40 protein-coding genes and 4 tRNA genes (1 of these 44 cut by a window edge) are annotated in these 47903 nt (G+C 34.3%); 36 read left to right on the top strand and 8 right to left on the bottom strand.

The annotated features are described in order from the left end of the window. Positions 1-328: 328 nt before the first annotated feature. The 6 genes from gyrA to dnaA form a co-directional block, all read right to left on the bottom strand. On the bottom strand, positions 329-2833 hold the full coding sequence (gene gyrA, locus CN692_RS10535) for a DNA gyrase subunit A (RefSeq protein ID WP_098119095.1): 2505 nt from the start codon (positions 2831-2833) through the stop codon (positions 329-331). Positions 2834-3073: 240 nt separating this feature from the next. Then, positions 3074-4993 carry a DNA topoisomerase (ATP-hydrolyzing) subunit B gene (gene gyrB, locus CN692_RS10530; protein WP_098119125.1) on the bottom strand — a complete coding sequence of 640 codons (1920 nt, stop codon included), beginning with the start codon at positions 4991-4993 and terminating at the stop codon, positions 3074-3076. A gap of 98 nt (positions 4994-5091) precedes the next feature. Further along, complete coding sequence (recF, locus tag CN692_RS10525) at positions 5092-6213, bottom strand: DNA replication/repair protein RecF (RefSeq protein WP_098119094.1); 1122 nt, start codon at positions 6211-6213, stop codon at positions 5092-5094. Between the two features lie 17 nt (positions 6214-6230). Next, a complete protein-coding gene (yaaA, locus tag CN692_RS10520; protein WP_098119093.1) occupies positions 6231-6449 on the bottom strand; it encodes a S4 domain-containing protein YaaA in 219 nt (72 codons plus the stop codon). Between the two features lie 226 nt (positions 6450-6675). Further along, positions 6676-7821 (bottom strand): DNA polymerase III subunit beta, encoded by a 1146-nt coding sequence (dnaN, locus tag CN692_RS10515; protein ID WP_098119092.1) that lies wholly within the window; start codon positions 7819-7821, stop codon positions 6676-6678. A gap of 156 nt (positions 7822-7977) precedes the next feature. Continuing rightward, a complete protein-coding gene (gene dnaA / locus CN692_RS10510; RefSeq protein WP_098119091.1) occupies positions 7978-9324 on the bottom strand; it encodes a chromosomal replication initiator protein DnaA in 1347 nt (448 codons plus the stop codon). 739 nt (positions 9325-10063) lie between these two features. Here dnaA and rpmH point away from each other — a divergent pair. The 10 genes from rpmH to CN692_RS10460 all read left to right on the top strand — a co-directional run bounded on the left by rpmH (position 10064) and on the right by CN692_RS10460 (position 19029). Beyond that, the gene (gene rpmH / locus CN692_RS10505) at positions 10064-10198 is read left to right on the top strand and encodes a 50S ribosomal protein L34 (protein ID WP_098119090.1); all 135 of its coding nucleotides are present in this window, start codon (positions 10064-10066) and stop codon (positions 10196-10198) included. Positions 10199-10339: 141 nt separating this feature from the next. Continuing rightward, a complete protein-coding gene (rnpA, locus tag CN692_RS10500; protein ID WP_098119089.1) occupies positions 10340-10720 on the top strand; it encodes a ribonuclease P protein component in 381 nt (126 codons plus the stop codon). Positions 10721-10780: 60 nt separating this feature from the next. Continuing rightward, entirely contained in the window at positions 10781-11545 is a 765-nt protein-coding gene (gene spoIIIJ / locus CN692_RS10495; RefSeq protein ID WP_098119124.1) for a YidC family membrane integrase SpoIIIJ, read from the top strand. Next, on the top strand, positions 11542-12177 hold the full coding sequence (gene jag / locus CN692_RS10490; protein WP_098119088.1) for an RNA-binding cell elongation regulator Jag/EloR: 636 nt from the start codon (positions 11542-11544) through the stop codon (positions 12175-12177). Before spoIIIJ ends, jag begins: the two co-directional genes overlap by 4 nt. 165 nt (positions 12178-12342) lie before the next feature. Next, positions 12343-13719 (top strand): tRNA uridine-5-carboxymethylaminomethyl(34) synthesis GTPase MnmE, encoded by a 1377-nt coding sequence (gene mnmE / locus CN692_RS10485; protein ID WP_098119087.1) that lies wholly within the window; start codon positions 12343-12345, stop codon positions 13717-13719. Between the two features lie 21 nt (positions 13720-13740). After that, entirely contained in the window at positions 13741-15627 is a 1887-nt protein-coding gene (gene mnmG / locus CN692_RS10480; RefSeq protein ID WP_098119086.1) for a tRNA uridine-5-carboxymethylaminomethyl(34) synthesis enzyme MnmG, read from the top strand. 21 nt (positions 15628-15648) lie between these two features. Next, a complete protein-coding gene (gene rsmG, locus CN692_RS10475; RefSeq protein WP_098119085.1) occupies positions 15649-16368 on the top strand; it encodes a 16S rRNA (guanine(527)-N(7))-methyltransferase RsmG in 720 nt (239 codons plus the stop codon). An 85-nt stretch (positions 16369-16453) separates the two neighbouring features. Further along, on the top strand, positions 16454-17311 hold the full coding sequence (noc, locus tag CN692_RS10470) for a nucleoid occlusion protein (protein WP_098119084.1): 858 nt from the start codon (positions 16454-16456) through the stop codon (positions 17309-17311). Positions 17312-17438: 127 nt separating this feature from the next. Beyond that, positions 17439-18200 (top strand): ParA family protein, encoded by a 762-nt coding sequence (locus CN692_RS10465; protein ID WP_025568951.1) that lies wholly within the window; start codon positions 17439-17441, stop codon positions 18198-18200. Continuing rightward, positions 18193-19029: a ParB/RepB/Spo0J family partition protein gene (locus CN692_RS10460; protein ID WP_098119083.1), complete on the top strand. Its 837-nt coding sequence runs from the start codon at positions 18193-18195 to the stop codon at positions 19027-19029. Before CN692_RS10465 ends, CN692_RS10460 begins: the two co-directional genes overlap by 8 nt. A gap of 99 nt (positions 19030-19128) precedes the next feature. Here CN692_RS10460 and yyaC read toward each other — a convergent pair whose 3' ends face one another. After that, entirely contained in the window at positions 19129-19716 is a 588-nt protein-coding gene (gene yyaC / locus CN692_RS10455; RefSeq protein WP_098119082.1) for a spore protease YyaC, read from the bottom strand. A 193-nt stretch (positions 19717-19909) separates the two neighbouring features. Between yyaC and CN692_RS10450 the strand changes: the two genes are divergently transcribed. From CN692_RS10450 to rlmH, 22 genes are all read left to right on the top strand, one after another. Then, the gene (locus CN692_RS10450) at positions 19910-20806 is read left to right on the top strand and encodes a mechanosensitive ion channel family protein (protein ID WP_098119081.1); all 897 of its coding nucleotides are present in this window, start codon (positions 19910-19912) and stop codon (positions 20804-20806) included. 37 nt (positions 20807-20843) lie between these two features. Continuing rightward, the gene (locus CN692_RS10445) at positions 20844-21041 is read left to right on the top strand and encodes a DUF951 domain-containing protein (RefSeq protein WP_098119080.1); all 198 of its coding nucleotides are present in this window, start codon (positions 20844-20846) and stop codon (positions 21039-21041) included. 159 nt (positions 21042-21200) lie between these two features. Beyond that, positions 21201-22301: a redox-regulated ATPase YchF gene (gene ychF / locus CN692_RS10440; protein WP_098119079.1), complete on the top strand. Its 1101-nt coding sequence runs from the start codon at positions 21201-21203 to the stop codon at positions 22299-22301. Positions 22302-22430: 129 nt separating this feature from the next. Next, positions 22431-22721, top strand: coding sequence for a 30S ribosomal protein S6 (rpsF, locus tag CN692_RS10435; protein ID WP_088012667.1), 291 nt, complete (start codon positions 22431-22433; stop codon positions 22719-22721). Positions 22722-22756: 35 nt separating this feature from the next. Beyond that, the gene (gene ssb / locus CN692_RS10430) at positions 22757-23242 is read left to right on the top strand and encodes a single-stranded DNA-binding protein (RefSeq protein ID WP_098119078.1); all 486 of its coding nucleotides are present in this window, start codon (positions 22757-22759) and stop codon (positions 23240-23242) included. 81 nt (positions 23243-23323) lie between these two features. After that, complete coding sequence (gene rpsR / locus CN692_RS10425) at positions 23324-23557, top strand: 30S ribosomal protein S18 (protein WP_056467298.1); 234 nt, start codon at positions 23324-23326, stop codon at positions 23555-23557. A 131-nt stretch (positions 23558-23688) separates the two neighbouring features. Continuing rightward, positions 23689-24618, top strand: a complete 930-nt coding sequence (locus CN692_RS10420; RefSeq protein ID WP_179874407.1) for a YybS family protein — start codon at positions 23689-23691, stop codon at positions 24616-24618. A gap of 85 nt (positions 24619-24703) precedes the next feature. Then, positions 24704-26680 (top strand): DHH family phosphoesterase, encoded by a 1977-nt coding sequence (locus CN692_RS10415; RefSeq protein WP_098119076.1) that lies wholly within the window; start codon positions 24704-24706, stop codon positions 26678-26680. Then, on the top strand, positions 26677-27120 hold the full coding sequence (gene rplI / locus CN692_RS10410) for a 50S ribosomal protein L9 (RefSeq protein WP_098119075.1): 444 nt from the start codon (positions 26677-26679) through the stop codon (positions 27118-27120). The genes CN692_RS10415 and rplI overlap by 4 nt, the downstream gene beginning before the upstream one ends. A gap of 27 nt (positions 27121-27147) precedes the next feature. Then, a complete protein-coding gene (gene dnaB, locus CN692_RS10405; protein WP_098119074.1) occupies positions 27148-28509 on the top strand; it encodes a replicative DNA helicase in 1362 nt (453 codons plus the stop codon). Between the two features lie 220 nt (positions 28510-28729). Further along, positions 28730-30019, top strand: coding sequence for an adenylosuccinate synthase (locus tag CN692_RS10400; RefSeq protein ID WP_098119073.1), 1290 nt, complete (start codon positions 28730-28732; stop codon positions 30017-30019). 146 nt (positions 30020-30165) lie between these two features. Continuing rightward, a tRNA-Lys gene (locus CN692_RS10395) sits at positions 30166-30238 on the top strand. 17 nt (positions 30239-30255) lie between these two features. Next, a tRNA-Glu gene (locus tag CN692_RS10390) sits at positions 30256-30327 on the top strand. 21 nt (positions 30328-30348) lie between these two features. Then, positions 30349-30424: transfer RNA gene (locus CN692_RS10385), tRNA-Asp, on the top strand. Positions 30425-30430: 6 nt separating this feature from the next. Continuing rightward, positions 30431-30503, top strand: a tRNA-Phe gene (locus CN692_RS10380). 355 nt (positions 30504-30858) lie between these two features. Next, positions 30859-31563, top strand: coding sequence for a response regulator YycF (gene yycF, locus CN692_RS10375; protein ID WP_098119072.1), 705 nt, complete (start codon positions 30859-30861; stop codon positions 31561-31563). After that, positions 31563-33398 carry a cell wall metabolism sensor histidine kinase WalK gene (gene walK / locus CN692_RS10370; RefSeq protein ID WP_098119071.1) on the top strand — a complete coding sequence of 612 codons (1836 nt, stop codon included), beginning with the start codon at positions 31563-31565 and terminating at the stop codon, positions 33396-33398. Before yycF ends, walK begins: the two co-directional genes overlap by 1 nt. After that, complete coding sequence (locus tag CN692_RS10365; protein ID WP_098119070.1) at positions 33395-34747, top strand: YycH family regulatory protein; 1353 nt, start codon at positions 33395-33397, stop codon at positions 34745-34747. The genes walK and CN692_RS10365 overlap by 4 nt, the downstream gene beginning before the upstream one ends. Beyond that, complete coding sequence (locus CN692_RS10360; RefSeq protein ID WP_098119069.1) at positions 34734-35534, top strand: two-component system regulatory protein YycI; 801 nt, start codon at positions 34734-34736, stop codon at positions 35532-35534. Before CN692_RS10365 ends, CN692_RS10360 begins: the two co-directional genes overlap by 14 nt. Continuing rightward, positions 35534-36328, top strand: coding sequence for an MBL fold metallo-hydrolase (locus CN692_RS10355; RefSeq protein WP_098119068.1), 795 nt, complete (start codon positions 35534-35536; stop codon positions 36326-36328). Before CN692_RS10360 ends, CN692_RS10355 begins: the two co-directional genes overlap by 1 nt. Positions 36329-36397: 69 nt before the next feature. Further along, entirely contained in the window at positions 36398-36589 is a 192-nt protein-coding gene (locus CN692_RS10350; RefSeq protein ID WP_373604984.1) for a CxxH/CxxC protein, read from the top strand. A 59-nt stretch (positions 36590-36648) separates the two neighbouring features. Next, a complete protein-coding gene (gene rlmH, locus CN692_RS10345; protein ID WP_098119067.1) occupies positions 36649-37128 on the top strand; it encodes a 23S rRNA (pseudouridine(1915)-N(3))-methyltransferase RlmH in 480 nt (159 codons plus the stop codon). A 214-nt stretch (positions 37129-37342) separates the two neighbouring features. Here rlmH and CN692_RS10340 read toward each other — a convergent pair whose 3' ends face one another. Further along, a complete protein-coding gene (locus CN692_RS10340) occupies positions 37343-38830 on the bottom strand; it encodes a DNA/RNA non-specific endonuclease (protein WP_098119066.1) in 1488 nt (495 codons plus the stop codon). Between the two features lie 850 nt (positions 38831-39680). Between CN692_RS10340 and CN692_RS10335 the strand changes: the two genes are divergently transcribed. The 4 genes from CN692_RS10335 to CN692_RS10320 form a co-directional block, all read left to right on the top strand. Beyond that, positions 39681-40367, top strand: coding sequence for a response regulator transcription factor (locus CN692_RS10335; RefSeq protein ID WP_098119065.1), 687 nt, complete (start codon positions 39681-39683; stop codon positions 40365-40367). After that, positions 40342-42420: a HAMP domain-containing sensor histidine kinase gene (locus CN692_RS10330; RefSeq protein WP_098119064.1), complete on the top strand. Its 2079-nt coding sequence runs from the start codon at positions 40342-40344 to the stop codon at positions 42418-42420. The genes CN692_RS10335 and CN692_RS10330 overlap by 26 nt, the downstream gene beginning before the upstream one ends. A 119-nt stretch (positions 42421-42539) precedes the next feature. Beyond that, positions 42540-44036, top strand: a complete 1497-nt coding sequence (locus CN692_RS10325; RefSeq protein ID WP_098119063.1) for a WD40/YVTN/BNR-like repeat-containing protein — start codon at positions 42540-42542, stop codon at positions 44034-44036. Between the two features lie 459 nt (positions 44037-44495). After that, positions 44496-47903: the 5' portion of a S8 family serine peptidase gene (locus CN692_RS10320; protein WP_098119062.1), read on the top strand. 4842 nt of this gene lie beyond the right edge of the window; only the first 3408 of its 8250 coding nucleotides appear in the window; the start codon lies at positions 44496-44498; the stop codon falls past the right edge of the window.

The raw sequence follows: 47903 nt of genomic DNA, 5'->3' as shown, positions 1-47903 counted from the left end.
TAGTTTTCAAAGTTCATTTTGTCGCGATGTCTCTTGGCGACTTCTATATAATAACAAATCCACTAGCCTCGGTCAATAGTTTTTATAATATATTTTAAAAAAAAATTAAACTAATTTCATTTAAGCAAAAACCTTACTTAATATTCTTATTTTCCTAGCTTTAGATTTAATAGAACTAAGGAGTTAATACTCCCCATAAAGATTAAATGAACAAAACTGACAAACCTAAAATAAAACCCTACTATCTTCAATTCAAAGAAACATTAGTATCCTCACATAGAAAAAAAAGAGAGAACAAATATGTTCTCTCCTTAGCATTATTTAAAAACTACTCTTCAGTTGTTTCAGTAATATCTTCATCTTCCAGAATCGGCATTTCATCATCGTTTTCATCTTCTGACTCAATTTCCTCTTCTTTTGCTGCAATTGCTACTGTAGCAACATGACCTTCTTCGTCTAGTCTTATTAATTTAACACCTTGAGTAACTCGTCCTAGACGCGAGATTTGTTCAATTGGCATACGAATAATAACACCTGATTCAGTAATTAACATTAAATCCTCTTCGTCACTTACACATTTTAATGAAATCATTTTACCGTTTTTCTCTGTAACATTCAGTGTTTTTAATCCTTTACCACCACGACTTTGAATACGGTATTCTTCCTGTGCAGTTCGCTTACCATAACCAAGTTCCGTAACAACAAGAATATCTAAGTGCTCCTCCACAACTTCCATTCCTACAACATAGTCATCTTCAGAAAGTGTAATAGCTTTAACACCTGTTGCTGTTCTTCCCATTGATCTAACATCATCTTCATTAAAACGGATCATCATACCTTTTGAGGTACCGACAACAATATCTTTCGTTCCGTCTGTTAAACGTACTGAAATTACGTCATCATCCTCTTTTAAATTAATTGCAATTAATCCATTCGTTCGGATATTTGCAAATGCAGATAAAGGTACACGTTTCGCTATTCCTTGTTTCGTCGTAAAGAATAGGTACCAATTCTCTAAAAATTCACTTACTGGAATAATAGCGTTAATACTTTCACCTCTATCAATTTCAAGTAAGTTTACGATAGGTAGTCCTTTAGCTGTACGGCTAAACTCCGGAATCTCATAACCTTTTGATCGGTATACTTTCCCCTTATTCGTAAAGAATAAAATTGTATCATGAGTTGAAGGTGTCAATAAGTGTTCTAAGAAGTCATCATTATTAGTACCCATTCCCTGAATACCACGTCCACCTCTTCTTTGAGATCGATAAGTAGAGACCGGAAGACGTTTAATATATCCATTATGAGTTAAACTTACAATGATATTCTCAACTGGTATTAAATCTTCATCTTCAATGATTTCAACACCACCAGGAACAATCGCTGTTCTTCGTTTATCATTATATTGCTCTTTTAACGCAGTTAACTCTTCACGAATAATTTCAAGTACTCGTTCCTCGTCTGCAAGAATTGCTCTTAGTTCTGCGATTAACTTGATTAGCTCTTGGTATTCTTCTTCAATTTTTTCACGCTCTAACCCAGTTAGCCGTTGTAATCTCATATCTAAAATTGCTTGAGCTTGCTTTTCAGATAAATTAAATGTTTCCATTAAGCCATTTTTAGCGACTTCTGCTGTTTGAGAAGCTCTAATTAAGCTAATAACCGCATCTAAATGATCAAGGGCAACTTTTAAGCCTTCTAATATATGTGCACGTGCTTCCGCTTTTTCCAATTCAAACTTTGTTCTACGTTTAATAACAACAATTTGGTGGTCTAAATAGTGTTTCAAGCAACTCTTTAGAGATAGCACTTTTGGTTCACCATTTACAAGTGCTAATAAATTGATACCAAAGCTCGTTTGAAGCGCGGTTTGTTTATAAAGATTATTTAAAAGTACATTTGCGTTTGCATCTCTTCTTACTTCAATAACAACACGCATACCGGTTCTGTCAGACTCATCACGCAAATCAGTTATGCCTTCAATCTTTTTATCTCGGACTAGTTCAGCAATTCGTTCAACAAGCTTAGCTTTGTTTACTTGATATGGTAATTCAGTAACTATAATCGTTTGTCTTCCATTTGCTTTTTCTTCAATTTCGACTTTAGCTCTAATAATGATAGACCCTTTACCAGTTTCATAAGCTTTACGAATACCACTTTTCCCTAGAATCATACCCGAAGTAGGGAAATCAGGTCCTTGAACATACTCCATTAACTCTTGGGTAGTAATCTCAGGATCTTTACTTAGTGCAAGTACACCATCAATTACCTCGCCTAATTGATGTGGAGGAATATTTGTAGCCATCCCTACCGCAATACCTGTTGCCCCATTTATTAACAAGTTAGGAAATCTTGCAGGAAGAACGATCGGCTCTCTTTCAGAACCGTCATAGTTATCTTGAAAATCAATCGTATTTTTATTAATATCGCGAATTAATTCCATCGATATTTTGGACATCCTAGCCTCTGTATAACGCATTGCCGCTGCAGCGTCTCCATCGACAGATCCAAAATTCCCATGGCCATCTACTAACATATATCTAAAGTTAAAGTCTTGAGCCATACGCACCATTGTTTCATATACAGCAGAGTCACCATGCGGATGGTACTTACCAATTACTTCACCAACGATACGCGCTGACTTCTTATAAGCTTTATCAGCTGTCATACCTAAATCATTCATTGCATATAAAATTCTTCTATGTACAGGCTTTAAGCCGTCTCGTACATCTGGTAACGCTCGAGAAACAATTACACTCATTGCATAATCTAGGAAGGAATTACGCATTTCATGACTAATATTAATTTCTTTGATTTGTTGATTTTCGCTCAACATCGGCACCTCCCTTTAGTTTTCGTATCATGTAAGAAAGGGAGCTAAAAAGCTCCTATCAGACTTTGACAAACGCTCAACTTCTCCGGTGTTTTACTTGACCAAGATTCAATAATAAATCCAATATCTCGACAAATTTCACACAAAAAAGAACAAACATTTTCTATTAGTCTAAATTTGTATCCGTTCAGACTACATCTATACACTGAAAGGAGCATAAAAGCTCCTTAATCTTAACTATTAAATATCTAAATTCTTTACGTACTTAGCATTATCTTGGATAAAGTTACGTCTTGGTTCTACCTTTTCGCCCATTAACGTTTCAAACGTTTCATCCGCTTCAATAGCATCTTGAAGGTTAACTTGCAATAATGTTCTAGTTTCAGGATTCATTGTTGTTTCCCATAACTGTTCAGGATTCATTTCACCTAGACCTTTATATCGTTGAATAACTGGTTTTGGTACAGCATTAATGGTCGACATAATTTCTTCCATTTGTCGATCATTGTAAGCATACTGTATTTTTTTACCTTGTTGAATCTTATATAAAGGTGGTTGAGCAATATAAATATAACCACTTTCTATGATTTGACGCATATAACGATATAGGAACGTCAACAATAACGTACGAATGTGAGCACCATCTACATCGGCATCTGTCATTAATATAATTTTATGATATCGGGCTTTCTCAATATCAAAGTCATCACCAATTCCAGTACCAAAGGCAGTAATCATCGAACGAACCTCATTGTTTGATAAAATCTTATCAAGTCGAGCTTTTTCTACGTTAATGATTTTTCCACGTAAAGGAAGGATTGCTTGGAAGTGACGATCACGACCTTGTTTAGCACTTCCACCCGCTGAGTCACCCTCAACGATGTAAATTTCACTAATTGAAGAATCTTTTGAAGAACAATCTGCTAATTTCCCAGGCAAACTTGATACTTCTAAAGCACTTTTTCTTCTTGTTAATTCACGAGCCTTTTTAGCAGCAACACGCGCTCTAGCTGCCATTAAACCTTTTTCAACGATTTTTTTAGCTTCAGTTGGATTTTCTAATAAAAACTTTTCAAGTTTCTCTCCAAAAACTTGCTCTGTAATCGTACGAACTTCACTATTACCTAGTTTAGTTTTTGTTTGTCCTTCAAACTGAGGATCTGGATGTTTAATAGAAACGATAGCTGTTAATCCTTCACGTACATCCTCACCAGATAAGTTACTATCTTGATCCTTAATTAACCCATTCTTACGACCATAATCATTAATAACACGAGTCAATGCTGTTTTGAACCCAACTTCATGAGTTCCACCTTCATGTGTATTAATATTATTTGTGAATGAGTATATATTACTTGTATAGCTCTCGTTATATTGAAGTGCAATTTCTACACTAATTCCATCTTTTTCACCAATCACAAATATTGGCTCGTCATGAATTACTTCTTTTGAACGATTTAAGTGTTCAACATAAGATTTAATTCCACCTTCATAGTGGAACTCTTTCTTTTGCTTATTTTCTCTACGATCTTCTATCGTTAGGCGAATACCCCTGTTAAGGAATGCTAATTCTCTTAAACGATTTGCTAATGTATCAAAGTCATAGACTATTGTTTCAGTAAAAATCTCTCGATCAGGTTTAAAATGAGTAATTGTACCTGTAGTATCCGTTTCACCTTCGATACTCATATCTGCAACTGGTATACCTTTAGCAAATTGTTGGTAATAAATATTTCCATCACGATGAACATGAACTTCAAGTAAAGTAGATAATGCATTTACTACTGAAGCCCCTACACCATGTAGTCCACCAGATACTTTGTATCCGCCACCGCCAAATTTACCACCAGCATGGAGTACTGTCATAATTACTTCTAATGCCGGTCTACCCATTTTTTCATGAATACCTACCGGGATACCACGACCATTATCTTTAACTGTAATGCTATTATCTTCTTCAATAATTACATTAATCTCATCACAGTATCCAGCCAATGCCTCATCTATACTATTATCAACGATTTCCCATACTAAGTGATGTAATCCTTTTCCGCTTGTAGAACCGATATACATACCTGGTCTTTTACGTACAGCTTCTAAACCTTCAAGAACCTGTATCTGATTTTCATCATAATTATGTTCTTGCATCTTTTGATCCATTGTCATGAACACTCACCTACTTTTTTTATTTTACATAAAAGAATTAGTAAATTTCAGCTTTGCTTATTAGGCGGCGTAGTAGAAATTTCATAAATTATTTATTGAGAAGTGCTTATAATTGTTCCATGTGAAACATTTATAATATTAGCTTGCTTTATCGTTTCGTGCTGAATTCCGTCAACACTAGTCGTTGTAACAAACGTCTGTACTTTATTTTGAATTGCATTTAATAAATGTGTTTGACGATAGTCATCTAGTTCTGAAAGAACATCATCTAATAAAAGTATAGGATATTCTCCAACTTCCTCTTTAATCAGTTCGATTTCTGCTAGTTTCAATGAAAGAGCTGTTGTCCGCTGCTGTCCTTGCGATCCAAATGTCTGAACGTTTTTATCATTGACCATAAAAACTAAGTCATCTCTATGCGGACCAAGCAATGTAGTACCTCTGGATACTTCACGCTCTTTTTCAGCTTCGAATTGTTTTATGTACTCATCTTCCATTTTCGTCAAATCTGTTAAATCTGATACATTAATGCTTGGTTTATATATAATTTCTAGTTTTTCGGTCTCTCTAGAAATTTGACTATGAATAGGCGAAGCCCAACTTTGTAATAATTTAATGAACGAAATTCGCTTTTCGATTATTTTTATTGCATGTTTCACTAGTTGAGATGTAAGGACTTCAAGCATTAAATAATTCCGATCACGACTAGTTTGTAATGTTCGTAGTAGTGAATTTCGCTGTTGGAGGATTCGTTGATACTGACTTAGCTCATGTAGGTAAACAGGCGAAACTTGTCCTAGTTCCATATCTAGAAATTTACGACGCACTTGTGGACTACCTTTTACTAAATGTAAGTCTTCTGGTGCGAACATAACGACATTCATCACGCCTATATATTGACTTAACTTCATCTGTTCTAGATGGTTCAGCTTTGCTTTTTTACCTTTCTTTGAGAGGATTAGTTGTAGTGTTACTTGCTGGTTTTTCTTTTGTAACGTACCTTTTATTGTACCATATTCTTCATCCCAACGTATCATTTCTTTGTCATTGCTTGTACGATGAGACTTTGTTAAAGCTAGCACATAAATGGATTCCATTAAATTTGTTTTACCTTGAGCATTTTCACCAATAATGACATTAACATTATTTTGAAAATTCAACTCAAGGTTTTCATAATTACGGTATTGTTTTAGTTGTAAATCTTTAATATACAATGGGATTCCCCCAAAACTTATGAAGTTATAATATACGAACCTATTCCAGTGATTGAAACTGTATCATTTAGAACTAATTTTTTTCCTCTTCTATTTTCAGGTTCATTGTTTACAAAGATTTCATGCTCCGCTAAAAACCATTTAGCCATTCCACCTGTATCAATCACTCCTGCAAGCTTTAAAAATTGACCTAGTGTAATATATTCTGTTTTTATTTTAACTTTTTCGTTTTTCATTTTTTTACCACCCTCAAATATCCATTCCTTAATTGTACTAAACTTCTGTAAGAAAAAAAACAGTTAACCCTTATTTTGTCTATTAAGTAAAAAAAAGACTGACCTAAATGTACTATGCACTCCCCAAACAAAATTTGTAGAATAAATTTTTTATTTATTCTCTAGATCCATTGGAGATTGCTAGTACATTCTATTTAGGACAGCCCCTTTCTTTAGAATTTACTAATTAGTATGTGCGAACTGGTAAAATTAATTGCAATGTTCTTGAGTCATTTACCGTACGAATTAAAAACGGTCTCATTGCTCCAGTAAATTGAATATAAATTTCTGGACTCTCTATTGCTTTTAATGCATCCATTACATATTTAGCACTAAAAGATATCTTTAGCTCTTCACCTTTAATATCCTCACAAACAATTTCATCTACTACTTTACCGATTTCTGGAGAATAAGAAGACACATTAACTGTTGAGCCGCCAACTGTTTCCAAGTGAACAACATTATTTCTTCCTTCTCTAGCTAATAATGAAGCACGATCAATTGCTTGTAAAAATTCTTTTGTCATTACAGTAAGCTCAGTTTTGCTCTCACTTGGAATTAATTTTGATGTATCTGGATAATTCCCTTCAAGTAAGCGTGTAAAGAATAGTATATGTTTTGTTTTAAATAAAGCTTGGTGTTCAGTTAAAACAATTTCTACTTTTTCACTATTATCATCAAGTATTTTGCTAAACTCGTTTAGGCTTTTACCAGGAATTACGACGCTAGCTTTAAAATCACTTGAAATTAAACCACCATCAATTTTAGCTTGTCTTAAAGCTAGTCGGTGGCTATCTGTTGCAATACATGTTAACTCGTCATTCTCGATCTTCCAGTTAACACCCGTTAATATTGGTCTAGTTTCTGAAGTTGATACTGCAAATACTGTTTGGCGAATCATAAACTTTAATAAATCTGCAGAAATAGAAATCGTTTCATGTTCTTCAATTTGCGGAAGTAATGGATACTCTTCTGAATCAAAACCATTTAGACTAAACTCAGTTTTTCCAGCTCTAATAGTCGTAACATAATTACTGTCGGATTCTAATTCGACAAAATCAGCAGGTAATTTTTTTACAATATCACTAAAATATCGAGCGTTTAATACAATACTTCCAGGTCTTTTTACATCAACTAATTGTTGATCATCTAATACAGTTGGTAAATACGATTCTATTGAAATATCTGAATCACTACCTGTGAAAGTTAGTCCTTCGTTTGTAACTACTAATTTAATACCAGTTAAGATTGGAATTGTTGTTCTAGATGAAACAGCTCTCATAACATCTTGTACAGCTTTAACAAGATGATCTTTTTGTACAGTAAATTTCATAATTTGTACTCCTTATATAATTTATAAAATAATATAGTAATAGTAGTAGGGCCTGTGAATTTGTGGATAACTGTATTTTAGTAAAGAAAAATAAGTCTATCAACATGTGGATAGACTGTGTAAAAGGTTTGGTGAGTTATACACAAGTTAACGACTCTACTGATTTAATTTTTCATTAATCTCTTTAATTTGAGATTGCAGTTGTGAGTCAGTATCAACTAATTTTGAAATTTTTTCGTGTGCATGAATAACAGTTGTATGATCTCGTCCTCCAAACTCTTCTCCTATTTTAGGTAAAGAATGGTCTGTAAGCTCTCTTGATAGATACATTGCAACTTGTCTTGGGAATGCTACGGATTTCGTACGTTTTTTTGCTTTAAAATCCTCTAATTTAATATTATAAAATTCTCCAACCGTTCGTTGAATATCGTGTATTGATAATGTTTTAGGCTTCGTCGCTGTAATTAAGTTCTTAAGAGCTTCAGCGGCTACACTAGCATTAATATCTTTATTAATTAACGATGAATAAGCGACTACACGAATAAGTGCTCCTTCTAACTCACGAATATTCGTATCAATTTGATTTGCTATATATAACATAACCTCATTTGGAATATCTAACCCTTCAGCCTTAGCCTTTTTGCGTAAAATCGCAATCCTAGTTTCCAAATCTGGAGGTGTAATATCCGTAATAAGGCCCCATTCAAATCGCGAACGAAGTCGATCTTCTAATGTAGGAATTTCTTTAGGCGGTCGGTCACTTGAGATAATGATTTGTTTACTTTCTTCATGAAGAGTATTAAAAGTATGGAAAAATTCTTCTTGTGTTTGTTCTTTTCCAGCTAAGAACTGAATATCATCTATAAGTAGAACGTCTACATTTCGGTACTTATTTCTGAACTCTATCGCTTTATTGTCACGAATTGAGTTAATAAACTCATTTGTAAATTTTTCTGATGATAAATAAACTACCTTGGCATTCGGATTATGCTCTAGCACATAATGTCCGATTGCATGCATTAAGTGGGTCTTTCCTAATCCTACGCCCCCATATATAAACAATGGATTATAGGCCTTAGCAGGTGCCTCTGCAACAGCAAGTGAAGCTGCATGAGCAAAACGGTTACCTGAACCAATTACGAAAGTATCAAAAGTATATTTAGGGTTTAACATACTTTGGTTGAACTCTACTGGCTCCTCAAATTTAACTTTAGCTTTAACTGCTGGGATATTCATCTCTATTTCTTCTACGTGATTTTGAGGAAGGATAAATTTGATTTCTAGTTCCGCTCCAGTTATTTCTAAAACAGTATCCATTATTAATGATGAATACTTTGACTCAAGCCAATCACGGGCGAATTCATTTGGGGCAATAATTGTTAGCGTATCATTTTTTAACGAAAATGCCTTTGTTGATTTTAACCACGTTTCAAAGCTAGGTTTACTTATCTTTTTTTCTATTTCAGTCAGAACCCTAGACCACAGATCCCCTATATTCTCCAAACAAAAATCCCTCCTTACAAAGCTTGTTCAACTTTTGTACAAGCGTCTTTCTCGACTATTTATTTTTATTCATCTCATTGAATATGCTTATTTTTAAAAAGCTGCAAAAATCCACTTTATTTGACAGTATTCACCTATGTGGATAACTTTAAAATGGTACAAGTGTAAAACCTGTCCACAAGTTATTAACATCTGTGGACAATTAATAATAAAAAACAACTTGTCCAAAGTGGAAAACAAATTAATAATATCAAAAATCGTTAGCTATTTCAATGAGTAGTTAATGTTATCCACATGCTAATCCACTTGTTTAAAAAAATTGTCCACAGAAAAATAACTTGTGTAAAAATTGTCGATAACTGTTGTGGGTAAAAAAAGTACAGAAAAATCTTATCCACAGAGCCTTTAACAATTTCTTAAAAAAAGGGAGCAGCGGTTTTTAAACAATTTTCTTATTCATTTAAAAGTCGATAAAAAAAATCTTTCGACACCATCATTTTTAGTATGTGCTTAGCTGTTTATAAATTCGTTGGAAGGAAAAGATAGGAGTAAAATGATTACTATATTTAAATGAGTAACTCCATTTTTTATTTAAAAATCTTAATGGATCAGCTATTCTTCATAAAATGGAAATATTTAATGATTATGTTTTAACATCTTACATTGACATTCTTAGTAGTTATTCTTTATAATTTATAGGACTGTCTATTACAGTAATTCCTCAGGGAGGTGTCATATAATGAAAAGAACATTTCAACCAAACAAACGTAAGCGTAGCAAAGTACATGGTTTCCGTAGCCGTATGAGCACTGCAAATGGACGTAAAGTTCTAGCTGCTCGTCGTCAAAAAGGAAGAAAAGTATTATCTGCGTAGGCCACTGTCAACAGTGGTCTTTTTCACTAATAAGAAGGCCTTTTTTGCTTTTATGTCACAATTTGTAAGTAAAAAAGGCCTCATTTTTTATAAAAAAATTGTTATGATAATTGAAGGAATCATTTGAGGTGTCGGTGGAACATGAACAAGAAAAACAGAATAAAAAAGAATGCAGATTTTAGTCGCGTTTTTCGAGGGGGATCATCAACTGCAAACCGACAATTTGTAATCTATACTGTAAAAAAAGAAGACCAAACTTCCTTTCGTATAGGATTATCTGTCAGTAAGAAACTCGGTAATGCTGTTGTGAGAAATCATATAAAGCGATATATAAGACAAGCTCTTACTGAATTGAGTAATGATCTTCATTTAAATATGGATTATGTTGTTATTGCAAGAAAGCCCTGTACTGAGCTACCTTTTAATGAGTTTAAAAAGAGTTTAATTCACGTGTTGAAAAGGGCGGAAGCGCTTAAAATACGTGATTCAAAAAATAAATTAGATAAAAAACAAATTAAGTAATTACATATTTAAATGTAACATCTTAAAGGAGGAACTAGTTTGAAGACTAAGAAGTACCAAATGCTAGTTACAGTTCTTTTCTTAGTAGTCGTGTTAGCGGGATGTTCACAAACAAACCAACCGATTACTTCTGAAAGTACGGGGATTTGGAATGAGTATTTAGTTTATCCACTATCATGGTTAATCACAGCTGTGTCTAAAATTTTTGGTGGAAGCTATGGAATGGCGATTATCGTTGTAACACTTTTAATCCGTTTAGCTTTATTACCATTAATGATCAAACAAATTAGAAGCACTAAAGCAATGCAGTCAATTCAGCCTGAAATGAAGAAACTTAAAGAAAAGTATTCTTCTAAGGATCAAAAAACTGTTCAAAAATTAAATGAAGAAACAATGAAGTTGTATCAACAACATGGTGTGAATCCATTATCAGGTTGTTTACCAATTTTCATTCAAATGCCAATCTTAATTGCTTTCTACCATGCAATTATGAGAACAATGGCAATTAAAGCACATGATTTCCTATGGTTCCAATTAGGTCATCCGGATCCGATTTATCTTTTACCGATTATTGCTGGTATCACAACTTTCATTCAACAAAAAGTTTCAATGAGTACTGGTTCTATGGAAGGACCTGCAGCTCAACAAATGAAAATTATGCTTTATGTAATGCCAGTCATGATTTTAGTATTTGCTGTTAGATTACCATCTGCATTAGCTTTATATTGGGTAGTTGGTAATACATTTATGATTCTTCAAACATTATTTGTTAATAAAGGTAGCAATACCGTAAAAAATAAAAATGTAGGAGGGGCTAGTAAGTGAGAGAAGTAACTGCTACTGGTCAAACAATCGAACAAGCAGTTCAAATAGCACTTCAGCAACTTAGTTCAACAGAAGAAGAAGTAGAAATTAAAGTGATCGAAGACGGCAAAAAAGGTTTTTTAGGATTTGGCGCTAAACCTGCAAAAGTATTAGTTGTAAAAAAGCAAACTTTAGTTGAAAAAGCTTTTGACTACCTTTCGAATATTGTTAAAAGTCTTGATGAGACTGCAGATGTTCTATATGAATCACAAGAAAAAGAACAAACCTTCTTATTTACAATAAAAGGTGAAAAGGTTGCTCTTATTATCGGAAAAAGGGGTAATACTTTAAATGCTCTTCAATTCTTAGTTCAAACATTTGTAAATCGTCATTCAAAACAGTTAATTCATGTTGTAGTTGACGCAGAGAACTATCGATTAAAGCGCAAGGAATCGCTTGAAATTCTTGCAAGGAAAACTGCTCAAACAGTTTTAAAAACAAGAAAAGCTGTTTCTTTAGAGCCAATGCCTTCATTTGAAAGAAAAATAATACATCACATACTGACAGATATGCCAAATATCTCTACAAAATCTGTAGGCCAAGATCCACATCGTAAATTAGTTATAGATATTAAGAAACCAATTAGGGGTTAATCCTTAATTGGTTTTTTTATGTCCTACATTCAAGTCATATGAGTTTACTTGTACTTTCGTACGGTTATAATATAAAAACATTCATTTATAAAATTCTTTATGCTATGCTATAGATTTAGAAGTAACATGTTGACTTTCGTTTAACATGCTCCGAGGTGATTTTTTATGGAATTCGATACAATTACAGCAATATCGACGCCAAAAGGCGAAGGTGCTATTGCCATCGTTCGTCTAAGTGGTGACGAAGCTGTTCAAATAGCAAATAAGTTATTCAAAGAAAAAGATTTAAATATAGTTGACTCACATACAATTCATTACGGCCATCTAGTTGATCCTACTTCTGGTAATACTGTTGAGGAAGTTATGGTCTCGGTTTTAAGAGCGCCAAAGACGTTCACACGTGAGGATGTTGTCGAAATAAATTGTCATGGTGGAATTTTTTCGGTTAATAAGGTACTTGAGTTAGTACTTTCGCAAGGGGCTAGATTAGCTGAGCCCGGTGAATTTACAAAACGAGCATTTCTAAATGGCCGAATCGACTTATCTCAGGCTGAAGCGGTAATGGACTTAATTCGTTCTAAAACTGATCGAGCAATGGCCATTGCAATGAACCAAGTCGAAGGTCGTTTATCAAAGCTAGTGAATAGCTTAAGACAAACATTGCTAGAGATTCTTGCTCATATTGAAGTGAATATAGATTATCCTGAATATGATGATGTTGAAGAAATGACAAATACTGTTTTAATTGAAAAAGCTAAAACAGTTCGAATTGAGATACAGAAACTTTTAGAAACATCGAGACAAGGTAAAATTTTACGTGAAGGACTTTCTACTGTCATTATAGGAAGACCAAATGTCGGAAAGTCTTCTCTTTTAAATACGCTTGTGCAAGAAAGTAAGGCAATTGTAACTGATATCCCTGGTACAACACGCGATGTAATTGAAGAATATGTAAATGTAAAAGGTGTACCACTACGACTAATTGATACAGCGGGTATTCGTGAAACGAAAGATGTTGTAGAGGCGATTGGTGTCGAAAGGTCGAAAAAGGTACTAAATCTGGCTGATCTTGTTTTATTTGTATTAAATAATAACGAACATTTAGGTGAAGAGGACCGTAATTTATTTGCTGAAATGAGCAATAAAGATGTAATCATTATTATTAATAAAACGGATTTGTCACAAAAGCTTGATATGAATGAAGTAAAAGAATTAGTTGGCAATGCTACAATTGTAACAACTTCTTTAAAAGAGGAAAAAGGAATTGATGATTTAGAAAAGGCGATTGCAGACTTATATTTTGAAGGCCAAATTGAAGCGCAAGATTTAACTTATTTATCAAACGCTAGACATATTGCACTACTAAAACAATCAGAACAGACGATTAATGATGCGATTGAGGCAATGAATAGTGGTATGCCAATTGATTTAGTACAAATTGACTTAACAAGAGCTTGGGAGTTGTTAGGTGAAATTGTCGGAGATACAGTTCAGGAAAGTTTAATCAACCAGCTATTTTCTCAGTTCTGTTTAGGAAAATAAAATGGTTAGGAGGAGAAAAAAATGAGTTTTGAAGCAGGCAATTATGATGTAATCGTTATTGGCGCTGGTCATGCTGGATGTGAAGCTGGATTAGCGTCTGCTCGTATGGGTGCAAAAACATTAATGCTAACAATAAATCTTGATATGGTAGCATTTATGCCATGTAATCCATCGGTAGGTGGACCTGCCAAGGGGATCGTTGTACGTGAAATTGATGCGCTCGGTGGCGAAATGGGTCGAAATATAGATAAAACGCATATTCAAATGAGAATGTTAAATACAGGAAAAGGCCCTGCTGTACGTGCTTTACGTGCACAAGCAGATAAATTTGCCTATCAACATGAATTAAAGAAAACGATTGAAGATACGGAAAACCTAACACTAAAACAAGGACTAGTTGAACGACTAATTGTGGAAGATGGACAATGCACTGGAGTAATTACACAAACTGGGGCTATCTATCGTTCGAAGACAGTTGTTATTACAACTGGTACATTCTTACGCGGAGAAATTATTGTAGGAGAATTAAAATACTCAAGCGGACCTAATAATCAACAACCGGCGATTAAGCTTTCTGAGCATTTAGAGGAATTAGGAATTGAACTTGTTCGTTTTAAAACAGGTACGCCTCCACGTGTAAATAGTCATAGTATTGATTACTCAAAAACAGAGATACAACCAGGAGATGAAGTGCCTCGCGCGTTTTCGTTCGAAACAGAACCAGTTGAAACTGAGCAAATTCCTTGTTGGTTAACATATACGAGTGAAAATACACATCAGATCATCGACGATAACTTACACCGTTCGCCGATGTATTCTGGTATGATTAAAGGAACAGGACCTCGTTATTGTCCTTCAATTGAAGATAAAGTTGTCCGATTTAATGATAAACCGAGACATCAAATTTTCTTAGAGCCAGAAGGTAGAAATACTCAAGAAGTGTATGTTCAAGGTTTATCGACTAGTTTACCTGAAGACGTACAAGAAAAAATGCTGCGTTCGATTGCAGGTCTAGAAAATGTTCAAATGATGAGAACTGGATACGCAATTGAATATGATGCAATTGTTCCTACACAATTATGGCCGACATTAGAACTTAAACCAATTAAGAACTTATATACTGCAGGTCAAATTAACGGTACATCAGGTTATGAAGAGGCAGCTGGCCAAGGTTTAATGGCAGGTATTAACGCTGCATGTCGTTCTTTAGATAAAGAAGAGTTAATTTTAGATCGCTCTGAAGCATACATTGGCGTTTTAATAGATGACCTAGTAACGAAAGGGACAAATGAACCATACCGTCTTCTTACTTCTAGAGCGGAATATCGCTTATTACTACGTCATGATAATGCAGATTTACGTTTAACGAAAATAGGTAAAAAACTTGGCCTAATATCTGATGAAAGATATGCTGAATTTGAACAAAAGAAAATGTTAATTGAGGAAGAAATAGAACGTTTAAAAACTACTCAATTAAGACCAACCAAAGAAGTACAGGAATTAATTGCTCAAAATGGTGGTAGTGAACTAAAAGATGGAATTAAAGCGGCTGATCTTCTACGTCGACCTGAAATGCTTTATGGACATATAGAAACTGTTTCTCCATCTGAAAAAGAGTTACATTCAGATGTAAAAGAGCAAGTTGAAATACAGATTAAATATGAAGGCTATATTGAAAAGTCACTTAATCAAGTAGAACGTATGAAGAAAATGGATTTAAAGAAAGTCCCTGAAAATATCGATTATCAAGCTATTCATGGCCTTGCTACTGAGGCAAGACAAAAGCTTGAGCAAGTGCGTCCATTATCAGTTGGTCAGGCTTCTCGTATATCTGGTGTTAATCCTGCAGATATTTCAATCCTACTTGTTTATTTAGAACAAGGAAAAATTGCAAGAATATCGAACTAATAATAGATAGGGGAATTACTAGTGAATAAAGAACAATTTATCGCTGCACTTAAAGATAAAGGGATTCAATTATCAGATTTTCAATTAAAACAATTTGATATATATTTCCACACATTAGTTGAGTGGAACAATAAAATGAACTTAACTGCTATTACGGAAGAAGAAGAAGTGTATTTAAAGCATTTTTATGATTCGATTAGCGCTTCCTTCTATTTCAATTTTGATGATGAGATGACTATATGTGATATTGGTGCAGGAGCGGGCTTCCCTTCTATTCCAATTAAAATATGTTTCCCATCTATCCGTCTAACAATCGTTGACTCCCTTCAAAAAAGGATTACATTTTTAAATCATTTAGCGAAGGAATTACAATTAGAAAATGTAACATTTATTCATGATCGAGCTGAAACTTTTGCTAAAAGACCTGGTATGAGAGAATCTTTTGATGTTGTAACAGCCAGAGCTGTTGCTAGAATGTCAGTTTTAACTGAACTATGCTTACCACTTGTTAAACAAGATGGCTACTTTGTTGCACTAAAAGGTGCTGCGGGCCATGAAGAGTTAGATAAAGCGGAGTATGCAATTAAAACTCTTGGCGGAAAAGTTAAATCTATTAATCATTTTACTCTTCCAGGCGAAGATAGTGATCGAAATATTGTTATAGTAGAAAAGAAACGTAAAACACCAACTAAGTACCCTCGCAAACCGGGTACTCCAGGTAAAGAACCGTTAGAAATTTAATATGATAAACTAACAAATGTTTCACGTGAAACATTTGTTATGTTTATTCTATTGTGAACGAAATTCTAAAAGGGTGGGAATCACATTGAAAAGCACATTATCTAGGTTATTTGGCTTATCAGAAAAGGAAAATGATGATATTCAGGATTCTGCTTCAAGTAATGAAGTTATACGCCAAATTCCAGTATCAGAAATTGTACCGAATCAGTATCAGCCTAGAACATTCTTTGATGATGAAAAAATTAAAGAATTAGCGCTAACGATTCGAACTCATGGCATTATTCAACCAATTGTCGTTAGGGAAATTAGACCAAAATTTTATGAAATAATTGCCGGGGAAAGAAGATTCAGGGCAGTTTCATCTTTGGGTTGGGACACAATTCCTGCAATTGTAAAGGCGTTTAATGACACAGAGACCGCTTCTGTTGCTCTGATCGAAAATTTACAACGTGAAGAATTATCTCCTTTCGAAGAAGCTGTCGCTTACCAAAAATTAATTGATTTACATAACTTAACCCAAGAAGCATTAGCTCAACGATTAGGCAAAGGTCAATCGACTGTTGCAAATAAATTAAGATTATTGAAACTTCCCGGGGAAATACAACAGGCCTTATTGGACAAGTCAATAACGGAACGTCATGCTCGAGCACTTATTCCATTAAAGCTACCACAATTACAAATAACTCTTCTTCACGAAATAATTGAAAAACAATTAAATGTAAAACAAACGGAAGATCGAGTAGTAATGTTACTTACAGAAACGACAGAAAAAAAACCAAAGCCTAAACGGAAATTCAAAGCTATTAGTAAAGATATTAGAATAGCGATGAATACGATCCGAGAGTCTTTACAAATGGTCACTAAAACCGGTATGAATATTGATAGTCAAGAAGAAGAACATGATGAGTATTATCAAATAACAATTAAAATTCCAAAGAAATAAGATTTAATTCACCCCTTTTCAGTGGTGAATTTTTTTTATCCATTTTTAAATCTAAACACAATGATGATTCTATTCATGGTAAAATAGAAAATAAGAATTGTTTGTTGTGGAAGGAGTAGATTACATAGTGGTTAAAGTAATCTCTATAGCTAATCAAAAAGGTGGTGTTGGCAAGACTACAACATCTGTTAACTTAAGTGCCTGCTTAGCTCATTTAGGAAAAAAAGTATTACTGGTCGATATAGATCCTCAAGGTAATGCAACTAGTGGTATTGGAATTGAAAAAGCTGATGTTAATCAGTGTGTGTACAATGTATTAGTTGATGATGTAGAGGCGAAAAATGTCATTTTAAACACTGCTATTCCAAATTTCGATATTATTCCAGCAACAATTCAACTTGCTGGAGCAGAAATTGAGTTAGTACCTACTATTTCAAGAGAAGTACGATTAAAACGTGCCTTAGATACTGTAAAAGGTAACTATGATTATATTTTAATAGATTGTCCTCCGTCATTAGGGTTATTAACTTTAAATTCGTTAACCGCATCTGATTCTATTATTATTCCAGTACAGTGCGAGTATTACGCACTTGAAGGATTAAGCCAATTATTAAGTACAGTCCGTTTAGTTCAAAAACATTTAAATAAAAATTTAGCAATCGAAGGCGTGTTATTAACAATGCTAGATGCTCGTACAAATTTAGGGCTTCAAGTTATTGAAGAAGTAAAAAAATATTTTCAAGATCGCGTCTATAAATCAATTATTCCAAGAAATGTACGCTTAAGCGAAGCACCGAGTCACGGTAAACCGATCATTACATATGATCCAAAGTCTAGAGGTGCAGAAGTTTATCTCGATCTAGCAAAGGAAGTGATTGATAATGGCTAAAGGTTTAGGCAAAGGTATTGGAGCATTTTTTCAAGATATTAATCAACAAGAAGAGTTAGTTCAAGAAATTGAACTTAAAGAACTTAGACCTAACCCATATCAGCCTCGCAAAGTATTTGACGAAGCAGCGATGTTAGAGTTAACTCAATCTGTGATTGAACATGGAATTCTTCAACCAATCATAGCTAGAAAAAGTATAAAAGGTTTTCAAATTGTTGCTGGAGAAAGACGATACCGTGCAGCAAAAAACGCAGGTCTAAATACAGTACCAGTTATTGTTAGAGAACTTTCCGAAGAACAAATGATGGAGTTAGCTGTATTAGAAAATTTACAGCGAGATGATTTAAATCCTCTAGAAGAAGCTGAAGCATATCAAACCTTAATTGAACAATTACATTTAACTCAAGAGCAATTGGCAAAGAGACTTGGCAAAAGTCGACCTCATATTGCCAACTATTTAAGAATCTTAACATTACCCAACTCTGTTCAAAAGATGGTTGAGGAAGGCACTCTCTCTATGGGACATGGAAGAGCACTTCTAGGCCTTAAGCGAAAAGGATTAATCGAAAGTACTGCATTAAAGGTAATCGAAAAAAATCTTAGTGTTCGTGAGGTTGAAGCACTAGTTAATGATTTAAATGAAAATGTTTCACGTGAAACACCAAAGAAAACTTCAAATAAGAACGTATTCTTTAGTGAGTACGAAGATGTTTTACAAGAAAAGTTTGGGACCTCAGTTAAAATAAAGTCAGTTAAAGATAAAGGGAAAATAGAAATTCAATTCTTTAATAAAGAAGATTTGGAAAGAATCCTTTCAATTATAAAATAAGTCATTATTAGGGAATATTAACTGTGTTGGCTCATCCGATGCATTTAATATTCCCTTGCTTTTTATTGTTTTATAATTGAAAGTTATTATTCTATTACACTAAAATTCTAATTGGCACGCATGTCTTGTTTCAGTTTCTTTTATTGAATTTGCAATAAACTTAGCCATCTTCATAACGAGACTTAACCTAGTGTTTTGTAGAACATAGAATTCCATAAACCCACTAACATTTACTACTCCAGTTAAATTAATCTCACCAACCAGAGGTAATTCTTTCTTCATAGCGGCGCCAGGTTTTAGTGGTCCATTGGATAAACGTACACTGCCAATACTTTTCACGCGACCTAAGCATGCGTCTACAGCAACAATAAACGGATTGTTATACTTCCCTTTAATTCTTTCGAGCTGTTCTGAAAGATTTAACGCATGAATTGGCTCATCAAGAGTACCATAATAACGAAACCTACTTAAGTTTAATTCTCCTAACATAGTTCCAACTAGAGGACCTAGAGAGTCTCCAGTAGAACGGTCAGTTCCAATGCAAACAAAAACAATTTCCTTATTGTGTAAACTTGGAAGCGACTTACATAAACGATCTGCAAATCGATTAATAGCGTTATCATCATCTAAAAACACTGAATAGTCATCCTTAAATAGGTTACGCAAAGGATTTGCCGAAAATTGCATAATATCGCCTACTTTTCATTTAAGAGAGTAGTATTAGTTTATGCAAAATTTAAATAATTTATACTTTAGTCACCAAATCTTTGTTATTAAATTAAACTATTATTACATTTGTTTATATTTGTAGTTTTAAAATGACAATTCGTTTAGTATTACGTTTGAAGTCATTTGAAATAAAATAGGGGGAAAGCATAAAATGAATAACGCGGCGGATACAATAGAGACAGCCGAAAAGACAATTAAACAAAGTATGTTAACGCCAGAACAATGGGACACCATTTTTCGTTCATCAATAAAAGTTGCCTTAATTATCATTGCTTCAGTTTTGGCTGTGAAACTTGGGAGAAAGTTAATTCGTAATCTTTTAAAAGTTAATGCTAGAGGCCCGTTACAAGTATCAGAAAGAAGATCTGTAACACTTATTAAGCTGATGGAAAATATAATTGCCTATGTAGTATTTTTTATTGCTGCCTTGACCATTCTTCCGATATTTGGAGTTGAAATTAAAGGGCTTTTAGTTGGGGCCGGAATTGGTGGTGTAGCAATCGGTTTTGGTGCACAAAGCTTAGTAAAAGATATCATTTCTGGATTTTTTATTTTGTTTGAAGATCAGTTTTCAGTTGGTGACTATATAAGAATTCAAACCTTTGAAGGAACGGTACAATCAATTGGATTAAAGACAACAAAAATTAGAAGCTCAACTGGTGAACTTCATATTATTCAAAATGGAATGATTACGGAAGTAACCAATTTTTCATTACATAATGCAGTTGCCTTAGTAGATATTAGCATTTCATATGAAGGCGATATTGAACACGCGCAAAATGTAATTGAAGAACATTTAGAAACAATGCCAGATCGATATGAAGATATGGTAAAGGCTCCAGAGTTTCTTGGAATACAAAATTTAGGGCCAACAGAAGTAACATTACGAATCGCTTCGGAAGTTAAAGCCATGACACAGTTTAAAATTTCTAGAGCAATTCGAAAAGAAATTAAGGAAGTACTTGCAAGAAATAACATAGATATGCCGTATCCAAAGATGGTATTATATAAACAACCAGAAGCTAAAAATGAAAATGCGAATGTATAGTTTGTATGCTACTATTTTAAGGATGTGAAATTTTAGCGTGGAAGAAAAATCTTTTAATCTAAACGATATAGTTGAAATGAAAAAACCTCACCCATGTGGTGAGAACAGATGGAAAATTATTCGAATGGGTATGGATATTCGTTTAAAGTGTGAGGGGTGCGAGCATAGCGTGTTGATACCACGTCGAGAGTTCTCCCGAAAATTAAAAAAGGTTTTAGTTCGAGCTGAAGAGTAGGCCGATTTTTAAAATCAAAGGGGTATCTAGTAGAGCAATTTTAAGGAATGCTCATATTAGATACCTTTCGTATGTTTAGAAATAATATTTCCTTGTTATTTTTTTTCGAAATCAATATAATTGTGAAAGATTAACTAAGTTCGTATAGGAGTGGAAAATATGCCATTAACAGCAGGTATCGTAGGTTTACCAAACGTAGGAAAGTCGACATTATTTAATGCAATTACACAAGCTGGTGCTGAATCAGCAAACTATCCTTTTTGTACAATTGATCCAAACGTAGGTGTAGTAGAAGTACCGGATTATCGTTTAGACAAATTAACTGAATTAGTTCAGCCTAAAAAAACTGTTCCAACAACTTTCGAATTTACTGATATCGCAGGAATCGTAAAAGGTGCAAGTAAAGGTGAAGGTTTAGGAAACAAGTTTTTATCTCATATTCGTGAAGTAGACGCAATTTGCCAAGTAGTTCGTTGTTTTGCAGACGATAATATTACTCACGTATCCGGAAAAGTTGATCCAATTGCAGATATTGAGACAATTAACTTAGAGTTAATTCTTGCAGACTTAGAATCAGTTGAAAAACGTATTGATCGAGTAGCAAAATTAGCAAAGCAAAAAGACAAAGATGCATCTTATGAGCATGAAATTTTAGTGAAATTAAGAGATGCATTTGAAAGTGATAAGCCAGCTCGTTCAGTAGAGTTTACAGAAGAGCAAATGAAATTAGTAAAAGGATTACACTTATTAACGACAAAACCAATGCTTTACATTACAAACGTTGGCGAAGATGATCTTGCAGATTCTTCAGATAACGAATATGTTGAAAGAGTAAAAGCATTTGCAGCAGAAGAAGGTTCACAAGTAATTGTAATTAGTGCGAAAATTGAAGAAGAAATTGCTGAGCTAGATGACGAAGAAAAGCGCACATTCCTTCAAGAGCTAGGGATTGAAGAATCAGGTTTAGATCAATTAATTCGTGCAGCTTATTCTTTAATAGGACTAGCTACTTATTTTACAGCAGGTGTACAAGAAGTAAGAGCTTGGACATTTAAAAAAGGCATGAAAGCTCCACAATGCGCTGGCGTAATCCATACTGACTTTGAACGTGGGTTTATCCGTGCAGAAACAGTTTCATATGAAGATTTAGCGAATTACGGTAACATGACTTCAGCAAAAGAAGCTGGTAAAGTACGTTTAGAAGGTAAAGAGTATATTGTTCAAGACGGAGATGTAATGCACTTCCGTTTCAATGTTTAATAAATAAGCAACTCAATTATTGATTTGCTATCTAAAAAAAACTATGCTATAATTTTAACTCGTGAGTGATTAATAAAATTGCTCCTTGCCCTTAATTGGGCCGTTAGACCAAAAGGAGGTGACATTGTGATGAATAAATACGAAATCATGTACATCGTTCGTCCAAACATGGAAGACGAGGCACAAAAAGCATTAGTTGAGCGTTTCAACAGCGTTTTAACTGAACAAGGTGCAGAAATCACAAACGTTAAAGAGTGGGGTAAACGTCGTTTAGCTTATGAAATTAACGATTTCCGTGATGGACACTACATGCTTGTAAACGTTTCTGCTAAACCAGAAGCAGTACAAGAATTCGATCGTTTAGCGAAAATCAGCGAAGATATCATCCGCCACATCGTTATTCGTGAAGAAGAAAAATAATATTTTCAAAAAAGTTTTAGGGAGGTAGGAATCAGATGATTAATCGTGTTGTACTTGTAGGTCGCCTAACAAAGGATCCAGACTTGCGTTATACACCAAGTGGGGTTGCCGTAGCGACATTTACTCTAGCGGTGAATCGTACCTACTCAAATCAGCAAGGCGAAAGAGACGCAGATTTTATTAACTGTGTTATCTGGAGAAAACCTGCTGAAAACGTAGCAAACTTCTTGAAAAAAGGAAGTTTAGCTGGTGTTGAAGGTCGTATTCAAACTAGAAGTTTCGATGGTCAAGATGGTAAGAGAGTATATGTAACCGAAGTTGTAGCTGACTCTGTTCAATTCTTAGAACCAAGAAATGCGTCAGGTAACCAAGGTGGTTCATTCAGTACGAACCAACAAAATCAAGGTTTTAACGCTGGAAATCCTTTCGAAGCACCATCTCAAAAGCCTAGCTTTAATGATGATCCATTTGGTGGGACAAGCAAAACGATTGATATTACTGACGACGATCTTCCTTTCTAAATAATAAAAACAAAGTAATGCCGAACGAAAAGCATTACTAAAAAACAAATTTTTAAGTAGAGGAGGGAAATAACAATGGCAATGGGTGGACGTAAAGGTGGACGCGCTAAACGTCGTAAAGTTTGTTACTTTACTTCAAACGGCATCACTACAATCGACTTCAAAGATACTGAGTTATTAAAACGTTTCGTTTCTGAGCGTGGTAAAATTTTACCTCGTCGTGTAACTGGTACTTCTGCGAAATACCAACGCAAATTAACGATCGCGATCAAACGCTCTCGTCAAATGGCTTTATTACCATACGTAGCTGAATAAGCTGCATAATAAAAAGTACAGCATTCTCGTGCTGTACTTTTTTTGTATTTATGAAAAAATAAATTTTATGGTAAAATAAGAAATAGTATGCTTATCGTAAATAAGTAGAAGTAGTTGAAAGGAGCTAAATTTTGAAATCAACCCGCTTTATTACTGAAGGTGCAGTACTCTTAGCAATCTATTCAGTACTGTTACTAATATTTAGGTTCGTACCATTTCTCTCATTAATAATGGCTTTCCTTATGCCACTGCCATTTATTATTCTTAGTATTAAATATACAATCAAAGAGTCACTTCTAATATGTTGTGTGGCACTTGGATTGACACTTGTTATTACTTCCTTCTCTTTACTCCCTGTTACTTTAATGTATTCGACAGTTGGAATTGCAATTGGGTATTTAATAAAGAATGAGAGAAGTAAAGGCGAGATTTTACTTACTAGTACCTTTTTATATTTAATACATACCGTACTTCTGTACATACTATCTAAAGCAGTTTTTCATATTGACATAGTTAAACAGAATATTGATCTGCTAACGGAAGCAATTGAAAAAAGTAAGGAACTTAGTGCCAGCCTTGGTACAAAAACTAATGATGATGCTTTAAATAATCTTATTCATACTATTAAGTTAGTCCCTACATTGCTCCCTTCGTTACTATTAATGACTAGTTTTATACTTGCCTTCTTAACTCAGTTAGTAACCTTTCCATTAATAAGAAGACTTGGTTATAAAATTCCAAAATTCAAACCTTTTAGAGAGTTTAGGCTCCCTGTAGGATTTATGTGGATCTTTTTAATCGTAATGTTTGTTTCATTTTTTCAGTTAACACCAGGTAGTTTCCTCAATACCGCAGTCACTAACATGATTTTTGTTCTTCAGATTTTACTTGTCATTCAAGGGTATGCATCAATATATTATTTTAGTTATTTAAAACAGTTTTCTAAAGCGATCCCAACGACTATTTTGATTGTGAGTCTTTTTGTCCAAGCATTAACTAGTATAGTTTTATTAATTGGAATCGTTTCAATTGGAATATTTAATAGAAGAAGAAGAAATTAATATTTCACATGTGCTATTTAACTGATTATGTGCGAATAATCTTTAATATGGAAGTTAGATTTTATTTGATTTAGGGGTTGAACTTATGCAAGATTTTCATAAGAAACAGATGTTTCTTATACCCGTCTATCTTTTAACTGCTCTTTCAATATTTCTCATCGGAACTGTAGTCTATATAAAACCTAACATAGGGATCATTTTTATCATTATTTTTTTATGCGTGATATTTCTAGTTGTTAAATTAGAGATAAAATATCGCTATGTTTTAGATATGTATATAGAATCAATTATGTCGAGAGTAAGGAATTTAAGTAACGAAGCAATTACAGAAATGCCGATTGGAGTATTACTTTACGATAGAGAGTACCATATTGAATGGGGCAACCAGTATATTTTAAATATTTTAGACGATCGTTCACTGATTGGTAAACACATATATGATCTATCTGAAGGTTTAATGGCTTTAATTTCAAAAAAAGAGAAAAAAGAAGATGTATTAATAATAAATAAAAGAACTTACCGTGTAGTAATTAAAAGAGAAGCGCGTTATATTTATTTATTTGATGTAACTGAACAGGCCCAGTTGGAAAAATTATATGAAGATCAAAGAACAGTAATCGGAATTATTTTACTAGATAATTACGATGAAATGACACAGGGATTAGATGACCAAGAGCGTTCAAGTGTAAATGGTGCAGTAACAACTATGTTAAATAGTTGGGCCAACAACCATGGGATTTTCTTAAAGAGAGTGTCATCAGATCGATATAGTGCAGTCTTAAATGAAGGTATTCTTGGCGTATTAGAGAATAATAAATTTTCCATTTTAGATCAAGTAAGAGAAGAAACAACTAAACGAAATTTACCACTTACGCTAAGTGTTGGCGTCGGTGTTGGAAGTTTAAACTTAACGGAGCTTGGCCAACTTGCACAATCTGGTCTGGATTTGGCACTAGGGCGTGGGGGGGACCAAGTAACTGTTAAAAACATTAATGGAAAAGTAAAATTTTTCGGTGGGAAAACAAACCCAGTCGAGAAGAGAACAAGAGTTAGAGCAAGAGTGATCTCTCATGCTTTAAGAGATTTAATGAAAAGTAGCGCTAATGTTATGATAATGGGTCATAAGTTACCGGATATGGATGCACTTGGTTCAGCGGTCGGTATCTTGAAAATGGTCATGCATAATGAAGTGGATGGCTATGTCGTAATTAATAAAGACGAAGTAGATCGAAGTGTTAATCGTTTGATGAGGGAAATGGGCAAAAACGAACAATTTATGTCTTGTTTTATTTCATCTGAAAAAGCAAAAGAACTTATTTCTGAAGATACATTAATAATCGTAGTGGATACTCATAGACCAACAATGGTTGAAGAAGAATCACTTTTAGATAAAACAGATAAAATAGTTGTTATAGACCATCACCGAAGAGGCGAGGATTTCATTAAAGACGCAATTTTAGTCTATATGGAGCCATATGCTTCCTCTACTGCAGAATTAGTTACTGAGTTATTAGAGTATCAGCCCAAGAAAATTAAATTGAATATGCTTGAGGCAACAGCTTTACTCGCAGGTATTATTGTTGATACAAAAAGTTTCACTTTCCGAACAGGGGCTAGAACATTTGATGCAGCGTCATACTTGCGAACTAATGGAGCAGATACAATTCTAGTACAAAATTTACTAAAACAAGATATGAATGAATATATACGCAAAGCAGAATTAATTGAAGAGGCCTATATGTACAAAAACGGCTTTGCAATTAGTTATGGAAAAGATAATGTGAATTACGAACAAGTATTAATTGCAAAAGCTGCAGACACCTTATTAACGATGACTGATGTCATTGCGTCGTTTGTAATTGCAAAAAGATCGGATAATATTGTTAGCATTAGCAGTCGTTCATTAGGTAATATAAATGTACAATTGATAATGGAAGAGCTAGGCGGAGGCGGTCATTTAACCAATGCGGCCGCACAAATTGAATCTTCTTCAGTTAAAGAAGTAGAACAGAGCTTATTGGAAATAATTGATCAATACATTGAAGGGAGAACGAACAAATGAAAGTAATTTTCTTAAAAGATGTAAAAGGAAAAGGTAAAAAAGGGGAAACTAAAAATATTGCAGATGGCTATGCGAGCTTCTTAATCAAAAATGGAGACGCAGTTGAGGCTACTGCAGGTAACGTAAAAACGCTTGAAGCGAAAAAAAATAAAGAAGTAAAAGATGCACAAATTGAATTAGAAAATTGTAAAAAACTAAAAGAGAACATTGAAGCATTAACTGTTGAGTTAAAAGCTAAGTCTGGTGAAGGTGGTCGTCTTTTTGGCTCGATCACAAGTAAACAAATTGCAGATGAGCTTCAAAAAGTACATGGTATTAAATTAGATAAGCGTAAGTTTGAAATGAATGATGCAATTAGAGGACTTGGCGTTACAAACATTAAAGTAAAATTGCATCCTGAAGTTAGTGCAACTTTAAAAGTACACGTAAAAGAACAATAAGAAAAACAAGCATCTGGAGGACTATAAATGAGTGATTTGCTAAATGATCGTACTCCACCACAGAATATAGAAGCTGAACAGGCAGTATTAGGGGCCATATTGTTAGACTCAGAGGCTTTAATCTCAACCTCAGAACGGCTTTTACCAGATGACTTTTATCGGGCTGCCCATCAAAGACTATTTGAAGCGATGCTTAAGATTGCTTCAAGAAATGAACCTCTAGATGTTATTACACTAACTTCGGAACTGGCTAATCAAGGAGTGCTAGAAGAAGTAGGAGGAGTATCATACTTAAATGATTTGTTGGCTTCAGTACCAACGGCATCTAACGTTGAATATTATGCGAAGAGCGTTGAAGAAAAATCTACTTTAAGAAAATTAATTAGAACGGCTACAAATATTGTGACGGAAAGCTATGCGCCAGATGTCCCAGTAGATGTCGTTTTAAATGAAGCTGAAAAAAGTATTTTACAAGTATCACAGCGCACAAGCGTTTCAGGCTTTCAAAGCATTAAAGATGTAGTATTTACTACATTTAGTAAAATTGAGACATTGTTTAATCAACGTGGTGAAACCACAGGTGTGCCAACAGGCTTTACTGATCTAGATCGTATGACTGCAGGTTTTCAGCCAAATGATTTAATCATAGTAGCAGCCCGACCTTCAGTAGGTAAAACAGCCTTTGCGTTGAATATTGCACAAAACGTAGCAACAAAAACAGATGAAAACGTAGCTATCTTTAGTCTAGAGATGGGGTCAGATCAACTTGTTATGCGTATGCTTTGCGCAGAGGGGAATATTAACGCACAGGCATTGCGTACAGGTAATCTCGAACAAGAGGACTGGAATAAGCTCACAATGGCTGCTAGTAGCCTTGCAGGAACAGGTATCTATATTGATGATACACCTGGTATAAGAGTAAATGACATACGAGCTAAGTGTAGAAGATTGAAACAAGAGCATGGTTTAGGTATGATCTTAATTGATTATTTACAGCTAATTCAAGGTAACGGAAAAAGCGGCGAAAATCGTCAACAAGAAGTATCCGAAATTTCGCGATCACTTAAAGGACTGGCGAGGGAACTAAAGGTGCCACTAATAGCCTTATCTCAGCTGTCACGTAGCGTAGAATCGAGACAGGATAAACGTCCGATGATGTCTGATATTCGTGAATCGGGAAGTATTGAGCAAGATGCTGATATTGTTGCATTCTTATACCGTGACGATTACTATGATAAAGAATCAGAGAATAAAAATATTATTGAAATCATTATTGCTAAACAAAGGAATGGTCCAGTAGGTACCGTTTCATTAGCATTCGTAAAAGAATATAACAAGTTCGTAAATCTAGAACGAAGGTTTGAAGATGAGCATGCACCTGGTGCTTAGCGGAAACCATCTAAAAAATAATCACATAGTGAATCTATGTGATTATTTTTTTTTGTTAGGGTAAACTATTTTTATTAAATTCTTTATTTAAGTAATTACGAACAAATAAAACTTAGAAAAGAAATAATTCAAGAGATTTATTGACAAATTCCGTAAGTTTGATATACTAGTTTTGGTTTTAGTTCGGAAATAGCGTATTTTTAATCGGAGGTGCAGTACATTGTCATCAGTAGTAGTAGTTGGTTCTCAATGGGGAGACGAAGGAAAAGGAAAAATTACTGACTTTTTATCACAACAAGCAGAAGTAGTTGCTAGGTATCAAGGTGGTAACAATGCAGGTCATACAATCGTTTTTAATGGTGAAAAGTACAAACTTCATTTAATTCCATCAGGTATTTTCTTCTCAGATAAAATCTGTGTAATTGGAAATGGTATGGTTGTAGATCCTAAAGCTTTAGTTCAAGAGCTAGCATACTTACATGATAAAGGTGTTTCAACTGATAACTTACGTATTAGTAACCGTGCTCACGTTATCTTGCCTTATCATTTAAAACAAGATGAGCTAGAAGAAGAGCGTAAAGGTGATAATAAAATTGGTACTACTAAAAAAGGTATTGGACCAGCTTATATGGATAAGGCTGCTCGTGTAGGAATCCGTATGGCAGACCTTTTAGATAAAGAAGAGTTTTACGATAAATTAAAGCGTAATCTTGAAGAGAAAAATAACTTATTTGAAAAAATGTATGATTCTAATTCATTAAATATTGAAGACATTTTTGAAGAATATTATGAGTTCGGACAACAAATTAAAAAATACGTTTGTGATACTTCTGTTGTATTAAATGATGCAATTGATGGTGGAAGACGTGTATTATTTGAAGGTGCACAAGGTGTAATGTTAGACATTGACCAAGGTACATACCCATTCGTTACTTCTTCTAACCCAGTTGCAGGTGGAGTAACAATTGGTTCTGGTGTTGGCCCAACAAAAATTAATCACGTTGTTGGTGTATGTAAAGCTTATACTACTCGTGTTGGTGAAGGTGCTTTCCCAACTGAGCTATTCGATGAAATCGGAAATACAATTCGAGAAGTAGGTCGTGAATACGGTACAACTACTGGAAGACCAAGACGTGTTGGTTGGTTTGATAGCGTAGTAGTTCGTCATGCTCGTCGAGTTAGCGGTATTACTGATTTATCACTTAACTCTATTGATGTATTAACAGGTCTAGAGACTGTGAAAATTTGTGTAGCATACAAATTCCGTGGAGAAACAATCACTGAGTTCCCAGCTAGCTTAAAACAGCTTGCAGAATGTGAACCAGTTTATGAAGAACTTCCAGGTTGGACAGAAGATATTACAGGAGTAAAAACACTTAATGAACTACCAGTAAATGCGAGACATTATGTAGAACGTGTTTCACAATTAGTAGGTATTCCGTTATCTGTATTCTCTGTAGGTCCAGATCGTAACCAAACTAATATCGTACGTAACGTTTACGGAGCTTAAAATAATAAAAAAGCCCTTAAATAAAACTTTTAAGGGCTTTTATTATTTTATTTTAAAAAAACTATTGCAAATTTATTAGAAAGTATGATAAGATAAATCTTGTCGTCATGACTAGTACTTAGTTTATGAAGTTTATATATAATTGTGAGCCATTAGCTCAGTTGGTAGAGCATCTGACTTTTAATCAGAGGGTCGAAGGTTCGAATCCTTCATGGCTCATCTTTTCAAATTAATGTGGCCCGTTGGTCAAGCGGTTAAGACACCGCCCTTTCACGGCGGTAACACGGGTTCGAGTCCCGTACGGGTCATCCTTTTATAAAACAAATATTGGTCCCGTGGTGTAGCGGTTAACATGCCTGCCTGTCACGCAGGAGATCGCCGGTTCGATCCCGGTCGGGACCGCCATATAATGGCTCGGTAGCTCAGTCGGTAGAGCAGAGGACTGAAAATCCTCGTGTCGGCGGTTCGATTCCGTCCCGAGCCATCATAAAAACTACTGTATATACAGTAGTTTTTTATTTTATCCTCAGTTTTTTATAAAAATGAAAAATTTTAGGTTAGTTAAAAACTGTTCGATTTTACAAAAAAACATACTTAATTTAAAATAGAAATAAGTGGAATAGGCCTCTAGCAACAAGCTAGAGGTTTTTTTCAAAAAAATCTAGCGTAGGTATGGATATAGAATAACACTAAGATAGTAGTCTTATTATATCTAGAGAGAAATCCACAAAACGAAATTACTATGAATAGTTTATTTGTTGCCTAATTTAATAGTAAATTGCAAAAGATATGTATAGAATTGATGGCGGCAAAAACTGACTAGAAAAGGAGTGCGGGGAATGAATAAGAAAATATTAATAGTCGATGATGAAAAACCAATTGCTGATATACTAAAGTTTAATCTAGAAAAAGAAGGTTTTGAAATTGTGTGCGCGTATGATGGAGAGGAAGCATTACAAAAAGTAGATGAGTTCCTTCCAGATCTAGTTTTATTAGATATCATGCTACCAATTAGAGACGGTTTAGAAGTATGTAGAGAAATTAGAAAGAATCACGAAATGCCAATCATTATGATTACAGCAAAAGATTCTGAATTAGATAAAGTATTAGGTTTAGAAATGGGAGCAGATGACTACGTTACGAAGCCTTTTAGTACACGCGAACTGCTTGCTAGAGTAAAGGCCAATTTAAGAAGACATCAAGCTGGAACTACATCTGAAAAAGAAGAATCAGTTGAAGTAGTTATTGGTTCACTTGTTATTAATCCAAACGCTTATATCGTAACAAAACGTGGTGAGAAGATTGAGTTAACCCACCGTGAGTTCGAATTACTTTATTATTTAGCAAAACATATCGGACAGGTTATGACGAGAGAACACCTATTACAAACGGTGTGGGGCTATGATTATTTCGGAGATGTTCGAACTGTTGACGTTACAATTCGTCGACTTCGTGAAAAAATTGAGGACAATCCAAGTTATCCACTATTTATTGTAACAAGACGAGGAGTAGGATATTACCTGCGTGATCCGGAGCAAGATTAATGGCAGCTTACAATAAAGTTGGTTTATTTAAATCAATTGTTTTTAAATTTGTACTTGTTTACATCTTACTAATATTGGTCGCTATGCAAATCATCAGTGTTTATTTTTCAAGAGAACTTGAAAAACAACTGGTAAATAGTTTTACTGTGGCGATAAATGAACGAGCTAAGCTATTGGCTTACAATATTAAAATTGAGTATGAAAAAAAGAAAACGTTAGATGATCCTGAGGTAAAAGCTAATATCCAAAAAATCGTTTCTGACTTTGGAAAGAATATTGGAATATCAGAGGTAAAAGTTATTAACCAAAATAGTGAAGTAATCGCTACTTCTGATTCAAATAATCGATCAATAGTGGGTAGAAGAACAACTGATATTTTAATTAAAAGAGCACTGTTAGTAGGTACTAGAACTGAAAAGGTATTAATTGATCCGAAAAATGGTCATCGAATGAAAATCATTGTTACACCCGTAATGGAAGGCGACGAAATTGTATCGGCCATTTATACGAGTGCATCGATGGAAAGCACATATGAAAGAATGGAATTAATTAACCGTATCTTTTCAACTGGAACACTTATAGCAGTCGCAATCACATCCATTCTAGGTATATTATTAGCTAAAGCTATTACAAAGCCGATTTCTGAAATAAGAAGACAGGCTCAGGAAATGGCAAAGGGGAATTTCTCTCGTAAACTAAAAGCCTATAGTGAAGATGAGATTGGGGAGTTAACAATATCATTTAATAATCTTTCACGCAATTTACAACAAGCCAGAGCATCTACGGATGGAGAAAGAAGAAAACTCCAATCTGTTTTGGAGCATATGACTGACGGAGTAATTGCTACTGACCGTAGAGGTAAGATTATTCTCTTAAACGATCCAGCCGAAACGATGCTAAATGTTTCACGTGAAACGGTATTAAACAAATCAATATTAGAAGTATTGGGAATCGAAAAGATTAATGCTTTAGATGATTTATACGATGAACCAGATTCAATTATGTTGGATTATAGTGATAATAAAAGACCTATGATTTTACGTGCTAGTTTTTCAATCATTCAAAAAGAGTCTGGTAAAATTAACGGTCTAATTGCTGTTCTCTATGATGTGACTGAGCAGGAAAAAATAGAGCAAGAACGTAGAGAGTTTGTTGCTAACGTTTCACATGAATTAAGAACACCGTTAACGACAATGAGAAGCTATCTGGAAGCTTTATCAGACGGGGCTTGGGAGAATAAAGAAATTGCACCTAAGTTTTTGCAAGTAACCCAAGATGAAACCGAACGAATGATTAGGCTAGTAAACGATCTATTACAACTATCTAAGCTTGACAGTACTGAGTATCGTTTAATGAAGGATTGGGTTAATTTCACAGAAATGTTTAATCGTATAATTGATCGATTTGAAATGAGTAAGTCTCAAGAAGTACTATTCAAACGAGAATTTATTAATAAAACAAGATTTGTATTTATAGATGAAGACAAAATTACACAAGTGTTAGATAATATCATTTCTAATGCATTAAAGTACTCACCCGAGGGTGGCTCTGTAACTTATCGTATTAAGGAGTCTAGAGATCAAATTCTAGTTAGTATTACTGACGAAGGTATGGGAATTCCAAAAGAAAACCTATCAAAGATATTTGATCGTTTCTATCGAGTAGATAAGGCTAGATCAAGACAAGTAGGGGGAACAGGCCTAGGCCTTGCATTAGCAAAAGAAATGATTTACGCGCACGATGGTCATATTTGGGCTAAGAGTGAAGAAGGAAAGGGCACTACTGTCTATTTCACACTTCCTGTGGCTGATGATCAAGAGGATGAGTGGGAATGAGAAGAGAACATATAAAATCAGTTATATTAACTACTCTTGTTTTAGTAAGCTTAGTTCTTTCATATAGCTTATGGTCATATCAACCAACATACGATGTTATTGAAAATCCAGACTATGTGCAAAAGGTTTCTATAGGTGCGAAAAGAGACTTTAAAGACATCGTAATCCCTAATTTATTAGTGGTTCATGAATCAAGTAAAAATTATGTAACAACTAAACAAGATAATATCTCACCAATTTATAGAGCATTGCAGAAAACTGAAATTAAAAATTTCGAAAACTTAACAAATAAAACGTCCGCGCTTTCTTTCGAGTCGATTACAAAAGGGAAAAATAAAATAGAAATTATCTTTCCAACTGTGGTACCAGTTGAGACTTTAAGCAAAGTTCTTAAATTAGACGCGAAGAGATTACAAAATGTTCTATTTGACCGAATTATAATCACTTTATCTGCTAAATCAGATACTACAGCTAGAATATATTTTTCGAATGAGGCACAAAACATTCTTTATGAGGCTTCTTTTGATAACTCTTCGATTATTTCATCTGTTGAAAATTTAAGAGATAGTTATCATAGCTTTACTGATAGCGTAAAGTACAAGCTAGAATCGGGTAAAATGGTTTATTTACCGAAAAAACCAATTAAGTTAACAACAATGGAGTTCCTAACAACAGATATCGATGTAGATAAATTAAAAGATGCTATTTTTAGTGATCCATCAAATGTTCGAAAAGAGGGCTCTGATTCAGGAGACACATACACGGACGGTACTAGATTGATGACAGTTTCACCTTTAAATCGTTCGATTGCATTCGTTAACCCGACAGCGACTGAGAATAATAATAACCAAAGTCCAAATATATTAGTTCAAAGAAGTGTTGATTTTATCAACGCTCATGGTGGATGGACCGACGGATATATTTTGACGAGAGTCAGACCAGAAAATAATGAAGTTTCTTTTAGACTTTTTGTAAATAATTTACCGGTCTATAATAATGCAACACTTACGACGAATTGGGGCGTAGATGATATTGAAACGTTTAAGCGTCCGTTGTACAAATTTAGAATTCAAGCGGATAAAAAAGAAAGTGAAATAGAGTTATTGTCTGGTTCTCAGATTATGGAAGTAATAGCAAATAACAAGTCGATCAATAAATCTCTCATTAAAGATATTAGTCTAGGCTATGAGACGGTATTTGATGATTTTAAAACGACAATAAATCAGCCTTACTATAACAGAGCGATTCAATTGAAGCCTGTTTGGATCATTAATTACGGTGATTCATATAAGAAGATCGATCAAGATATGCTTAGCAGAACTGGGGTGAATATTGTTGGATTGGAGTAGAATCAAAACAATATTTATTTTAACTTTTTTAGTTTTAGATATCTTTTTAGCGATTCAATTTTATCAAAAGAGAAGTAGTGATCAGTTTGATACGATGGCGGAGTCAAGTATTGAGGAGCAGTTGAAGGAAAATGATATCACATATGTGACATTACCAAAAAATACTTTGAAGGAATCCTATATTTCCGGCAATAGTAAGGACTTTTCGAAAAAAGTAATGGCAGATCGAAAAGGACAAGATATACAAATTTACAAAGATGTATTACAAAGTGAGTTAAAAAAACCAGTTCCAATTGCAGAGAATAATAGAACTCTCTTCTTGGAGAATTTTGTAAAAGAGTATGTTTGGAATGGAAATAGCTATCACTATTGTCAAACAGATCAAAACACTAAAACAATTTATTTCTGTCAAACCTATAAAGATCGGCTTATTTATAATATCTCAAGCTCAGTAGTTATATTAAATTATAACGATAAAAATGAGATTTACGGATATAAACAAAAGTTTCTAGAAAACTTAAAAGAAATGGTCGATAAAAAAAATGTACAAGAGGCTTTACCAGCAATTAAAGCAATTGAAAATTTATATGTTAAAGATGAGTTAAAACCAAGTGATCGCATTACAAAAATTGATTTTGGTTATTATACAGTAATCCCATTATCAACTGGAGTAAAATTCATCGCGCCAGCATGGCATATCGTTGTAAACGAACACCAGGATTACTTTGTAAATGCAATCGAGGGACAGATAATAAAGATGGATAAAAAACAATGGAGTGAGTATTGATGAGTTTGCATTTTAGTGTACTTGCCAGCGGAAGTACCGGAAATGCGTTATACGTTGGGACGGAGAAAACTAAGCTTTTAGTTGATACGGGGCTAAGCGGAAAAGCGATGGAGTCTTTATTTAAAGAAATCAACAAGGACATAAAAGAAGTTTCAGGAATTCTAGTCACACATGAGCATAGTGATCATATCAAAGGCCTTGGAGTTCTTGCCAGAAGATATCAAGTTCCTATCTACGCAAATGAAAAAACTTGGAAAGCAATGAACCACTTAATCGGAGAAATTCCAACAGAACAAAAGTTCATTTTTAACATGGAAACGACGATTCAGTTTGGGGATATAGAAGTTGAATCATTTGGTGTATCACATGATGCTGCTGAACCAATGTTTTACGTATTTCATCATAATGGTAAAAAATTTGTTACAATTACCGATACAGGCTATGTAAGTGATCGAATGAAAGGGATCATTTCGAACGCAGATATGTACATTTTTGAAAGTAACCATGATGTAGAGATGTTACGCATGGGTAAATATCCGTGGAGTATAAAACGTCGCATATTGAGTGATGTCGGCCATGTATCAAATGAAGATGCTGCACTTGCAATGGCAGATGTAATTGGGGATAAAACAAAACGTATTTATCTTGCTCATTTAAGCCAAGATAATAATATGAAAGAGCTTGCCAAAATGTCTGTTACACAAACGCTCGAGGGAAAAGGATTTGATGTCGGAATGCAATTTGAGCTTCACGATACAGACCCTCAAAAGCCAACAGATATAGTGTATGTATAATAATAAACGTACAAAGGGGAGATTTTGCTTTCTCCTCTTTTTTTTGCTAAAAAAAGGAGCTGTGTATAAGTGGAAAAAATAATTTTAAGCTGTGATGAGCATGTAGAATGGGCTCTTGACGATTTTGTGGATAAGTATAGTGAAACACCGTTGTTGAATAAAGTCGAAAAAACGCATAATATATCCACAACCTGTGAATATTGTCAAAATGATGCCATATATATTGTATCGAACATAGATTCCCCCACTAAATGTGGATAGAAATTGTGGGTATGTGGATAACTTTTGTGTATAACTTGTTTGTAAAGTGAGGATATAGTGTGAATATCTCAATTATCAGTGTAGGAAAGCTAAAAGAAAAATATTTAAAGATGGGTATAGATGAATACATAAAGCGATTATCAAGTTATGCCAAAATAGAAATAATTGAAGTCGCAGATGAAAAAGCACCAGAGAATTTAAGCGAAGCTGACATGCTAATCGTAAAGGAAAAAGAGGGCGAGAGGATTTTAAGTAAAATAGCAGACGATTCATATGTGATTGCACTTGCCATAAAGGGGAAGGAGCACACGTCTGAATCACTTGCCAAGAAAATAGATCAACTCGCTACATATGGAAACAGTAAAGTTGCGTTTGTAATAGGCGGATCATTAGGTTTAAGTGATGCGGTGATGAAAAGATCGGATGATACATTATCGTTTTCAAAAATGACTTTTCCGCATCAATTGATGAAATTAATCTTAGTGGAGCAGATTTATCGAGCTTTTCGAATTAATAGGAACGAGCCATATCATAAGTAACGATCTGTAATTGTTCATAAGGGTAACGATGTTTGATACTATTAAAGACTGTACCAAGTGCAAAGGAAATAATAGATGAATTATTCGGAGCCAAAAAAGAGTACCGGCTTGAGTGAAACTCTTTCAATAAAAAGTCATAAAAAAGGAATGTGTTACCAAAAAACTTTTGGAACACATTCCCTTTTATTATTTAATTACTAGGCTATATTACTATTTAATTTGTAGCACCACTATCAACCTTAGATTCAATAGCATTTTGAACGCTAGCAGGAACTGAAGATAGGAAGTCATAACCAGTGAGTGACTCTATTGAATCAACACTTACCCTGTAGTAACTCCAAGGATGGCTAGAAGCTGTTTGATCATTTGGTAATAATACAGCTATTACTCTTGTAGATGATGTAACTCGGCTTATATCATTACTCCCATTAGATAATACAACAATTACCTTCCAAGTTTGTGCTGGTACAACGACACCATTACCTACAGTCGTTTTATACCCATTAGATCCAGTCCCACCTGACCCGTAACCACCAGATACTACATATAATTCGTTTCCAGCTGATACAAGTGAACGACTATAATCTTCTAAATTTGCCCAAGTAACCTCATTGTTGTTTGGAGCTTGAGGAATCATATTGCTCATTAAAAAAGTTGCTGAGTTGTTGGCAACTGTAGAAGTGCGATCAGCAGAAGGACACATATGGCCTCTGTCAAATCCGCTACCTGAAAATTCACTAGCAGTAACCTGGTACCATCCTGAAGGTAATGTTGTATCAGCACGGAAGTCGTCCTGACGAGCGGCACTTCCAAGATCAGAAGAACCTATATGCCAGCTAACCCAGTTTGGTTCGTGTTTACTATTATTGTAGGATAAATCGTATTGTGGTTTAACCATTAGATAATTATTTGAATTGGATGTATTGCTTGTAGCACCACTTGGATTTCCTAATCCCATATGATCATTATCTGTGCCTGTTTGTCCTTGTGAGCTAGGTTCAGCAGCAGAAGATGAATTTTGAGGTACCAAACTGCTCGTAATGACAAAGTCACTAGCATTATTATTTGTGTCCCAACCATTACCATTGCCTTGTGTAGTTCCGCCATTATTATCTTTACGTTCTGTACTTGTTGTGGCAGAAAGAGTACCAGTAGGCGAAGTTTCTGAATCATTTGCAGAACCAAAGCCAACAAAATCCACAACATTTGAACTCGTTGAACCTGATACTGAGGTAGTAACATTTGCTAGTGCAACTTTTCCGCTGCTTGCACTTAAGTTAATTGTACCTGTAACATCAGATGTTGGTAGGTCAACAGTACCGCCACCGCCGCTTGCTTCTTTAACTAAATAATATTGATGTGAACCTATGCTACCAGTTAAATTTGTAATGCTGCTGAATGTACCAGTAGAAGAGGCATATTGAATGGACCATCCAGACAAACTAACGCTTGAATCTGTTGGATTGTAAAGTTCAATATAATCATTTTTATAAGAAGAACCACTATTACCGCCACCACCGTAAACTTCACTGATAACAACGTGAGTTCCAACAGCTGCCTGTGCAGGTTTATTAAATAAGTTCCCAAAAGCACCACCAAAAAAGACTAAACTAGAACATACAAGTATGGTAGTCTTTCTTTTGAAGTTTTTCATAACTCTTTTAGATAAAACTGTATTTTGTGCCGATCTGCTATGTAACATATAACAAAATCCTCCTACTTAATTTTTATATTATGAAATCAATCGAAAAATAATTTAATATAGACAAAAATAAGATGCTTAAACGTGATTGTGTATGGCTAAAGATTATGTGAAAAATATGTTAGTCTTGGGGTCCCAAGATAAAATCTAGTTGAGGAATCTTGTAGTTTTGCATGGTCACTGATTGTAGAGAGATTAAATAATTATTTGTACAAGGTAAGGGTAGTAGGATATTTACTTAAATAAGGCAAAAAAAAATCATTACTAATGTAAAGTAAGATTGATCTACATGAAGGAATCTAAAACTTCTTTAGCACCTCCTCAAAATATAGTTTAAAGCCATCATTTCTTTTAGCGAGCTTTAGAAAAAACTCCAACTAAAAATATGCATCCCTTTCACGTTCACACAACATACTCACTTCTACTTGCTCCATAGATTTACCTTGCCTATTTACACAATATCATAATATTTTTTTGAAGAGTTTTAATTTTAAGTAAACTTTTGTACTTCTTTTATTAAGTAAATTAATGTGGACACTGCCTATTTTTACGGCGAAAAATAGAATGAGATTCATCAAGAAGGAGTAACAACTTCTTTAATAATAAAGCAGTGATTTTAACCTAGTAGGCTATGAGCAAAAGTAGGGAGTATGGCAACAATCAGTAGTGTGTGGAACCTCTTAGTAGTCTAAAGAGATTTTTAAATGGATAAATCTATTTTTTTTAATAATCATAAGAAAATCTTAAGATTTGCATCGAGAAGTTATTAAGATTTAGCTGATATCATCTTCTTAACATCTAAAATAAAGAGGTGATACAAACTTTAAAATATAGATAGGAGAGAACTTATATGAACATATTAGTTTGCGACGATGATCAGTCAATTGTAGAAGCTATTTGCATTTATTTAGAAAACGAAGGTTATCGAATGTTCAAGGCTTACAATGGAGAAGAAGCGCTAGAAGTTATCGAAAACCAAGAAATTCAACTCATTATAATGGATATTATGATGCCTAAGCTTGATGGAATTAGAGCAACGATGAAGATTAGGGAGAATTTTAAAGTACCTGTCATTATGCTCTCGGCAAAATCTGAGGATTCGGATAAGATTTTAGGCTTAAATTTAGGTGCGGATGATTATATAACAAAACCGTTCAATCCTTTAGAGCTAATTGCAAGGGTTAAATCGCAACTACGAAGATACACGAGCCTAGGAAGTTTTGAGGCAAAAAGTAATATCCATCAAAGCGGTGGTCTTGTAATTGATGATGAAAGTAAAATCATTACAGTTGATGGTGAGGTTGTTCATCTTACTCCAGTTCAATATAAGATTGTTAAGCTCCTGACTAAAAATGCTGGTAGAGTATTTTCTATTGAAGAAATATATGAGCGAGTATGGAACGAAACAGCCTTTAATCCAGAAAATACAGTATCGGTCCATATTCGAAAAATTAGAGAAAAGATTGAAATAAATCCTAAAGAACCAAAATATTTAAAGGTGGTGTGGGGAGTTGGATATAAGGTCGAAAAAATATAGTCACTCACTAACAACAAAAATAATCGTTTTTGCAATTGTTATTCTATTTTTTTCAGGCATACTTAAGTCTATCGCGAATGTAGCGGCTTTAACTGATGAGGATTTTGGAATCGTTTTTGAAGAAAATTACTTTCTTAGTAAATCTTATATACAAGAAGTTGAGCCAATTTATAGTAGCCTGACTCAATTAGTTAATAAGTATAAAAGTGAAGAGAATATTTTAAAGGGTGGAGCAATCAGTAATGAGGATCTAAGGTCGATCGAAGAATCTTTATATTCAGATTTTACGGCGCGATCGAACATATATAACCCAAATTTAAGTGAAGAGGAAAACTTTAAAAATTTTCAAAAAGCCGATGCAAAAGAAATTAATCGAGTAAAGAGCCAGATGATAACAGATGGTTTACAAAATTATCATAATTTATTGCAAGCACTAGCTGAGAAAGAAGACTTACTATATTACGGTAGTGATGGTATTAACGAATTCACAAATAATACGTTAAAAGGACAATTCAAAACAAATCCTTCCTATATAATTTACAAGAATTATAAAAGAGAAATTTATCCGACTACAATTGAACAGAATAAACGTTTTAATTGGATCAGTGAGGATTTCAGTCAGTTAAATCCCAAAAATACAGTAGTATCGATAGGATTCACACAAAGTGCTCTAGATCAAAAAATAAAAGAGTGGAAAGAAAATAAAGCAATTGCGACGAAATCCTTTTATTTTTTCTTAAGCTCTTCTATAGGATTTCTAGTAGCATTCGTTTATTTAGCACTCATTATTGGTAGAAAGTCATTTAAAGATCGCGAGTTACATTTAAATGTAATCGATCGAATGTTTAATGATATTAATATCGTGCTTCTTGCATCCTTAATTATATCCTGGTTTGCATTAATAGAGCCTTTAACAATAACGGTTATTAATAAATTGGTTTTCTATTTAACGATTCCATTCTCAATCATAGCGCTTCTTTTGATTTTATCGATTATAAAGCATTGTAAAAACAGAACAATCATTAAACACACGTTAATTTATTTCTTATTAAACAAACTTTTCCTATTTATCAGGGATGTATATAGCAATGGGAGTATTGGTGTTAAAACTGTATTACTTGTAATTGGTTATCCAATTTTAATTGCCGCAACTTTTTTTATGTTCCCGATTACAATAGGAGTTGCAGCATGGTTTGCAAATAAAAAAGTAAAAAAATTTAATGCGATAAAAGAAGGCGTTGAGCAAATAAAGGCAGGCGATTTTCTCCATCGCATAAAGATAGATGGAAAAGGCGAGTTTGCAAATCTTTCTAGTAATATTAATAGCATTACAGATGGTTTGAAAACAGCGGTTGATCGAGAATTAAAGAGTGAGAGGATGAAGACGGAACTAATTACAAATGTTTCACATGATATTAGGACGCCTTTGACTTCCATTATTACGTATGTAGATTTATTGAAAAAGGAAAAGGACCTGGCAAAAATTGAAGAATATGTTGAAGTTTTAGATCAAAAATCGCAAAGATTGAAGTTGTTAACGAATGATTTATTTGAGGCAGCGAAGGCTTCTAGCGGTACAATTCCGGTTAACCTTGAGCGGATAGATGTCTTATCACTTATAACCCAAGGATTAGGCGAAGTTAATGCAAAAATTGAGGCATTAGATTTATCAATTAAAATAAATCATCCTCAAGATAAACTATATGCCGCAGCAGATGGGAAACTATTATGGAGATCCGTGGAAAATTTATTATCTAATATCTTTAAATATGCATTAAGAGGATCACGCGTATATATTGATCTTGAAGATTTAGGTAATGAGATTCTTCTTACCTTCAAAAATATATCGGCATATGAATTAAATATATCTGCAGATGAACTAATGGAACGTTTTAAAAGAGGCGATGAATCAAGAAATAGTCAAGGAAGTGGACTAGGACTTTCAATAGCTAAAAGTCTAATTGAAATTCAAAATGGACAGTTCTCAATTCAAGTTGACGGCGATTTATTTAAGGCGATGATTAAAATCCCTAAACATAATAATTTAAAGTAAGATTTAGCACTCCATAGGTTAATATGGGGTGTTTTTTTGTTATTCAATGTGACAACACAATAATCGCGAATCATGCAAACGACTCGGAAAACAAAGTATACTTAAAATGGACGAATAGAATGACTAAATTCAGATATAGGGGGAAGTACATATTGAGGAGAAACGTAAAAAAAATACTTAGGTCATTACTAACAAATCCAGTTTTCTTAATTGGATACTGGATGTTTGGAAAAAAACTGGCTTTAATATGCAAGTTCGGCAGTCTCAATAAAAATCTACCTGTTTTCGTTCTCGCCATAATCATTTTACTATCGACTATTTTATTTACTACTATTAAAGTGATAAAAAATAGTGAATATCAACCTAATAAACTGACTAATGTAAAGGGATGGACGTACTTGTCGATCATCTTGTTTATCTCAATCACATTGTTATATGGAGTAAACATCTATAAAAGTGGAACAAATTATAACGGTAAACTAGCATGGTATATCGAACGGTTGAAAAACGAAAGGTCAGTTAAATTTGATCAAAACAATTTATATAAGTATGGCGTAAAAGGAATTTTTGAAGACATAAAGAAAAAACAAAATTTACCTGAAAAGCTATATATGGTAAATAATTTTTCCCTTAAGTTTAATTCAGATGGGACGATCACATCCTTTGATACATTTGTTCATGGGAAAAGTGATAACGGAAAGGAAGAAAGCTACCTAATATCTTATGACAAAAACAAATCAGACAGGATTACGATACATTTAAACGGGTATGCAGGTACTAATTATAATGATGACAAACTGTTAGAGCCATTAATTGAAACCGTTAAAGTGATTCCAATTAAACAAGCAGTTAGTAAATGGAACGAAAGTCAGTACGGGTTAGTTTATTACGGTAAAAGAAATTGGGGATACAATTCAAACGGAATCATCAATATTGATAAAGATGGAAAAGAGTATAGTTTGGAAAATACAAGTTCCGAAATAATAGGATATACGGTATCTCTATTTGTACCTGGAATGGATAAAGTGATTTTACCTGCTAGATATAATCTAATCGGTAATCCAGATTGGAGTAAGCCAACTATTACTCCAAACCAGGCTTCTCCTAGTGAGAAAAATGATGAACGAACAAATACAAACGAACAATTTTTCCAAACTAAAGAAATCGGATATCGTTTAAATGTTGCAGATAAAGCATTAGGAAGCACGTTTTATTCATTAAGCAAAACTACAAATGGCGGAAATACATGGACTGTTATTAATAATGACCCATACAGTGGAACAGTTGGAGGAGCTTCTGGCATAGTTTTTTTCGATGACAAGCTCGGATTTTTAGGAGCAGTTAACCTTTCTGGTAATGAAGGTGCTTTGTATCGAACGGACGATGGGGGTAATTCTTTCAAAAAAGTAAATTATACACTTCAAGAAGTAAAGTTAGATAATGGGCATCCTATAAAACCTTTTGATACGCCAAGTATGCCTTTTAAGACGAATGGAGTTTTAAATATGCTAGTTGGTCAAGGTGCAGATGGAGATTATAACGGTAACAGTAGTGAACTTTATCAATCAGAGGATAAAGGGCGAACATGGAAGTTTGTGAAAGAAGTTAAAAAATAGATTGTAGTAGATATATTAAACATGCGAAAAGACCTCTCATAAAAATTGAGAGGTCTTTTCTTTTTTTGAGAGTAGATCATGACGTGAAATACGAAAGAAAGGGCAAAAGGAAATTAATAATTACTAATTTAATCCAAATAATGTAAGTCTAAAAAATTTGTAGAATAACATCTGACGAATTCCCCCAACCCCATTACATGTATATAAGCAATTAAAACAATGAAAAAATGGGTACTACTCAAATTTTTTAACAAAATATGACAAATTTATCTTTTTGTTTTACACCAAATTACCCCAATTTACTGTCTATAAATCGCCCAATTATAATGAAGAATGGCAGATAATTTGTCGTAATATTTTTAAAAATATTAAGATTCAGTTATTAAAGGGGGAGAAGTGGTTAGGGGGAGTAGAGTTTAACTCTATAAATTATAAAAAAAGGAAGGAAATGATAAAGGAATGAACCATCATAAAATGAAAAAGATGATCATGTCAACGTTTCTTGCAACTTCTACGTTGCTAGGCTACACAGTACCGACGTTTGCCATGACAGGTGGATCGGCTGAAAAAACAATTCAGACTGCGTTAGAAGGCACGGGTAGCAAGGCTGAATTAACTCAAGGTCAAGATCTGCAAAATTTATATTTAGAAAAACTTCAGTTTGATCCAAAACTATTAACTTCATCTAAACAATTAGATTTGATTGTCCAATTTAATGTAGATCCAGCTCCGGTTCAAATGGTGAATCAACAAAAAAGTGCGTCTTCTGGAAAATCGATTAATCAACAAAGCGCAGATGTAACATTAGAAAGTGCTCAAGCAGCCGTTGACTTGACTCATAGTAGTTTTAAAAGTTTCGTAAACAATGAGTCTAAAAAAATAAAAGCTACAGGTGATACTAGTACCTTTAAGTTGGGTAAAGAGTTTTCACAAGTATTTAACGGTGTAGCCGTAAAAATTCCAGTAAGCTCACTTAATGATTTATTGGCACTCCCATATGTAAAGAGTGTTTATCAAAATATTAAATATGCACCAATCCCTGCTTCCGAGCCAGTTGAGGCTTCAGCAAGTGTGACTGGTGACGGAAAGACTGCAGATAAAAAAACAAATTCAAATTTATTACCATCAATAAGTCCAGATCGTACAAATGCAAAATCAACTGGCAATTCTGCTTCTGAAAATAAATCTGTATCAGGAAATTCAGTTGAACAACAGTCAGGTACAGTTCCACCTCCAGGTCCAGAGGGCCCACAATCAGGTGAAACACCAGTTCTTGATTGGTTAAAAATTCATGATTTACAAAATGAAAATATTACAGGTAAAGGTGTTAAAGTCGGCGTTATTGACACTGGTATTGACTATAACCACCCTGATCTTGCTGGCGTGTACCAAGGTGGTTACGACTTTGTAGATAATGACAATGACCCAATGGAAACAGTTTATTCTGACTGGTTAAAAGCGAAGCAAGCAAATGATGCACTTCCACCTAATCAACAAGACCCAGGTTTTCCAACAGATTACCATAACTATATTACTTCTCACGGTACTCATGTTGCGGGTACGATTGCGGGTCAATCAAGAAGTAGCTCTCCATACGCAGTTAGAGGAGTTGCACCAGAAGTACAATTATATGCTTACCGAGTTTTAGGTCCTCACGGAGGAAGCGATGAAGCTGTTATCGCTGGAATCGAACAATCGTATAAAGATGGGTGTAAAGTAATTAACTTATCACTTGGTTCAGATTATAACGATTCATTGACTTCAAATGCAGTTGCGATAAACAATGTTACCGACCTAGGTGTAACAGCTGTTATTGCTGCTGGTAATAGTGGTCCGTCTGTAGGAACACTAGGAACTCCAGCTGCTTCAGCAAAGGCAGTTACAGTAGGCGCAATTACTTATCCAAAACAAGTTCCTACCTTTGACATTCATTCTTATGGAGCATCAGGACAAGATTCATATTCAATCGTGAATTCACGTATAATCGGAAGAGATTTCACGGAAACGAATACGAAGCTTAGTGGTACAACGAAATATGACCTAGTAGATGCTGGGTATGGTACTCCTGCTTGGTACAATGATTTAAGAAATAAAAACATCAGTGTTGCAGATAAAGTTGTATTAGTTAAACGTGGTGGCGCAGCCATGAACGAACTTATGTCGTATGCAGCTGCAGAGCATGTTAAAGCTATGATTGTGTATACACCAAATGATAATCCAGATCTTCTTGTCGATGACCAAGGTTATTATCCATTTTATTTTGGTACCGTTGGTGGTGTAGTTTACACATTACAATTAAACTCAACTGAAGGTACGAAATTCTATAATGCATTTAAGAGCGGTACGATTAAAACAATCTCTGTTTCAAACGCTGGAAACTTCGCAATGGGTGGTAATACACTTGCGGGCTTTAGCTCGACAGGTCCTGTAACAGGTTCAGTAGCGATTAAACCTGACATTGTTGCGCCTGGAGTAGATGTTTTCTCAACAGCTCCTTATGATATTTGGGAACCAAATAGTAAGGATTATACAAATAATTACCAAACTTTATCAGGTACATCAATGGCAACTCCTCACGTTGCTGGTATGGCGGCATTAATTTTGTCAGCTCATCCGAACTATAAGCCTGAGGATGTTAAAACAGCTCTGATGGCAACTGCAGATCCTATCAGTACACAACAAAGTGTATTCCAAATCGGTTCTGGTAAATCAGATCCATATCAAGCTGTGCACACGGATATGCAATTTAAAGTTAAAGATTATGTTCAGTCCCGTACATCAACTGATACATCATCTAGTTCTAATATCGTTAGTATTTCAAATACAACGGGTTCATTTTCGTTTGGCTACACGTCGCGTTCAGTAGACGGATCTGTTACGAAAACAGGTGACTTGTATATAACTAATAATGGTTCTGCTGCGAAGACTTTTAATTCGTCTAGTGCTTTCTTTAAAGATACGTATGTCAGTGAAGGACAAGATGGTGCAAAAGAAGGCGCGAAAATTAGCGTAAGTAACGCAACATCACCTGATACAGAAATAAATTCAATCACTGTTCCTGCAGGTGGAACGGTTCATCTTACAGTAAAATTCACAGCCCCTGCTTCAGCAGCAAGTGGATACTATGAGGCGTATATTAACTTTGGAAATTCAGCAAGCCCTTCTGAAACTTATCGTTTACCTCTTGCTATTAACATTCAAAGTAGAGGTGTAGATTTCAGAGTTGAAAGAAAGGCATTTACACTTAACGGGGACAAAGAATTTAATCCGAATACGTTTGCTATTACTCCACAATCTTGGGGAGAAATAAAAGTAAAAAGTCCAATTGACCCTTCTTTTGGCCTTAAACTTTACGTAATGGATATAACTGGAACTAAATATGTAGGGTTTATTGGTACTTTAAATCCAAATCTTTTAACTCTAGGAAATACAGTTTTTGCACCATTCTTACTTAATGGAGCTTACTACCCTTATAGTGCTCCTATTTCTAAAGATGATCCGAACCTTACTACTAAGCTTACTCAAATATTATCAACTCAAAGAGTAGTAGAAGAAGGTGGATACATCATTCAAGCTCGTGCAATGGACGCTACAAGTGGACAGCTATATGAGAAAAATAGCACAGTTTATGTAGATAACCACGCTCCTACATTAGATATGGATAAAGGGAGTGAACCAGGAATTTATGAAATAGATGCTGATGGTCCTTCGACTGACGGTGCTTTAAAATGGTTCTCAGGAAAAGCTTACGATTCAAACGTTGATTATATGAAAAACGTTGGACATGATACACAGGTTCCTGCACCACCGAATTATGATACAGATACAAAAGTAAGCCAAGCTTTAGGGAAAATTGATGGAATGCTA

Origin of the sequence: Bacillus sp. AFS002410 (genome assembly GCF_002556365.1) — a bacterium.
Classification (GTDB): Bacteria; Bacillota; Bacilli; order Bacillales; family Bacillaceae_G; genus Gottfriedia.
This window is presented reverse-complemented; position numbering and strand designations above follow the sequence as displayed.

Excerpts from the sequence above, each read along its gene's own strand:
- mnmE (WP_098119087.1), top strand. The coding sequence starts at position 12,343 with ATGGAATTCGATACAATTACAGCAATATCGACGCCAAAAGGCGAAGGT.
- CN692_RS10335 (WP_098119065.1), top strand. The coding sequence starts at position 39,681 with ATGAACATATTAGTTTGCGACGATGATCAGTCAATTGTAGAAGCTATT.
- dnaN (WP_098119092.1), bottom strand. The coding sequence starts at position 7,821 with ATGAAATTTACTGTACAAAAAGATCATCTTGTTAAAGCTGTACAAGAT.
- CN692_RS10365 (WP_098119070.1), top strand. The coding sequence starts at position 33,395 with ATGAGAAGAGAACATATAAAATCAGTTATATTAACTACTCTTGTTTTA.
- CN692_RS10460 (WP_098119083.1), top strand. The coding sequence starts at position 18,193 with ATGGCTAAAGGTTTAGGCAAAGGTATTGGAGCATTTTTTCAAGATATT.
- rnpA (WP_098119089.1), top strand. The coding sequence starts at position 10,340 with ATGAACAAGAAAAACAGAATAAAAAAGAATGCAGATTTTAGTCGCGTT.
- rpmH (WP_098119090.1), top strand. The coding sequence starts at position 10,064 with ATGAAAAGAACATTTCAACCAAACAAACGTAAGCGTAGCAAAGTACAT.
- walK (WP_098119071.1), top strand. The coding sequence starts at position 31,563 with ATGGCAGCTTACAATAAAGTTGGTTTATTTAAATCAATTGTTTTTAAA.
- CN692_RS10355 (WP_098119068.1), top strand. The coding sequence starts at position 35,534 with ATGAGTTTGCATTTTAGTGTACTTGCCAGCGGAAGTACCGGAAATGCG.
- rplI (WP_098119075.1), top strand. The coding sequence starts at position 26,677 with ATGAAAGTAATTTTCTTAAAAGATGTAAAAGGAAAAGGTAAAAAAGGG.
- gyrB (WP_098119125.1), bottom strand. The coding sequence starts at position 4,993 with ATGGATCAAAAGATGCAAGAACATAATTATGATGAAAATCAGATACAG.
- CN692_RS10415 (WP_098119076.1), top strand. The coding sequence starts at position 24,704 with ATGCAAGATTTTCATAAGAAACAGATGTTTCTTATACCCGTCTATCTT.
- ssb (WP_098119078.1), top strand. The coding sequence starts at position 22,757 with ATGATTAATCGTGTTGTACTTGTAGGTCGCCTAACAAAGGATCCAGAC.
- ychF (WP_098119079.1), top strand. The coding sequence starts at position 21,201 with ATGCCATTAACAGCAGGTATCGTAGGTTTACCAAACGTAGGAAAGTCG.
- yycF (WP_098119072.1), top strand. The coding sequence starts at position 30,859 with ATGAATAAGAAAATATTAATAGTCGATGATGAAAAACCAATTGCTGAT.
- spoIIIJ (WP_098119124.1), top strand. The coding sequence starts at position 10,781 with ATGCTAGTTACAGTTCTTTTCTTAGTAGTCGTGTTAGCGGGATGTTCA.
- CN692_RS10450 (WP_098119081.1), top strand. The coding sequence starts at position 19,910 with ATGAATAACGCGGCGGATACAATAGAGACAGCCGAAAAGACAATTAAA.
- rpsR (WP_056467298.1), top strand. The coding sequence starts at position 23,324 with ATGGGTGGACGTAAAGGTGGACGCGCTAAACGTCGTAAAGTTTGTTAC.
- mnmG (WP_098119086.1), top strand. The coding sequence starts at position 13,741 with ATGAGTTTTGAAGCAGGCAATTATGATGTAATCGTTATTGGCGCTGGT.
- CN692_RS10325 (WP_098119063.1), top strand. The coding sequence starts at position 42,540 with ATGACTAAATTCAGATATAGGGGGAAGTACATATTGAGGAGAAACGTA.
- CN692_RS10340 (WP_098119066.1), bottom strand. The coding sequence starts at position 38,830 with ATGTTACATAGCAGATCGGCACAAAATACAGTTTTATCTAAAAGAGTT.
- yaaA (WP_098119093.1), bottom strand. The coding sequence starts at position 6,449 with ATGAAAAACGAAAAAGTTAAAATAAAAACAGAATATATTACACTAGGT.
- dnaB (WP_098119074.1), top strand. The coding sequence starts at position 27,148 with ATGAGTGATTTGCTAAATGATCGTACTCCACCACAGAATATAGAAGCT.
- rpsF (WP_088012667.1), top strand. The coding sequence starts at position 22,431 with ATGAATAAATACGAAATCATGTACATCGTTCGTCCAAACATGGAAGAC.
- yyaC (WP_098119082.1), bottom strand. The coding sequence starts at position 19,716 with ATGCAATTTTCGGCAAATCCTTTGCGTAACCTATTTAAGGATGACTAT.